The sequence below is a fragment of the Xenorhabdus siamensis genome (genome assembly GCF_037996745.1).
Classification (GTDB): domain Bacteria; phylum Pseudomonadota; class Gammaproteobacteria; order Enterobacterales; family Enterobacteriaceae; genus Xenorhabdus; species Xenorhabdus indica.
Genome location: NZ_JBBMXE010000022.1, coordinates 1 through 52,425, shown reverse-complemented (window position 1 = coordinate 52,425; position 52,425 = coordinate 1). Strand labels below are relative to the sequence as shown.

At 43.6% G+C, this 52,425-nt stretch carries 59 protein-coding genes, 1 tRNA gene and 7 pseudogenes; 35 read left to right on the top strand and 32 right to left on the bottom strand.

Translation table 11 applies throughout. The features are described 5' to 3' along the window. Nucleotides 1-319: 319 nt before the first annotated feature. The 5 genes and pseudogenes from AAC852_RS19850 to AAC852_RS19830 form a co-directional block, all read right to left on the bottom strand. Nucleotides 320-454 (bottom strand): hypothetical protein, encoded by a 135-nt coding sequence (locus AAC852_RS19850; protein WP_340622477.1) that lies wholly within the window; start codon nt 452-454, stop codon nt 320-322. 14 nt (nt 455-468) lie between these two features. Next, a pseudogene (locus AAC852_RS19845) lies at nt 469-736 on the bottom strand (type VI secretion system PAAR protein). 20 nt (nt 737-756) lie between these two features. Then, entirely contained in the window at nt 757-1,587 is an 831-nt protein-coding gene (locus tag AAC852_RS19840; protein ID WP_047685625.1) for a DUF4123 domain-containing protein, read from the bottom strand. Beyond that, a complete protein-coding gene (locus AAC852_RS19835; RefSeq protein WP_340619650.1) occupies nt 1,584-3,596 on the bottom strand; it encodes a type VI secretion system Vgr family protein in 2,013 nt (670 codons plus the stop codon). Before AAC852_RS19835 ends, AAC852_RS19840 begins: the two co-directional genes overlap by 4 nt. Before the next feature lie 648 nt (nt 3,597-4,244). Further along, a pseudogene (locus AAC852_RS19830) lies at nt 4,245-6,587 on the bottom strand (toprim domain-containing protein). Between the two features lie 186 nt (nt 6,588-6,773). On the opposite strand from AAC852_RS19830, the gene AAC852_RS19825 reads away from it, so the two are divergent. After that, nucleotides 6,774-7,595 (top strand): IS982 family transposase, encoded by an 822-nt coding sequence (locus AAC852_RS19825; RefSeq protein ID WP_422824326.1) that lies wholly within the window; start codon nt 6,774-6,776, stop codon nt 7,593-7,595. Nucleotides 7,596-7,643: 48 nt separating this feature from the next. On the opposite strand, the gene AAC852_RS19820 is transcribed toward AAC852_RS19825, so the two are convergent. The 3 genes and pseudogenes from AAC852_RS19820 to AAC852_RS19810 all read right to left on the bottom strand — a co-directional run bounded on the left by AAC852_RS19820 (nt 7,644) and on the right by AAC852_RS19810 (nt 9,422). After that, nucleotides 7,644-7,850: a helix-turn-helix transcriptional regulator gene (locus AAC852_RS19820; RefSeq protein WP_340622475.1), complete on the bottom strand. Its 207-nt coding sequence runs from the start codon at nt 7,848-7,850 to the stop codon at nt 7,644-7,646. A gap of 216 nt (nt 7,851-8,066) precedes the next feature. Continuing rightward, nucleotides 8,067-9,275: pseudogene (locus tag AAC852_RS19815) on the bottom strand (tyrosine-type recombinase/integrase); the annotation flags it as partial. A 70-nt stretch (nt 9,276-9,345) separates the two neighbouring features. Next, nucleotides 9,346-9,422: transfer RNA gene (locus AAC852_RS19810), tRNA-Arg, on the bottom strand. A gap of 181 nt (nt 9,423-9,603) precedes the next feature. Between AAC852_RS19810 and folD the strand changes: the two genes are divergently transcribed. The 3 genes from folD (at nt 9,604) to sra (ending at nt 11,172) form a co-directional block, all read left to right on the top strand. Further along, nucleotides 9,604-10,479, top strand: a complete 876-nt coding sequence (folD, locus tag AAC852_RS19805; protein WP_047682571.1) for a bifunctional methylenetetrahydrofolate dehydrogenase/methenyltetrahydrofolate cyclohydrolase FolD — start codon at nt 9,604-9,606, stop codon at nt 10,477-10,479. Beyond that, a complete protein-coding gene (gene ybcJ / locus AAC852_RS19800) occupies nt 10,479-10,691 on the top strand; it encodes a ribosome-associated protein YbcJ (RefSeq protein WP_340622474.1) in 213 nt (70 codons plus the stop codon). Before folD ends, ybcJ begins: the two co-directional genes overlap by 1 nt. Before the next feature lie 244 nt (nt 10,692-10,935). Further along, nucleotides 10,936-11,172, top strand: a complete 237-nt coding sequence (gene sra, locus AAC852_RS19795; RefSeq protein WP_340622473.1) for a stationary-phase-induced ribosome-associated protein — start codon at nt 10,936-10,938, stop codon at nt 11,170-11,172. 156 nt (nt 11,173-11,328) lie between these two features. Here the strand turns inward: sra and cysS are convergent, their stop codons facing one another. Next, complete coding sequence (gene cysS, locus AAC852_RS19790) at nt 11,329-12,711, bottom strand: cysteine--tRNA ligase (protein ID WP_340622472.1); 1,383 nt, start codon at nt 12,709-12,711, stop codon at nt 11,329-11,331. Between the two features lie 282 nt (nt 12,712-12,993). On the opposite strand from cysS, the gene ppiB reads away from it, so the two are divergent. The 4 genes from ppiB to purK all read left to right on the top strand — a co-directional run bounded on the left by ppiB (nt 12,994) and on the right by purK (nt 16,024). Next, on the top strand, nt 12,994-13,488 hold the full coding sequence (ppiB, locus tag AAC852_RS19785; RefSeq protein WP_340622471.1) for a peptidylprolyl isomerase B: 495 nt from the start codon (nt 12,994-12,996) through the stop codon (nt 13,486-13,488). Nucleotides 13,489-13,529: 41 nt separating this feature from the next. Continuing rightward, nucleotides 13,530-14,252: a UDP-2,3-diacylglucosamine diphosphatase gene (gene lpxH, locus AAC852_RS19780; RefSeq protein WP_340622470.1), complete on the top strand. Its 723-nt coding sequence runs from the start codon at nt 13,530-13,532 to the stop codon at nt 14,250-14,252. A gap of 144 nt (nt 14,253-14,396) precedes the next feature. After that, on the top strand, nt 14,397-14,960 hold the full coding sequence (gene purE / locus AAC852_RS19775) for a 5-(carboxyamino)imidazole ribonucleotide mutase (RefSeq protein ID WP_340622469.1): 564 nt from the start codon (nt 14,397-14,399) through the stop codon (nt 14,958-14,960). Beyond that, nucleotides 14,957-16,024, top strand: coding sequence for a 5-(carboxyamino)imidazole ribonucleotide synthase (gene purK / locus AAC852_RS19770; RefSeq protein WP_340622468.1), 1,068 nt, complete (start codon nt 14,957-14,959; stop codon nt 16,022-16,024). Before purE ends, purK begins: the two co-directional genes overlap by 4 nt. A gap of 60 nt (nt 16,025-16,084) precedes the next feature. Here purK and AAC852_RS19765 read toward each other — a convergent pair whose 3' ends face one another. Next, nucleotides 16,085-16,402 (bottom strand): riboflavin synthase, encoded by a 318-nt coding sequence (locus AAC852_RS19765; RefSeq protein ID WP_340622479.1) that lies wholly within the window; start codon nt 16,400-16,402, stop codon nt 16,085-16,087. A gap of 69 nt (nt 16,403-16,471) precedes the next feature. On the opposite strand from AAC852_RS19765, the gene AAC852_RS19760 reads away from it, so the two are divergent. The 3 genes from AAC852_RS19760 (at nt 16,472) to AAC852_RS19750 (ending at nt 19,642) form a co-directional block, all read left to right on the top strand. Beyond that, nucleotides 16,472-17,284 carry an outer membrane protein OmpK gene (locus AAC852_RS19760; protein WP_340622467.1) on the top strand — a complete coding sequence of 271 codons (813 nt, stop codon included), beginning with the start codon at nt 16,472-16,474 and terminating at the stop codon, nt 17,282-17,284. A gap of 53 nt (nt 17,285-17,337) precedes the next feature. Then, nucleotides 17,338-18,576 carry an MFS transporter gene (locus AAC852_RS19755; protein ID WP_340622466.1) on the top strand — a complete coding sequence of 413 codons (1,239 nt, stop codon included), beginning with the start codon at nt 17,338-17,340 and terminating at the stop codon, nt 18,574-18,576. 94 nt (nt 18,577-18,670) lie between these two features. Further along, the gene (locus AAC852_RS19750; protein WP_340622465.1) at nt 18,671-19,642 is read left to right on the top strand and encodes an LLM class flavin-dependent oxidoreductase; all 972 of its coding nucleotides are present in this window, start codon (nt 18,671-18,673) and stop codon (nt 19,640-19,642) included. Between the two features lie 176 nt (nt 19,643-19,818). Here the strand turns inward: AAC852_RS19750 and ybbP are convergent, their stop codons facing one another. After that, nucleotides 19,819-22,251 (bottom strand): putative ABC transporter permease subunit YbbP, encoded by a 2,433-nt coding sequence (gene ybbP / locus AAC852_RS19745; protein WP_340622464.1) that lies wholly within the window; start codon nt 22,249-22,251, stop codon nt 19,819-19,821. Further along, nucleotides 22,248-22,934 (bottom strand): putative ABC transporter ATP-binding protein YbbA, encoded by a 687-nt coding sequence (ybbA, locus tag AAC852_RS19740; protein ID WP_340622463.1) that lies wholly within the window; start codon nt 22,932-22,934, stop codon nt 22,248-22,250. The genes ybbP and ybbA overlap by 4 nt, the downstream gene beginning before the upstream one ends. Between ybbA and tesA the strand changes: the two genes are divergently transcribed. The 5 genes and pseudogenes from tesA (at nt 22,905) to AAC852_RS19715 (ending at nt 26,191) form a co-directional block, all read left to right on the top strand. Beyond that, nucleotides 22,905-23,537: a multifunctional acyl-CoA thioesterase I/protease I/lysophospholipase L1 gene (gene tesA / locus AAC852_RS19735; protein WP_340622462.1), complete on the top strand. Its 633-nt coding sequence runs from the start codon at nt 22,905-22,907 to the stop codon at nt 23,535-23,537. The genes ybbA and tesA overlap by 30 nt on opposite strands. Nucleotides 23,538-23,603: 66 nt before the next feature. Further along, nucleotides 23,604-23,723 (top strand): annotated as a pseudogene (locus AAC852_RS19730) (SDR family NAD(P)-dependent oxidoreductase); the annotation flags it as partial. 119 nt (nt 23,724-23,842) lie between these two features. Further along, entirely contained in the window at nt 23,843-24,721 is an 879-nt protein-coding gene (locus AAC852_RS19725; protein WP_340622461.1) for a co-chaperone YbbN, read from the top strand. Nucleotides 24,722-24,766: 45 nt separating this feature from the next. Then, nucleotides 24,767-25,696: an SPFH domain-containing protein gene (locus AAC852_RS19720; protein WP_340622460.1), complete on the top strand. Its 930-nt coding sequence runs from the start codon at nt 24,767-24,769 to the stop codon at nt 25,694-25,696. A gap of 36 nt (nt 25,697-25,732) precedes the next feature. Continuing rightward, nucleotides 25,733-26,191 carry an NfeD family protein gene (locus AAC852_RS19715; RefSeq protein WP_340622459.1) on the top strand — a complete coding sequence of 153 codons (459 nt, stop codon included), beginning with the start codon at nt 25,733-25,735 and terminating at the stop codon, nt 26,189-26,191. Here the strand turns inward: AAC852_RS19715 and cueR are convergent. Then, nucleotides 26,179-26,586: a Cu(I)-responsive transcriptional regulator gene (cueR, locus tag AAC852_RS19710; RefSeq protein ID WP_340622458.1), complete on the bottom strand. Its 408-nt coding sequence runs from the start codon at nt 26,584-26,586 to the stop codon at nt 26,179-26,181. The two genes, AAC852_RS19715 and cueR, sit on opposite strands and share 13 nt — an antisense overlap. 85 nt (nt 26,587-26,671) lie before the next feature. Between cueR and copA the strand changes: the two genes are divergently transcribed. From copA to AAC852_RS19685, 5 genes are all read left to right on the top strand, one after another. Continuing rightward, on the top strand, nt 26,672-29,422 hold the full coding sequence (gene copA, locus AAC852_RS19705; protein WP_340622457.1) for a copper-exporting P-type ATPase CopA: 2,751 nt from the start codon (nt 26,672-26,674) through the stop codon (nt 29,420-29,422). Between the two features lie 128 nt (nt 29,423-29,550). Beyond that, a complete protein-coding gene (locus AAC852_RS19700; protein WP_340622456.1) occupies nt 29,551-30,354 on the top strand; it encodes a TraB/GumN family protein in 804 nt (267 codons plus the stop codon). A 74-nt stretch (nt 30,355-30,428) separates the two neighbouring features. Continuing rightward, nucleotides 30,429-30,905, top strand: a complete 477-nt coding sequence (gene ybaK / locus AAC852_RS19695) for a Cys-tRNA(Pro)/Cys-tRNA(Cys) deacylase YbaK (protein ID WP_340622455.1) — start codon at nt 30,429-30,431, stop codon at nt 30,903-30,905. A 160-nt stretch (nt 30,906-31,065) separates the two neighbouring features. After that, the gene (locus tag AAC852_RS19690) at nt 31,066-31,233 is read left to right on the top strand and encodes a hypothetical protein (RefSeq protein WP_340622454.1); all 168 of its coding nucleotides are present in this window, start codon (nt 31,066-31,068) and stop codon (nt 31,231-31,233) included. A 44-nt stretch (nt 31,234-31,277) separates the two neighbouring features. After that, nucleotides 31,278-31,760 (top strand): acetyltransferase, encoded by a 483-nt coding sequence (locus AAC852_RS19685; RefSeq protein ID WP_340622453.1) that lies wholly within the window; start codon nt 31,278-31,280, stop codon nt 31,758-31,760. Nucleotides 31,761-31,880: 120 nt separating this feature from the next. Here the strand turns inward: AAC852_RS19685 and ushA are convergent, their stop codons facing one another. After that, entirely contained in the window at nt 31,881-33,539 is a 1,659-nt protein-coding gene (gene ushA / locus AAC852_RS19680; protein ID WP_340622452.1) for a bifunctional UDP-sugar hydrolase/5'-nucleotidase UshA, read from the bottom strand. Nucleotides 33,540-33,881: 342 nt separating this feature from the next. Between ushA and AAC852_RS19675 the strand changes: the two are divergent. Together AAC852_RS19675 and AAC852_RS19670 are read left to right on the top strand one after the other, a co-directional pair. Continuing rightward, nucleotides 33,882-34,679, top strand: a pseudogene (locus tag AAC852_RS19675) (MFS transporter); the annotation flags it as partial. A 206-nt stretch (nt 34,680-34,885) separates the two neighbouring features. Beyond that, the gene (locus AAC852_RS19670; RefSeq protein ID WP_340622451.1) at nt 34,886-36,145 is read left to right on the top strand and encodes a tyrosine-type recombinase/integrase; all 1,260 of its coding nucleotides are present in this window, start codon (nt 34,886-34,888) and stop codon (nt 36,143-36,145) included. 142 nt (nt 36,146-36,287) lie between these two features. Here AAC852_RS19670 and AAC852_RS19665 read toward each other — a convergent pair whose 3' ends face one another. The 17 genes and pseudogenes from AAC852_RS19665 to AAC852_RS19585 all read right to left on the bottom strand — a co-directional run bounded on the left by AAC852_RS19665 (nt 36,288) and on the right by AAC852_RS19585 (nt 42,956). Further along, entirely contained in the window at nt 36,288-36,602 is a 315-nt protein-coding gene (locus tag AAC852_RS19665; protein ID WP_340622450.1) for a hypothetical protein, read from the bottom strand. A gap of 235 nt (nt 36,603-36,837) precedes the next feature. Beyond that, nucleotides 36,838-37,186 (bottom strand): annotated as a pseudogene (locus tag AAC852_RS20120) (KilA-N domain-containing protein); the annotation flags it as partial. A gap of 210 nt (nt 37,187-37,396) precedes the next feature. Continuing rightward, nucleotides 37,397-37,621, bottom strand: coding sequence for a hypothetical protein (locus tag AAC852_RS19655; RefSeq protein WP_340622448.1), 225 nt, complete (start codon nt 37,619-37,621; stop codon nt 37,397-37,399). Between the two features lie 10 nt (nt 37,622-37,631). Further along, nucleotides 37,632-38,162, bottom strand: coding sequence for a hypothetical protein (locus AAC852_RS19650; RefSeq protein ID WP_340622447.1), 531 nt, complete (start codon nt 38,160-38,162; stop codon nt 37,632-37,634). Continuing rightward, nucleotides 38,152-38,913 (bottom strand): ORF6N domain-containing protein, encoded by a 762-nt coding sequence (locus AAC852_RS19645; RefSeq protein ID WP_340622446.1) that lies wholly within the window; start codon nt 38,911-38,913, stop codon nt 38,152-38,154. Before AAC852_RS19645 ends, AAC852_RS19650 begins: the two co-directional genes overlap by 11 nt. Beyond that, nucleotides 38,913-39,131, bottom strand: a complete 219-nt coding sequence (locus tag AAC852_RS19640; RefSeq protein ID WP_340622445.1) for a hypothetical protein — start codon at nt 39,129-39,131, stop codon at nt 38,913-38,915. Before AAC852_RS19640 ends, AAC852_RS19645 begins: the two co-directional genes overlap by 1 nt. Continuing rightward, nucleotides 39,131-39,319 (bottom strand): PerC family transcriptional regulator, encoded by a 189-nt coding sequence (locus AAC852_RS19635; RefSeq protein ID WP_340622444.1) that lies wholly within the window; start codon nt 39,317-39,319, stop codon nt 39,131-39,133. Before AAC852_RS19635 ends, AAC852_RS19640 begins: the two co-directional genes overlap by 1 nt. Further along, a complete protein-coding gene (locus AAC852_RS19630) occupies nt 39,319-39,543 on the bottom strand; it encodes an ANR family transcriptional regulator (protein WP_340622443.1) in 225 nt (74 codons plus the stop codon). The genes AAC852_RS19635 and AAC852_RS19630 overlap by 1 nt, the downstream gene beginning before the upstream one ends. Further along, the gene (locus tag AAC852_RS19625; protein ID WP_340622442.1) at nt 39,540-39,731 is read right to left on the bottom strand and encodes a hypothetical protein; all 192 of its coding nucleotides are present in this window, start codon (nt 39,729-39,731) and stop codon (nt 39,540-39,542) included. The genes AAC852_RS19630 and AAC852_RS19625 overlap by 4 nt, the downstream gene beginning before the upstream one ends. A gap of 145 nt (nt 39,732-39,876) precedes the next feature. Next, the gene (locus tag AAC852_RS19620; RefSeq protein WP_340622441.1) at nt 39,877-40,119 is read right to left on the bottom strand and encodes a hypothetical protein; all 243 of its coding nucleotides are present in this window, start codon (nt 40,117-40,119) and stop codon (nt 39,877-39,879) included. Nucleotides 40,120-40,195: 76 nt separating this feature from the next. After that, the gene (locus AAC852_RS19615) at nt 40,196-40,507 is read right to left on the bottom strand and encodes a hypothetical protein (protein WP_340622440.1); all 312 of its coding nucleotides are present in this window, start codon (nt 40,505-40,507) and stop codon (nt 40,196-40,198) included. A gap of 5 nt (nt 40,508-40,512) precedes the next feature. Further along, nucleotides 40,513-40,689 (bottom strand): hypothetical protein, encoded by a 177-nt coding sequence (locus tag AAC852_RS19610; RefSeq protein ID WP_340622439.1) that lies wholly within the window; start codon nt 40,687-40,689, stop codon nt 40,513-40,515. 51 nt (nt 40,690-40,740) lie between these two features. Then, nucleotides 40,741-40,947, bottom strand: coding sequence for a hypothetical protein (locus AAC852_RS19605; RefSeq protein ID WP_340622438.1), 207 nt, complete (start codon nt 40,945-40,947; stop codon nt 40,741-40,743). A 39-nt stretch (nt 40,948-40,986) separates the two neighbouring features. Then, nucleotides 40,987-41,574, bottom strand: a complete 588-nt coding sequence (locus AAC852_RS19600) for a DUF5420 family protein (protein WP_340622437.1) — start codon at nt 41,572-41,574, stop codon at nt 40,987-40,989. 30 nt (nt 41,575-41,604) lie between these two features. Further along, nucleotides 41,605-41,766, bottom strand: coding sequence for a hypothetical protein (locus AAC852_RS19595; protein ID WP_340622436.1), 162 nt, complete (start codon nt 41,764-41,766; stop codon nt 41,605-41,607). Between the two features lie 14 nt (nt 41,767-41,780). Then, complete coding sequence (locus AAC852_RS19590) at nt 41,781-41,975, bottom strand: hypothetical protein (protein WP_340622435.1); 195 nt, start codon at nt 41,973-41,975, stop codon at nt 41,781-41,783. Nucleotides 41,976-42,200: 225 nt separating this feature from the next. After that, the gene (locus tag AAC852_RS19585; RefSeq protein WP_340622478.1) at nt 42,201-42,956 is read right to left on the bottom strand and encodes a S24 family peptidase; all 756 of its coding nucleotides are present in this window, start codon (nt 42,954-42,956) and stop codon (nt 42,201-42,203) included. A 47-nt stretch (nt 42,957-43,003) separates the two neighbouring features. On the opposite strand from AAC852_RS19585, the gene AAC852_RS20115 reads away from it, so the two are divergent. From AAC852_RS20115 to AAC852_RS19545, 8 genes are all read left to right on the top strand, one after another. Next, nucleotides 43,004-43,147 carry a helix-turn-helix domain-containing protein gene (locus AAC852_RS20115; protein WP_422824324.1) on the top strand — a complete coding sequence of 48 codons (144 nt, stop codon included), beginning with the start codon at nt 43,004-43,006 and terminating at the stop codon, nt 43,145-43,147. A gap of 138 nt (nt 43,148-43,285) precedes the next feature. Beyond that, nucleotides 43,286-43,564, top strand: coding sequence for a hypothetical protein (locus AAC852_RS19575; protein WP_340622433.1), 279 nt, complete (start codon nt 43,286-43,288; stop codon nt 43,562-43,564). Between the two features lie 84 nt (nt 43,565-43,648). After that, complete coding sequence (locus AAC852_RS19570; RefSeq protein ID WP_340622432.1) at nt 43,649-44,644, top strand: hypothetical protein; 996 nt, start codon at nt 43,649-43,651, stop codon at nt 44,642-44,644. A gap of 38 nt (nt 44,645-44,682) precedes the next feature. After that, the gene (locus AAC852_RS19565) at nt 44,683-46,269 is read left to right on the top strand and encodes a DEAD/DEAH box helicase family protein (protein WP_422824325.1); all 1,587 of its coding nucleotides are present in this window, start codon (nt 44,683-44,685) and stop codon (nt 46,267-46,269) included. Next, on the top strand, nt 46,266-47,243 hold the full coding sequence (locus AAC852_RS19560) for a DUF7146 domain-containing protein (RefSeq protein ID WP_340622430.1): 978 nt from the start codon (nt 46,266-46,268) through the stop codon (nt 47,241-47,243). Before AAC852_RS19565 ends, AAC852_RS19560 begins: the two co-directional genes overlap by 4 nt. Nucleotides 47,244-47,245: 2 nt before the next feature. Beyond that, nucleotides 47,246-48,025 carry an antitermination protein gene (locus tag AAC852_RS19555; RefSeq protein ID WP_047685717.1) on the top strand — a complete coding sequence of 260 codons (780 nt, stop codon included), beginning with the start codon at nt 47,246-47,248 and terminating at the stop codon, nt 48,023-48,025. Between the two features lie 195 nt (nt 48,026-48,220). Beyond that, a complete protein-coding gene (locus AAC852_RS19550) occupies nt 48,221-48,421 on the top strand; it encodes a hypothetical protein (protein ID WP_047685715.1) in 201 nt (66 codons plus the stop codon). Nucleotides 48,422-48,530: 109 nt separating this feature from the next. Beyond that, nucleotides 48,531-49,568 (top strand): DNA-methyltransferase, encoded by a 1,038-nt coding sequence (locus AAC852_RS19545; protein ID WP_340622429.1) that lies wholly within the window; start codon nt 48,531-48,533, stop codon nt 49,566-49,568. Nucleotides 49,569-49,845: 277 nt separating this feature from the next. Here AAC852_RS19545 and AAC852_RS19540 read toward each other — a convergent pair whose 3' ends face one another. After that, complete coding sequence (locus AAC852_RS19540) at nt 49,846-50,649, bottom strand: DUF3800 domain-containing protein (protein WP_187650851.1); 804 nt, start codon at nt 50,647-50,649, stop codon at nt 49,846-49,848. A 277-nt stretch (nt 50,650-50,926) separates the two neighbouring features. On the opposite strand from AAC852_RS19540, the gene AAC852_RS19535 reads away from it, so the two are divergent. The 4 genes and pseudogenes from AAC852_RS19535 to AAC852_RS19520 all read left to right on the top strand — a co-directional run. Next, complete coding sequence (locus AAC852_RS19535) at nt 50,927-51,439, top strand: DNA adenine methylase (protein WP_340622428.1); 513 nt, start codon at nt 50,927-50,929, stop codon at nt 51,437-51,439. 262 nt (nt 51,440-51,701) lie between these two features. Beyond that, the gene (locus AAC852_RS19530; RefSeq protein WP_422824243.1) at nt 51,702-52,034 is read left to right on the top strand and encodes a phage holin, lambda family; all 333 of its coding nucleotides are present in this window, start codon (nt 51,702-51,704) and stop codon (nt 52,032-52,034) included. Next, nucleotides 52,015-52,254, top strand: coding sequence for a hypothetical protein (locus tag AAC852_RS19525; RefSeq protein ID WP_340619324.1), 240 nt, complete (start codon nt 52,015-52,017; stop codon nt 52,252-52,254). The genes AAC852_RS19530 and AAC852_RS19525 overlap by 20 nt, the downstream gene beginning before the upstream one ends. Then, nucleotides 52,254-52,415: pseudogene (locus AAC852_RS19520) on the top strand (structural protein); the annotation flags it as partial. The gene AAC852_RS19525 and the pseudogene AAC852_RS19520, both read left to right, overlap by 1 nt. Nucleotides 52,416-52,425: the final 10 nt, after the last annotated feature.

The window sequence follows — 52,425 nt, the reverse complement described above, 5'->3', positions numbered from 1 at the left end:
CTATTGTGGAGGTTAAAATTTTATCTGCCAGTTTGTATTTTTTATCTATTAATGGTTTTCCTGAGCACTCGTCTGCTCTGATATAAAAACGTTCTTCTTCTATATGTGAGCTAAGTCTCTGCTCAAAAAACGTTGTAAAATAACGAGCGGACTGTTTTCCTTGAGGGAAAAATCATCAATTTTCTTTGAATAGACTAACTCCCCAGTATACGGTTTGTTAGGCGAAAATTGCGCTATAGGCATCCCATCCTCACCAGATAAATTTCCAATTGGGCAGTTTGGATTGTGAGAAATACACCCCTTACTAAAGGCACTTAACTTACAGTACAGCTGGGAAGGGAAGCAGTTGTTCATAACTAAACGTTTTATCCCCCAATGTAACATTAATTTTGTGGGTGCAATCATCCGGGTTGTCACAATCACATATTGCAGAGCCGGCCTTTATTGACGTCATTTTACCTCCTCTCCTTAACCAATATTCACACTGCCACTGCCAATTACGATACCGCCACAATCAACAGCATCGCCCGTTCGCAGCAGGTTTTCCTTCAATAAATACAGAGCCGGAACCGCCGGCGATCTTCCGTGAGTGTGACGAATGAGAAGCCAGTGCGTCACCTTGTCGTGCGAGATAGACTCCGTCAACTTTCACGGTACTGGCGCCTGCAATAACGGGGGTTGCAGGACAATTACCGTGCTTTGTACCAATATCACCCACTTTAACTGCATTACCCATCTTGTTGTTCCCTGTTTTGGTTAAAGAGGCACCTGACCCATTTCTTGAATTAATACACTTTCCGCCCGCATATGCCCTGGCCGGCTGTATTCGGTTAATTGGGCATATAACGCTGCTGGCAGGTCATCGATGGTGAGATAATGCCGGATGATAAAAAGTTGGAGCAGCCCACGAACATTACGGTCATCCGTAATGCCATTTTCGCTAAACCAGTCAAAAAATTGCCGAGCGCACTCCACCGTGTCGATATGAGGGATAAAATCAAAATCAGCCTTTTCCAGCCAGTCAGGAATGAATCCGGCTAATTTTTCAATATACCGTCCTGTAAACATGGCCTGTATTTTCTCTAGCTGAATTTCTGTGATAGCGAGCATTTTTCGTTTGCTGGTTGCACCAACGGGAAAAGGTTCTCTCACCTTAACAAAGTTATCCGTGCGTTCTTCTTCAAGATAAAGTGTTGTAACACGAGTAATTGGCCCCAAAAAGCAATGCAACTCCCAGTCACTTAATACGCCGAGAAAATCCCAGATATTACGCGGATCGTAAAAACGAAAAAAAACGGGTTTTTCCTGTTTAGGTAGCAATACTTGCAGGTATTTGCGTAAATGTTGCCGCACGGTTTTCATATCGGCTTCGCTGTGGACGAAAATGCCCCACGGCGTTCTGCGGCATTCCAGCCAGATTTTAACTTCTTCAGTAACCTGTACCAGATAGGGCGCGATTTTAACCAGTTCCGGCTGGAGCGGTTCACCATAAAGGCAGGCAGAAGGCGGATCGTAACGCTCTAAGGCTAAAAACAAATCCGGTTCTGCTGCCCCATCAATAATGGCGTAGAGTTTTTCCTGACTCATTGCTGATTCTCCTTATCTTTCAGAGGACAGTGCGCGACGAACATTGAACCTTCACTGGCTGCCGCGAGCAAAATAGCAGGGTTGGCAGGCGCCAATAAATCACCGGGGCTACCGCCGGAGTTCAGATTAATGGCAGCACCCTTAATATCGATGCCGCCAGCATGAAGCACCACAAAACTCCCACCGACACGCAAAGTCAGCTTACTGCCACTTTGTAATGTCAAATCTCCCTGCGCATCCACACTGACGACCCCCTGAATTTTTTCAGCCAAATCGCCTTTGAGCTGTAATGAGCGGTCACCGTCAATCTGCTCAATATAATTGCCCGTGGTTTTATGCTCCTGTTGACCTTCTACGGTCACCTTGCGGTTATTGGCGATAACCAATTCATCGTCATGCCCGATGCTGGTTGTCCGGTTATAGTTAATGCGTTCCCCGCGTGAATTGCGCACCTGAATGGCGAGGTTTTTCTGAGCATGAATAAAGACTTCTTCGCGATCTTTCTCATCTTCAAAACGTAATTCGTTAAACCCTTCTCCTTTGTGGGTTTTAGAACGGATCGACATCTGGGTTTTCGCCATCGGCAGACGGTTTGGGGGAATATTGTTGGCATGATAAGCCCGCCCGACAATAATCGGCTGGTCGGGATCGCCGTGGACAAAATCGACTAATACTTCATGACCAATACGGGGAATGGCAATCATGCCCATTAATTGCCCTGCCCACGCCTGACTGACCCGTACCCAGCAAGAACTGCGGTCATTAAATTCACCGTACCGGTCCCAGTCAAACTGGATACGGACGCGCCCGTGTTCATCGCAGAAAATTTCTTCGCCCTCTGGCCCCACAACCGTGGCAATGTGTGGACCTGCCATTTGAGGCTTCGGGTAGGGGGAAGGCCGGTAAGAGTTTTTTCGGGTGGTAAAGGTAAATTGGTTAGACAGCCACGTACCGCCACCGCCTGACTGGGTTTCATCGGCTTGTGGCTGTTGACCTGAGTGGGTTATCTGAATTAACTGCCACTGGTCGTTAAAAACCGCTCTGGGGTGATCCATCAGGTTAAATAACTGCCCCGGCCACATGGCGAAACAGTCACCCTGACCGTTACCCAGCTGAGTGTCCCGGCGCAGGTATTCCAGACGATACTGGCTTGCCCGTTGTCCTAACTCATCATCTTTATAGCGGCTGGGAAAATCGTAATAATGGTAGCTGTTCAGTCTTCGCTGATTGTCAAGATTGCGCCCTTCATACCAGAATTCTCGGTTCCAGCGTGGGTTTTTAAACGTTCTGTCTTTGGTCGTGATATTGGTCACACCCACGCGTTCTGACCAGCTAAACTGGCGGATACAGGTTGTTTCACCCGTCACATCGGGTTCCGGGCGATAGGGGACGGTCATCACCTGATTAAGAGACAGGCAGGAGTCGTGAAACACAATGCGTTGCTCGTGCTGTTCCTGATCGAAAGTGAAGTAGTAAAAAATGCCCTCATCAGCCAGTAAACGCTGGATAAAGGCCAGATCGCTTTCATCGTACTGAACACAAAATTCTCGTGGTGGGTGCTTGTAACCGAGCGCAAAGAAAAAATTACGCACCCCATTTTCTCTGAGCAGGCTTTCTACAATATCCATCACGGACTGATTTTGGAAAATCCGGCTATTGACCCGTAAAGATGCGCGCCATAAAGAAGGTTGAATGGTGATATGGTAGTGGCTGAGATGGCGTCCGGTTGATTGCAGTGAAAAATGTGTCACCATGCCGGTGAGTTGCCGTTCAACTCGCCCATTGCGATGCACGGCAAAAGCGGCATTTCTGTCCAAAACATCGGCAAAATTAATGTCAGCAATATGGCAAGTCAGTGTGGCTTCCAGCCGAAAAGGGGTTGATAACGCTTCATACAGAGAAAAATCGACAACTGCGAAAGTTTGTTCAGGTAAATTTTCCGTAATCAGTGTAAATATTAAACCTGAGCGATCAAGTAGTTGGTTTATTTTATCCATTACCCTGCTCATTTGTACTCTCCATAATTTTGGGGTGTATCAATCCTTAGTTACGACCTGAATAGTAAAAATAATTTAGTAATAGAATGACCATTATGTATTTTAGGTTTATTGAGAAGGGTGCAGGATATAATAAAATTATTTATATGTTCCAGTAAGAATAAAAGTACATCAGGAAAATTGTGATTAACTTCTCTGACTAAACAAAATCAGATAATTACCTCTTTTAAATTTCACCTAGTACGACAGATTCAAATCACACTGACGCGCTACGCTTGTCTTCTCTGTTTTGTCCGGCTAATACATTAACCAGACAAACCAGAGATTTTGAAAAACACTATGCCAGCCAGAAAAGCCTTTTTATCTAAGCCACCCTATTAAAGAATTAGGGATAAAACTGTTCACCCTATTCACCTATTAATATTTTCATTTAAATTCATGTTGTTAAATGGTGATAACTTGAAATCAAACTCATCACTACTCTTCATCCAACCGTTCACCTTCAATCTGAAAAAGGTGAACAGGGTTGAAGAGTTATGAACAGTTTAAAAATAACTATTCACCCTATAATGTGTTGATATATCTGGTTTAAATTATAAAGTGAACAGTAGTGAACACTTTTTTATATTTCTTTGAAAATTATCATCAATAAAGAAAAAATTATTCTTCTGCCAGGTTATGACTTGTCAGTTTTGGCAGCCACTCAATGGCGGTATCAATATTCAGGCTCAGATTGCTACGAATGCCGTATTTGCTTTTTTTGCGCAGGTAATGCTGGCTGTACTCCGCCAGTGCGCCCGGCATATCCATGCCAAAACGGGTTACGGAAACAGGTTTATTCAGGTTATTGCCTTTCATATAAGCAAGGTAAGCGTGATAAAGGTACTTACGAGGATTGAACGGCATAATCTCCGCATTACCGATTAACAGGCCGTCAGTTTCATTAGACGCAATCAGGTAGCCGCAGAAATCGACCAGCGGATCGGTGCCACGTTTGATATCCAGCGCTTCTTCTGATTTCTGTTGCGCTGCCAGTAAACGCCTTGCAACTTGTGGGTCAGCAAACCGATGCAGCAGATGCCGGATAATCACAGGCAATTCTGTTGCACGATTTTATCCCGCAGAAGTGGATCTCGTTCATTTTCCGGTACAACTTCGGAAAAGTTGAAAATCACCCGACGCCGCGATACACCGCCACTACGATCACTGAAACTCATGGCATTATTGTTTACCGCCAACACCACGGCAGGAATACGGGTTGAATAGGGTTGTTTATGCTTCGGGTCGATAGCCACTTCATCCCCGCCTGTAATGGCTTTGATACCGGAGCCATCACCCACATAACGGGTCTGGTCTGGCAGGATAATCAACGAATATCCCACAATCAGCGCCCGTTCCCGTGGGTTTTCCAGTGCGGCCATACTGGCAGAAACAGTGTTGCCTTTGCCTGCCAGCATTGAACAAATTTCAGCAAAGATGCTTTTGCCACTGCCTCCGGCACCGGTGATTTCCAGAAAAAGCTGCCAGTCATAACGGTTCGCCAGCACCATAAACAGTGCCGCCAGTACCCGATCAAACTTTGTTCTCACAGTTGGCTGTTGCCCGATTGAGCCAGAGCCAGAACTGAGGCGCATAATCTTGCAGGGTTTCCCCAGAAACAGGGGAATTAAACGCAACATCATTCGCCAATAGCAACCAGTCATGTTTGCGATGAGGCCGGAACTGGCAGGCTTTCAGGTCAAACACGCCATTACTGAACCCGATTAAGTGGCGCTTTGGTTGCTGCATCATGGGAAGCTGTAATTTAAGGGCATCCACCGCAGAGCTAATACCATGCGGCGAGTATGGCAATTTTTCTTCCATAAAGGCTGCCACCATTTCCCGCTTTAAATCACGGTCACTGACCGGACGCCAGACAATACCATCATAGTGATGCACGGTTTCCGAAGCGCCATCCAATGCTAAATCACCGTCATAACGTGCCAGTAATACTTCCCCGCGCTGGCTGGCTCCCATCTGGCATAATGTGAGCTTGGAAGGCTCAGCATCATTGGGCTGAGTGGCTGCTTTTTTCTTGGTTGCTGTAGGTTGATAAAGCCCCTGAGCAAAGGCTTGTCTTGCCATGTCCACACCGTTTTGCTGACGGTAATCGTCCCAATCAGCTTTGTTCTCAGTCGGTGGTAACGTCACCCAACCATTCACCGCAAGAGCGGCTTTTTCTGATGAAATCTTGCCGATATTCACTTTTGGTTTGCCGTTCTTATCCAGTTCATCGGGATGATGCCAGTCGTTATCTGCTGCAATAATAATTTTCGTGTCCGACCAGCGTTCCCGAACCGCTTTGGAGACAGAAAGTAAATTGCCCGCATCCAGCGCCGCCAAAACAATACCTTTATAGAGCTGGTTAACCGTCAGTGCCGTAGCGTAACCTTCGGTAATGATCACCGTGTTAGGATGTTCTTCCAGCTCTGAGACAGAAATAAACGCCCCTTTTTTCTGGCTGCCAGACAGTAGTTTTTTCTCTCCATTGGGTTTGATGATCTGTGCACCTGTTACTTTTTTATCCAGTGTTGTCAGTGCCAACAAAGTCGAATTATTGAGCAATAGCCGCTGATTAGGAAAATCTGGCCCTTTTGCAACCAGATAAGGAGATTGCCCTACAACAGTTTGCGCCATCAGTGCCGCCACTTTTTCAGCAATTGAAATTGACTGCGTGATTTGAATGGTTTCTCTGGCGGGCTTGGGTTCTGGCAAAGGCAATGCCAGTACGCCTGCAATGATTTTTGCTGCCTCAGTGATGGAAACTCCTTTGGTTCTTGCCACTAAATCCAGTCCATCACCATAGTTTGGATAATCACATTGGCGGCAATGCCAGTTGCCATGATGGTGATCATCAATAAAGTGAAAACGGTCGGTGCCACCGCAGACAGGGCAAGCACTATGTTTGCCCTTCGCTGGGATATCGATGCCACAGGCAGGCAATAGGTTTTCCCAATGATACATAGCGGATTTTTTCACGGTCTGGATCAGGTCAAGCGGTTTTTGGTTACCTGTGATATCTGAAGATGTAAATTTAGGGTGAGTTTGGTTAGACTGTGTATCAGCCATATCGTAAGTCTCCTTTACGTTGTGGTCAGACGCCTCAGATGTGTTACCGCACTCTGGGGCGTTGTTTTTATATTAACCTGAATTCCGCAGTTTTGTCTCGATAACGGATACCGCCTGCGCCGCAGACAAGGCCGCATGTATCCCAGTGAAATCATGACAATTTTAATCCTCTTTCAGCGGTCGCATTACCGTGATTTTAAAAACTTTTATTTGGAGCATATCTGGCAATACCATCACCGCGACTTCCCCTCCTTGCTCAGTTATACCCGTTTTATCAGCGTTGCCCCGTCCGTTTTGGTCCCCTTATCCAGTTATCTGACTCAATTAAAAGGAAAACCGACAGGCATTGCTTTTATCGACTCCACGAGTTTGCGCGTTTGTCATAACATCCGTATTCCTCGTCATAAGGTCTTTCAGGGCATAGCGCAACGCGGAAAAACCTCAATGGGATGGTTCTATGGGTTCAAATTACACCTGATTATTAACCATCTGGGCGAAATTTTAGCGCTTAAAGTGACCCCGGGTAATGTGGATGATAGGGAGCCTGTACGCGAATTATCAAAAGATCTCACGGGTTCTCTTTACGGCGACAAAGGATATCTGAGTCAGGAATTGGCGGATGATTTAGCTAAAACGGATATCACCTTTATCACGAAAAAGCGCCGCAACATGAAAGCGCTTGCACTGGCTGAGTGGGATAAGGTTATGCTTAAAAAGCGTTTTATCATTGAAACGATTAATGGACAATTAAAAAACGGCTCTCAATTAGAACATTCTCGTCACCGAAGTATAACCGGTTTTTTGTTAACCATTTTAACGGGATTGATTGCTTACTGCCTTAAAGAGAAAAAGCCATCACTGAAAATTTTCTACTCAGAAGAAGATATTTCAGTAATAGCTTAAGCGGAATTGGGGTTATATTACGTTTCTTATGCCATGTTCTTTTCTATGTTATGCCGCTCGTGATTCCGCGATCCGCTGCGCAATCCAGTTATCAATTTCTGATTCAACAAAGGCGATTGAGCGAGAACCAAGTTTGACCTGTTTAGGAAACTCTCCAGCACTAATCAGTTTATAGATCCACGCTTTGCTATAACCCGTTCTGCGTTGAACTGCCGGCAAACGAATAAGGTTTTCCTTCGGTGCTGTCATTGTCATATTTTTTCTCCTGTTACCGAGTCCTTGAGCGCTCATCGTGGACGTTGTTTGATGACAGGCGGATTATTTAAAAAGCAAGACTAAATGAACAGCGTTAATTGTTTTTCCAATTTGTTGAATTTATTTTTTCAGGAAATTTTGGCTTTTAATTGGCATTATGTATAAAAAACAATCTCGTGTGCCACGAGCACACTTGCGCAAAAAACAATCATATATTTACGCCCTTTTGCCAAATTTTCCAATCAGCACATTTTCGCCTCGTTCCAGCATCTCCATATGATCCGCATACCATTGCAGCATTTCCCGGCGACCATCCAGATATTGAGCGTGGTTGTAAGTACCACGGATGCTGTTCTTGTCAACATGAGCAAGTTGGGTTTCAATCCAAGCTGTGTTATAGCCTTGCTCGTGCAGGATGGTACTCATGGTATGGCGAAAGCCGTGGCCTGTTGCCCGTCCATCATAACCAATGCGCTTAATAACCTGATTGATAGCAGCCTCACTCATCGGTTTACCCGCATCATTACGGCCGGGGAAAACGTATTTCCCTCGCCCTGTAATAGAATGCAGTTTAATAAGAATGGCTTTAACCTGATTTGATAGTGGGACGATGTGAGGGCGGCGCATTTTCATTCGTTCGGCAGGGATTTGCCAGAGATCGTTATCGAAATCGAATTCAGTCCATTCCGATTCTCTCAGCTCAATGGTGCGTACTCCGGTCAGCATCAGCATACGTGTTGCTGATTGAGTGACCAGACTTCCACTATAACCACTCAAGGCGATGAGGAAATCATTCATCTGGTCGGCTAAAAGGTGTGGGAAGTGTTTTTGCTTGGGGGCTTTAAGTGCGCTGGCAAGATCAGTAACGGGATTGAACTCTGCCCGTCCGGTAATAACGGCATAGGTGAAGATTTGCCGACAGGCCTGTCTAGTTTTCTTCAGTTTATCCAAAACACCGCGTTGCTCCATTTTTCGGAGCACAGCCAGCATTTCAGCAGGTTTAATCTCGGTAACAGCACGTTTACCAATATACGGAAAGATGTCTTTTTTCAGATATTCCAGAATGTCTTCGGCATAGCCTTTTGACCAGTTTGGGCGCTTATACTCATGCCACTCAATAGCGATGGATTCAAAACTATTGCTGACCGCAAATACTTTAGCTGCTTTTTCTGCTCTCTTTTCTTCTATCGGATCATTACCATCCGATAGCGTCCGCCGCGCATCATTTCTCTTGGTTCGAGCTTCGGCAAGGGAGATTTCAGGATATACCCCTAATGCGAGCAATTTTTCTTTACCTGCGATCCGGTACTTTAACCGCCAATAACGAGAGCCATTAGGGTTAATCAATAGATATAGTCCGCCACCATCTGCAAGTTTGTAGGGTTTTTCTTTCGGCTTTGCAGTGTCCACCTGTCGGGCTGTTAGCTAAAAAAGGACAATACTATGTATTTAATGGGATTTTGTAGACTTAGGAAGACGTTAAGATATTAAAGGATGGTACGCCCTACAGGATTCGAACCTGTGACCTACGGCTTAGAAGGCCGTTGCTCTATCCAGCTGAGCTAAGGGCGCATTAGGATGTGAATAAGGAGCACTATTAATGCAGGGGTGGATTATACGGGCATAATGGCTTGAGTCAATGACCTTTTAGCTTATATGTTCATTTTATGATTAATTATTAATAACTGACAGGCGGTTCATGTTCTGACAAAATAGCTCCTGTTCCTATACTCGATGATGGAATCTTAAATATATGTCAGCAAAAATTATTGATGGGAAAACGATTGCGCAGACAATCAGAAATGAAGTAGCAGAAAAAGTCAGGCAGCGTGTTGCTGCTGGAAAACGTGCCCCCGGACTTGCCGTCGTTTTAGTAGGAGAAAATCCCGCCTCCCAGATTTATGTCGCGAGCAAACGCCGTGCTTGTGAGGAAGTTGGTTTTACTTCCCGTTCTTATGACTTACCAGACACCACCAGCGAAGCCGAATTACTCACCCTGATAGATAACCTGAACAAAGATCCAGAAATCGACGGTATCTTAGTTCAACTTCCCCTCCCCGCCGGTATTGATAATGTCAAGGTACTGGAACGTATTCATCCTGATAAAGATGTCGATGGGTTTCACCCTTACAATATTGGTCGATTGTGTCAACGTGCACCAAAGCTGCGCCCTTGTACTCCACGAGGTATTGTGACGTTACTGGAGCGCTGTAATATCAATACCTATGGGCTGAATGCCGTTATCATTGGTGCTTCCAATATTGTCGGGCGTCCAATGAGCCTTGAATTACTGTTAGCAGGCTGTACCACAACAGTAACGCATCGTTTTACCAAGAATCTGCGCCAGCATGTTGAACAGGCCGATTTGTTAGTTGTGGCTGTTGGTAAACCCAACTTCATTCCTGGTGAATGGATTAAACCCGGCGCAATTGTGATTGATGTCGGCATCAACCGTCTGGAAAATGGTAAAGTCATTGGAGATGTCGATTTCGATAAGGCATCTGAATGCGCAAGTTGGATTTCTCCTGTGCCGGGTGGTGTTGGCCCGATGACAGTTGCCACATTAATTCAAAATACCTTGCAAGCATGCGAGGAATACCATGATGTAGATACAACTGAAGGATACTGATGGAAATTTTTTATTTAGATCGTCACCCTTATGTAGAACTGTGTGATCTGCTGAAGTTTCAAGGGTGGTGTGAAAGTGGTGCTGCTGCGAAGGCTATGATTGCAGAGGGTTTAGTAGAAGTTGATTCTCAGGTGGAAACCCGCAAACGCTGCAAAATCGTCGCCGGGAAAGTTGTTACTTTTAACGGTGAATCTGTGCGCGTTGAAGGGTAGCTCACTAGCTTTGAGTCTCCGGTAATGTCCTTCGGAAAAACTGTACCTTATATTCTTTACGCATTTAAGGTGCAGTTTTTTATTTATAAATAGATTTCATTTTCTTAATACAAATTTATCTGGTTTTTTCTACAAGATATGTGACATTAACGATATCTTAATAAACAATTATGCCGACAATATTTTGGTTTTCTAATAAGTTGCTATACTGAGAGACTCACTTACAACTGAAAAGGAGTTGATTATGTTTAGTAATAGAGCTGCAAGAAGGTTGTTGGGTATGTCTCATAAGTTAAGTAATTCTAAACGCAGAGTGACTATTTCTCTTCTAAATCTTGATTCCAGTGATAGTAAACATCAAATACCAGAACATCTGAGTCATTCTTCTTTTATTTCTATAAAACGAGATACTTCTTCAGGAAAAGTCACTTATCACTCTGGAAGTGCGTTCTATCCTAAATATTTAAATACGAATCAATAAAATAGTCTTTTCTATTTATCAAATAAGTTTGGCTATAAAAAATAATATCACTATAAACATTACTGTGATTAAAACATTACATAATATATTGCTGTAATAAAACAAACCGCCTACATATGGGGCGGTTTTGGTATATCTTCGGCTCAGGAAAATCCTTTACTTACGGCGCCATGTTGTGCCCTGTGGGCCATCCTCCAGTTCGATACCCATTGCATTAAGCTGGTCACGCGCGGCATCAGCCAAAGCCCACTCTTTGTTTTTACGAGCATCGTTGCGCTGTTTAATCAGCGCTTCGATTTGGGCAACGTTATCATCCACATGAACACCACTTTGCAGGAACTGTTCAGGATCTTGCTCCAGAAGACCCAGAATAGCCGCCAGTTTACGTAGCTCAGCCGCCAAACCATTTGCCGCAGCCATATCATCTGCTTTCAGGCGGTTGATCTCGCGAGCCATGTCAAACATCACGGAATAGGCTTCCGGCGTGTTGAAATCATCATTCATCGCTTCCACAAAACGAGACTCAAAAATTTCACCACCAGCAGGCTGAGCAGATTTATCTGTACCACGCAAAGAAGTATACAGACGCTCAAGTGCAGTACGAGCCTGTTTCAGATTCTCTTCTGTATAGTTCAACTGGCTGCGATAGTGACCAGACATCAGAAAATAACGCACAGTCTCAGCATCGTAATATTCCAGCACATCACGAATAGTAAAGAAGTTGTTCAGAGATTTGGACATCTTCTCTTTATCCACCATCACCATGCCAGAATGCATCCAATAGTTCACATAAGGGCCTTCATGAGCACAGGTAGATTGTGCTATCTCATTTTCATGATGCGGGAACATTAAATCTGAGCCACCGCCATGAATATCAAAATGATGACCTAACTGTTTGGCATTCATAGCAGAACATTCAATGTGCCAACCCGGACGACCTGAACCCCATGGAGATTCCCAGCTAGGTTCACCCGATTTGGACATTTTCCACAGCACAAAATCCATTGGATTACGTTTTACATCAGCAACTTCAACACGCGCCCCCGCCTGCAATTGCTCCAAATCCTGGCGAGAAAGCAGCCCATAATCAGGATTGGTATCAATGGAGAACATCACATCACCATTATCTGCAACGTAAGCATGACCACGTTTAATTAACTGCTCGGTGAATTCAATAATTTCAGGGATATGCCGAGTTGCACGTGGCTCTGAATCTGGACGCAGAATATTCAGTGCATCAAAATCGCTGTGCATCTCATTCAACATACGTGTAGTCAGCGCTTCACAACTTTCATTATTTTCAATAGCACGCTTGATAATTTTGTCATCTATATCCGTAACATTACGAACATAGGTCAAATCATAGCCTAAATAACGCAGGTAACGGGAAATGACGTCAAAAGCAACAAAGGTTCTGCCATGACCAATATGACACAGATCATAAATGGTGATGCCACACACGTACATGCCCACTTTCCCTTTATGGATCGGCTTAAATTCTTCTTTTTGGCGACTGAGAGTATTGAAAATTTTTAGCATCGGTGGATTTTCCGTAAAAATTGATGTACGTGTAATAAAAAACAAAAGCGAACAAATCCGCTGATTATAGGCTTCCTTATCAGATATATAAATAAACTATAATATGAAAAGCCAAGTCGGCTATTTCACCCTGATATGGTGAGCTTTGCAAGCACTGCGATCTGCCTTGTTCACATGAGATTGCAGAGTACTGACTCAAGATCACAGATATGGTATAAAAGCCCTTGTTCCGAACACCCTAGAATATTAGGGTCAATCAAAACTATTATTAGGATTTCTATTATGGTGACTTTTCATACCAATTTCGGCGATATCGTAATTAATACTTTCGCCGAAAAAGCGCCTGTAACTGTTAAAAATTTCTTGAATTACTGCCGTGAAGGCTTCTATGACAACACTATTTTTCACCGCGTCATCAATGGCTTCATGATTCAAGGTGGTGGTTTTGAACCTGGTATGAAGCAAAAAACGACTCAATCCCCTATCCAGAACGAAGCCAATAATGGCCTGAAGAATAGTCGTGGTACTATCGCAATGGCACGTACCAATGATCCACATTCTGCAACAGCTCAATTTTTCATCAACGTTGTTGATAATGATTTCCTGAATTTCCGCTCAGAACGCCCAGACGGTTGGGGTTACTGTGTATTTGCTGAAGTTGTGGAAGGTATGGATGTAGTTGATAAAATCAAAGGTGTTTCCACTGGCCGCAGCGGTATGCACCAAGATGTACCACACGAAGATGTGATCATTGAACGTGTTACTGTCAGCGAATAATTATTTATACAATATCCAGTTAGAGAATAGTTAATCGTTACATGAGTACACTGTTTATTGCAGACTTGCACCTCAGTGAACAAGAACCGGCAATTACTGCCGGTTTTCTGCGTTTTTTACGTGAGGATGCAATTCATGCCGAAAGACTGTATATCCTCGGTGATTTTTTTGATTACTGGATTGGCGATGATGATCCCAATCCTCTGCATACTGAAATAGCCCAGGCACTTAATACACTGAGACAAAAAGGAGTTTCGTGCTATTTTCTTCATGGTAACCGTGATTTTTTGTTAAGTTCCCGGTTTGCCAAAGAGAGTGGCTTGATTCTGCTGCCGCAAGAAAAGATATTGGAATTATACGGTAAACGTATTCTGATCTTGCACGGTGATACACTCTGCACTGATGACGCAGGTTATCAACAATATCGTAAACGAGTACATACCCCTTGGATCCAGCGGCTGTTTTTACTTCTTCCCTTGTTTATTCGGCTAAAAATTGCAGCCAAAATGCGGGCCGGAAGCCAATATGCTAATAGGCAGAAATCCGAATCAATCATGGATGTCAACCAACAGACTGTTATTGAACATTTTAACCAATATCAGGTTGATTGGATGATCCACGGACATACTCATCGTCCAGCGATCCATGATATCCAAATCAACGGTAAAACCGTGCATCGTGGTGTATTAGGAGCCTGGCATAATCAAGGTTCAATGTTTAAAGTGACAGAGGCATCTATTGAACTGATATTTTTCCCTTTTTGAATTCTCTGATCTTTTTCTAGAAAAATCGGTAAATCAAGCAACGCAAACGTTTTCCTTATGCAATTCGCATGATATGATCCGCCGCCTTACAATATTATTTTGATATTGGTTCTGGTGGACATCCAATACAGGAGCATCTGATTTATGACGGCAAGCCCTGATCCCCAAAAAGCTATTTCCACAACAACGGTTACCTTTACAGCAAATAGGCCACATCATGCCAAAATTGCTATTGTCATGGGGTCAAAGAGTGACTGGGCAACAATGCAACATGCAGCCGATGTTTTAACTTCCCTTGATATTCCTTTCCATGTTGAAATTGTTTCGGCGCACCGAACACCCGATAAACTTTTCCATTTTGCCGAACAGGCGAAAACAAACGGTTTCGATGTAATTATTGCGGGTGCAGGTGGCGCAGCTCATCTGCCGGGAATGCTGGCAGCTAAGACCTTAGTTCCTGTATTGGGTGTCCCTGTGCAGAGTGCTGCTCTGAGTGGTGTTGATAGTCTCTACTCCATCGTCCAAATGCCAAAAGGCATACCAGTTGGTACGCTAGCTATCGGCAAAGCGGGAGCAGCAAATGCAGCATTGTTGGCGGCTCAGGTATTAGCATTACATGATGATGCCCTATTCCAACGTCTGTCAGATTGGCGTCAGGCACAAACTCAGGATGTTTTGGATAACCCAGATCCACGGGAGGATGCATGAAGCCCGTTTGTGTATTGGGAAATGGTCAGTTAGGCAGAATGCTACGTCAAGCCGGTGAACCATTGGGAATAGCAGTCTATCCGATTGGGCTGAATGCTGAACCAGAATCTGTTCCCTATCAGAGCAGTATCATCACCGCTGAAATTGAACGTTGGCCTGAGACAGACTTAACCCGTGAACTCGCTCACCACAATGCTTTTATTAACCGTGATATTTTTCCTCAACTGGCTGATCGCCTACCACAAAAGCAACTCCTGGATAATCTTGGGTTAGCGACAGCTCCGTGGAAGTTATTAGCTGATACCAGCCAATGGCCGCAGTTGTTTAACGAGTTAGGTGATTTCATTATCGTTAAACGCCGTACAGGAGGTTATGATGGCCGGGGTCAATGGCGTATCCGACCGGGTGATGAAGCTGCATTGCCGCCCGAAATTTACGGTGAATGTATTGTGGAGCAAGGTATTCCATTTTCAGGGGAAGTTTCACTGGTTGGTGCCCGTAACGCTCAGGGTAAATCGGTATTTTATCCACTGACCCATAATCTACATCAGGAAGGTATCTTACGTACAAGTGTTGCCTTGCCAAATGCACATCATCAATTACAACAACAAGCAGAAAAAATGCTGTCCATCATCATGGATCATCTGAATTATATTGGTGTCATGGCAATGGAGTGCTTTATTGTTGGTAATGATTTGCTGATTAATGAGCTGGCACCACGGGTACACAATAGCGGTCACTGGACACAAAATGGCGCTTCCATCAGTCAGTTTGAGCTTCACCTGCGAGCGATTCTGGATTTACCTATGCCTCAACCGGAAATATTGGCTCCTTCAGTGATGGTCAATCTGATCGGTACAGAAATAAACCCTGAATGGCTCAGCTTACCCCTCGTTTGTTTACATTGGTATGATAAGGAAGTTCGCTCAGTGCGTAAGGTAGGGCATCTGAATCTGGTTCATTCTGACAGAGATATATTAAGAGCTGCATTACAAACATTAAGCGCCTTATTACCTGAAGAGTACCAAACTGGCCTAAAATGGGCACAAGATAAATTAAACTAAAAAACCGTAGGAAGTGATAATTTTAAATAAATTACCACTTCTTATGTCAACTGTAACAAGCTATTTCTTTAATAACGTTCTGGATAGTGTATCCACAATGGTTCTTGTCGTTTGATCTATTTCATAATTGAGGAAATCACCAACCTTAATCTTGCTGAGATTGGTCATTCTTAATGTTTCTGGGATCAAATCTAAGGCAATTGTCTTATTTTCTTCATCAATGCCGTTGATGGTTAAACTACAACCATGTAATCCAATAAAACCTTTCAGGAAAAAATATTTAATATTGTCTTGAGGTATCCGAATAACCAACCGATAAATTTCTCCTGTTGCAGTAAATTCTACTACTTCAGCCATCCCTTCTACATGTCCATAAATATATGGTATTAAGTTAAAGGATAAAGAGGAATTCGCCTAATCCCCCATAAAATAGCGAGGAGAAATTAAGTGCCATTTCTAAGGAAGCAGGGAATCAACAATACATTCAAATCAATGGCAGCAACAAGTATCGGTTTATCTGTCATTTCCTTATGTTTTCTTTTTTCGTCATCTGTGCAAGCCAGTAACTTCGTCAATTTTCAATCGATCGATACCAGCCTTTACTTCCAACTCGAAAATAAAATTGCCCCTGATAAAACCCTCTCTCCTATCGTCGAAGCCTTCGGTGATTACAAAATCGGTGATATGTATGTCTACAGTATTTGGCAAAATTCACTGCAAAATGATTATAAAGGCGATAAAAGTTCCTATTACTATAAATTTGTGCCCAGACTCAGTGCCAGCAAAATTACAGGATATGACTTTTCCTATGGTCCATTGAAAGATGTGCTGTTTGCTCAATGGATTGCCAAAACCAAAAACGTAAAATATGACTATTTCCCCGGTATCAGCCTGGATTGGCAGGTAGAGGGATTCAGTTGGTTACGTACCATTTTTTATTTTGAAAACAATGCTAAAGGGAGCTGGAAAGATCAACGCATCCACATCGACTATGGTATTCCTTTCAGGAATCGGCTGGGAGATTTCCGCATTGTAGGTACGTTCGACTACACACTGGGACGGCGAGATAATCCAGAGATGTTTGATTTCAAACCAGAGTTACATTATGACCTAGGGAAAAAGTTGGGGTATCAATCCGGTCATTTGTGGACAGGTATTGTCATCAATCCAGTTAAAAATAAGTACAAAATAAAAGATACGCCTTACTTTCGCACAAACCAATTTAGCTATGGCGTGTTTATTCGATACAGCTTTTTTTAATAAGCACTTAAAATAGTGCCGTTTTTAATGGTTTATTCCTTAATGGGGTCACAATGTCCATTCAACACGACAAATTCGGGCGTACTTATCAGTGGTTTTTGCTGATACTTCTAGGCATGGTCTATTTTCTGTCCACAGCAACAACCTTTACGTCATTGGGTGTTGTCCTGCCCAGCATGATAAACGAGCTGGACTGGAGTTGGACTGATGCTGGTTTGGGTTTCACTCTGCTTGGCCTGACGTGCGGGCTATCCAGTTTCCTGCCAACAGTGTGCATTCGCAAAATTGGCGTTCGCTTCACGCTATTTATTGGCCTACTGATTTTTCTGGCGGGTTTCTACAGCCTTTACCACACGCATACTATTTCATCGTATTTCATCGGAACGGCTTTAATTGGGGTCGGGTTTACCTTTCTGGCAACCGTGCCCGGCACCTATGTTATTTCACGATTATATGAAAAACAGTCCCTTGCTTTCGGTTTCTATTTTACGATAGGAGGACTGGGAGGCGTGATTGGCCCGTGGATCTATTTCCTGGCAACTCGTGTCTGGGGAACGTGGCGAATGCATTGGATGATCTCTGCCGTCGTTCTGGCTGTTTTTGTTATTCTGACCATTCTTACTCTTCAGGAAGGAGAGCGGGAAATAGCCCATGCTAAAGCAGTCAATCAAAAGCACAACAGCGAAAATCCCCCTAGTATCTATCGTACCAAGCAGTTCTGGACAGCCCGACAAGCACTGCGCACCTGGCAATTTTATGTCATTGCCGCAACTTATACAGCGTTTCTGTGGTGTGGTATTACGGTGAATAGCTTTGCCGTCGCCCACATTATCGAAAATGGTTTCAGTGAAGCAATTGCCGCAGGGTTACTGAGTTCTATGGCTTTCATCAATGCTTTTTCAAGATTAGCCAGTGGTGCCATAGGAGAGTGGCTCGATCCGAAAAAACTGCTGATTGGCAGTCTGGCTATCATTATTCTTGGCTTAATCGCCTTGAGTATCGCCTCTTCCTGGCTATTCCTGATTGCCTTCACTCTGTTTGTCGGCATGGGTTATGGTATGACTTTCCTCGCTTCCAGTGTTCTGCTCGCCAATTATTTTGGCCGTAAGCCTTATCTGGAACTCTTCTCGATCATGAACCTGATTTCGACTCTGGCATGTCTGGCACCTTTCTTTGCCGGTGCCATAAAAGATTACTCCGGGAGTTTTACATGGGCTTTTCTCATCATTGCTATCCCTGTATTTGTCGTGTTAGTTGTAACACTGATGATGAAACCCCCAGCCAAAAAATGACAGACGATTTAGTTGAAAATGAGAAGCTCACTGACGAAATTCGCTAAATAATGATTACTATCCCCTGAAACAGCACACAAATAAGGAAGTAGTGATGACAAAGAAAGAGTTCGGTGTATTTCTGCCTATTGCTAAAGGTGGGTGGATTATTTCCCAAAACACGCCGCTATTGGATGCATCTTATAAACAAAACCGTGAAGCAGCTATTCTTGCCGATCAAATCGGCCTTGATTTCATTATGTCCATGGGTAAATGGCGCGGTTTTGGCGGTGAAACTGATCATTGGGGCAGTTCACTCGAATCTGTCACCATGATGGCTGGCATCGCTGAAGTCACTCATCGCGCCAAGTTGATCGCTACGGTTTATGCTGGTCTGCACAATCCGGCGGTGACGGCCAAAATGATCGCTACTTTGAATCATATCAGTCAAGGACGCGCCGGGCTGAATATTGTCTCTGGCTCATTTCGCGATGAATTTGAACAGATGGGGGAATGGGACAGTAAATTGGATCACGATCAACGTTATGCTATGACAGAGGAATGGACACTGTTGATAAAACGGCTTTGGCGCGAAAAACACGTTGATTATCAAGGAACGTATTTCAATCTGAAACAGTGTGTCTCCGAACCCAAACCTCTTTCACGCCCTCGCCCTTATTTAGTTTGTGCCGGACAATCCGAACACGGTCTGCGTTTCAGTGTACGCCATACCGATGTCTGTTTCATTGGCGGTAAAGATGAAGCAGAGACCCGCAGGATCAGTTTAAGCGCCAAACGCATTGCCTCAGAATACAACACCACAACCAAAACATTCTGCATGTGTACAATCATTTGTGCTGAAAGTGATGCTTATGCCGAAACCCTTGCTCAATGCTATCGTCAGGGTTTGTATGTAGAGGCAGTCAGAAATATGATGCACAGTTTTGGTGTTGATGTGGACGGAAAAAGTAATGCGATGGTAGAAAGATCTCAAAATGCTTTTTTGACTCATACCGCTATCGGAACAGCCGATATTGCTGTAAGCAACTGTCGGATTTACTGCGTACTTGTGAATTGGATGGGGTAATGTTGATATTTCCTGATTATATTGAGGGATTGAAAATATTCGGCGATCAAATCCTGCCGAAATTAAAGGCTGAATTTGGCTGATGTTACTTTGAAAAATACACGGTTATAAACATGGGAAGCCTTGATTCCAGAGCTTCCCAGGCACAACTAAGGCGCTATTTATTCTGACAAACGTTATTCTGGTAAACGTCGATATTGCCCTTGTTTGCGCAATAGCCGGACACCCAACCAACCACCACACAATGAAAGCAACAGGCTGCTGATAATCGGCAACAAAAACCACATCAGCCACTGCGGTTGCCACGGAAAATCAAACACTTTCGTCTGCAACAACCAAAGTGCAATTTCGGCGCCAAATGCCGCAGCCAAACCTGCCATAAAACCAAGCAAGGCAAATTCGCTCCACAATGTACGACGCAACAGTTTCTTACTGGCGCCCAATGTTCGATAAACTACCAGTTCAAGCTGTCGTTGGTTCATGCCAACCTGAATCTGTGCCAGTAAAAGTAATCCACCACAAGCCATCACCAACACAACCATAATTTCCAACGCCCGACTGACTTGCTGCAAAATACCTTGTATCTGCTTAATCATAGAGCCAATATCCAACATACTGATTGTTGGAAAATGACGATTCAGTTCCGTTAACAATCTTCCATTCCCCTCATAATGGAAACTGGTCAACCATGTTTGCGGTTGGTGCTCCAATGTTTCTTTGGCAAAAATAAAGAAAAAGTTCGGATGCAGGCTTTCCCAATCCACTTTACGAATGCTGCTGACTGTCACCGCAAAAGTTCGGGTGTCCCCGGTGAAAGTCAATTTATCTCCAACCTTAATCTGTAACTGCTCTGCAACGCCTTGTTCCATTGAAACTTCGTTGGGTTTCGGTGGCCAACTTCCTTCCACAAGGGTATTAAACGGCGGTAATTCTTTTTTCCATGTTAAATTGAGTTCACGACGTACTGTTGTACTTTTGGGGTGCTTTTCATCAGCCCATTCAATTGCCGACTGTCCATTAATTTCTGTTAAACGTGCCAACACCACAGGATAGTATTCCGTCGGCTCCACTTTATAATTTGCCAATAAATCATTTACCTGAGCAATTTGCGGCTGAGTCATGTTAATCAGAAAATAATTCGGGCTATCTGGTGGCAACTGTTGCTGCCATTGACCCAGTAAATCTCCTCTCACCACGACAAGCAGTGCCAACAACATGAAGGAAAGTGAAAATGAGGCTAATTGTGTCATCGTCTGGAATGGGCGGCACAACAGTCGGCTGACCGCCAGACGCAGGCTCAACTGGCGAAATGTGATCCGGCGCAGCAACCACAAACCACTCCAGCCCAATATGCCTAATAACAATGCAACAATTGGTATCCCTGCCAGCAATGACCATAACAGTGGCTCAGTTCCCGCCAATAAGACTAATCCACCAGTAATCAGCAGTGCGACCGCAGGCAGATAATAACGTAATGGCCAGATAGACGCGGTGACATCGCTGCGTAATACTCTTGATGGCTGAGTTGCCATTAGTTGGCGGTAGGGCCGAATGCCTACCAGCAAAGCAATACCAAACAGCGCTCCGATCGCCCATACCCACGGCCACATCCCTGCTTCCGGTAACATCTTAGGTAGCATAGCGGCCAATACCCGAATCAATAGCGATTCAAAAACCAACCCCAGAATGGAGCCGACAATCGTAGCTGCAAGCAATATCACCAACCACTGCCCAATGATCCACTGACGCAACGCCCAACGCCCTGCTCCCAGTGTTTTCAGGATCGCAACCAGATTGTGCCGGCTACGGCAATAGTGAGTCATGGAAACGGCGACCGCCGCCACGGCCAGCAATAATGTCAGTAATGCCGACAATAACAAGAATTGCTGTGCACGTTCGATGGATTGTGCCAACGCACCATTATCCTGTTTTAGTGTCAACCAACGCTGATCCGCTTTTAATTGTGGATCGATCAGTTGCTGGAATGATTGAACTGCCTCTGGCGAACCCGCAAACATATAACGGTAAGTCAAACGGCTTCCCGGCTGAATTGCGCCTGTCGCTCTGGCATCATCAATATTGATTAAAATACGGGGAGAAAGTTGGAATGGATTAAAACCACTATCCGGCTCTTGCAACAGTTCACCACTGATTTTCAATGTGGTATCACCAACGTCCAGGCTATCCCCGACTTTAATATTCAATAGTGCCAGTAAACGAGGAGCGACTAGTACAGAACCTTTCTCTGGCTTTAATCCCTTTGGATAAGTTTCCAGTTCACCATACAATGGGTAATGTTCATCGCTTGCTTTAACCTGAGCCAGTTGCGGGATATCTCCTGCATAAGTCATGGTAGAAAATGAGATTTGACGGCTTAATATCAGTCCTTTTTCCTGAGCCAGCTTTAACCAGGAGCCATCAACAGGGTACGATGCACGTAATACCAGATCGCCTGCCAGAAAATCACGGCTCTGATAATGAACACTCTGATCAATACGATCACCAATACGCCCCAATGCTAATACACATGCTACCGCTAATGTCAGAGACAACCAGACAATCAATAGCGATGGGGTACGCCATTCACGCCAAAACCAGCGCCAGATCATACTTCCTCCCGTAATTTTCCATCCACCAGACGTAAACGACGCTGGCAACGGGCTGCAAGCTGGTTATCATGTGTCACCAGAATCAGTGTCGTAGCATAATCATGGTTAAGCGAAAAAAGCAGATCTGCGATACGGTCACCGGTTTGGCGATCGAGATTACCCGTTGGTTCATCCGCAAATAGGATTTTTGGACGAGTACTAAATGCTCTGGCCAATGCAACCCGTTGCTGTTCTCCGCCCGAAAGTTGGGCTGGCATGTGTTTTAGCCGTTTTCCCAATCCTAACTGTTCGAGTAATTCGATAGCCTGCTGGCGACTATAGTTCTCGGATTCTCCCCGCAAAAGTGCCGGTAGCTGAACGTTTTCTAACGCATTCAGAGTGGGGATCAACATAAACGATTGGAAAACAAAACCCACATTTTCTGCCCGTAATTGTGCCCGCTGTTCTTCGTCCATACGGCTGATATGCTGTCCCAGCAAATGCACTTCCCCTGAACTGCCATCATCCAAACCAGCAATAATGCCTAACAAAGTGGATTTCCCTGAGCCTGACTCACCGATTAATGCAATTGTCTGTGCTGGCTCGACAAGTAGCTCAACACCTTGCAATATATTAATTACCTGTTCCCCTTGGCCAACATGTTTAACGAGATTATGAACTTCAAGAATACTTTCTACAGCCATGTACTTTTCCTTTTCTTGTTGGTGCTATGCAGTGCCAGAGCAGTGGCGGCTGATACTCTACTTATATTGGGAGATAGTCTCAGTGCTGGCTATCGCCTGCCCATTGAGCAGTCATGGCCCACCCTAATGGCAAAAAAATGGCAGCAATCCGGTAATAAAATAACCATCATTAATGGCAGTATCAGCGGTAATACCGCAGCACAGGGGCTTGAACGTCTGCCTGAGTTACTGAAACAACACAATCCTAAATGGGTTCTGATCGAACTCGGAGCGAACAATGGATTACGTGGTTTTCCGGTCCAGCAAATAGAACAAGATCTGCAAAAAATCATTACTTTGGTAAAACAAGCCAACGCTAAACCATTATTGATGCAAATTTATATTTCGCCGAATTATGGAAAACGCTACACCGAATCTTTTGCCAAAATTTACCCTTCCTTATCAAAACACAATCAAATCCCTTTATTGCCATTTTTTATGGAGCACGTTGCTATCAAGCCAGAATGGATGCAAGATGATGGCCTGCATCCCAATCAATTCGCACAACCTTTTATTGCTGATTGGATGTCCAACAAACTTTCAGCATATATCACCCATAAGTAAAAATATTCATTAATTAATAGTAAATCATTTATTCCAGTAAGCTGATGTAATTTAACAGGTAAAGTTATGCAAAAAGCAGTTCTTATTACTGGCTGTTCCAGCGGTATCGGATTAACCGCCGCCAAAGCCCTTGATCAACGCGGTTATCGTGTCCTGGCCGCTTATAGCACGTCTGCGGATTTGGCACATAACTGAGATTGAAAAAGACATAGGTCATCCCTATCTATTGTTCATATATACCCATTCATATATTTGCAAAGTGAAAGGGGACAATTGCCTGATAACGAACTTAAAGAGAGAATCCCATGGAATCGACAATGAATACTAACAGCAACACGGCTCAGATTGTTCACATCAACGAATCTAATATTGCTCCCACTGTTCAGCAGTCCTTAAATCAGCTTGTGGTATTCTATTTTTGGTCACCACAAGATCTCCATTGTCACGAGTTAGAAGCGACTCTTGATAAGCTCGCACATGAATATGCGGGGCAATTTATTCTGGCTAAGGTCAATTGCGATCAATTAGGTCATATTTCTGCACAATTTGGTGTACGTACCGTACCAACAGTGCTTTTTGTTCGTGAAGCTCGCCCTGTTCATGGTTTTGAAGGGTTACAAACTGACGAAAACATCAGAAAAATGTTTGCCCAAATTTTGCAGCAACATGAAAAATCACCGTTGGAACAAGCAAGTGAATTGCTTGCTGAAGGCAAAAATCTGGAAGCCTTACCTTTACTGAAAGAAGCATACCAGGCAGATCCGCAGGATATTGAACTGGGTTTATCCTTGGCTGAAGTCCATATTTCACTCAATCAGTTAGAAGACGCCCAAAAGATACTGGAAACTATTCCATTGGAAAATCAGGATCAGCGTTATCATGATTTGCTGATGGCCATTGAATCACATAAACAAGCTGCTGATTCACCTGAAATTCAAAAACTTCTGCAAGAAATGGCAACACAGCCAGAAAATGCAGAACTTGCGATTCAATTGGCATCTAAATTACATGAAGTCGGACGTAATGAAGAAGCCCTTGAACTGCTGTTAGGTTTCCTGAAAAAAGATCTCTCTGCTGGCAATGGCGAAGTGAAAAAAACGTTGATGGATATTATCTCTGCACTCGGAGCCGGAGATGTACTGGCATCTAAATATCGTCGTCAAGTATACTCCTTACTCTATTAATCAGAGATTTTTTGTATTCCATGATTCATTAATAGAGGAATTATTATGGATTTACTCTCTCTTGGGGCTGTCCCCATTCTGATCATTATTGCGGTTGTCATCGTCTTTACTTGTGTAAAAACCGTTCCACAAGGATATCAGTGGACAGTAGAACGTTTCGGCCGCTATACCCGCACATTGACACCGGGGCTGCATATCCTGATACCATTTATTGATCGTATTGGTCGTAGAATCAATATGATGGAGCAAGTATTGGATATCCCATCGCAAGAAGTCATTTCCCGCGATAACGCCAATGTCACCATTGATGCCGTCTGCTTTATTCAGGTTGTTGACCCGGTACGTGCTGCCTATGAAGTCAGCAATCTTGAACTGTCGATTATTAACCTGACCATGACTAACTTCCGTACTGTTCTAGGTTCAATGGAACTGGATGAAATGTTGTCTCAGCGCGATTTAATCAATAGCCGTTTGCTGACAATCGTTGATGAAGCCACTAACCCGTGGGGGGTGAAGATCACCCGTATTGAGATCCGCGATGTACGTCCACCTAAGGAATTGATCTCAGCAATGAATGCTCAGATGAAAGCTGAACGTACCAAACGTGCAGATATTCTTGAAGCAGAAGGTATTCGTCAGGCCGCCATTTTGAAAGCTGAAGGTGAAAAACAGTCTCAGATCCTGAAAGCTGAAGGTGAACGTCAATCAGCGTTCTTGCAAGCGGAAGCCCGTGAACGTGCCGCAGAAGCCGAAGCACGGGCAACCAAAATGGTCTCTGACGCTATTGCCGACGGTAACATGCAGGCGATTAACTACTTCGTCGCTCAGAAATATACCGATGCCCTGACCAGTATCGGCGCAGCAGATAACAGCAAAGTGATCATGATGCCGCTGGATGCCAGCAATCTGATGGGCGCAGTAGGAGGCATTGCTGAGTTGATCAATGAAAGTAAGAAGAGCAAGCAGGATAAATAACGGCTCAGTATAAACGACTATTTCAGGATAACGACTATGATTGAACAGATTGCCACTCAACCAGTCTGGTTTTGGCTCTGTTTTGGTGGGTTACTATTAATTGCAGAGCTGCTGGGAACAGGGGGATATTTACTGTGGACAGGTATCGCTGCCGTGATTGTCGCCCTGATCACATGGATTTTCCCCGAAATGAGCTGGGAGCTGCAAGGCACTCTGTTTGCTACCTTGACTCTGCTCTCTGCCATTGCGTGGCGTAGCTGGCTGCGTTACCATCCGCGCAATAGCGATAAGATGCTCAATCAGAAAAACCAGCAGTTAATTGGGTTACACGCCCGTTTAATCGCAGATACCGAAAATGGTTATGGGCGTATCAAACTGGCTGATGGCAGTTGGCGCATTCATTGTGACAGCGAACTGACTGCCAATACCGAAGTTGAAATCATTGCCGTTGACGGGATCACATTAAAAGTTAAGCCTGTATCTCATCCATCATGATTGGCACAACAACCAGATAGTTGTTCAATGATAGGGCAATCTGCCCTATCATCTCCCGGACATTCAGCAGCCAACGCTAAGAGCTTTTCCCTGATCTGCTGCAATTTCACAATTTTTTCTTCTATTTCAGTGACTTTTTGGAGTGTCGCTGTTTTCACATCTATACTGTGACGATTGGGATTACGGGATATCCGTAATAACTCCCGGCACTCTTCAATCGTGAATCCTATTTCTCTTGCCTGACGTAAGAGTATCAATTCATCAATATGCTTCTGTTGGTAAAAACGATAGCCATTATCTCCCCGCTCCGGCGCAGTAATCAGATCTTTCTCTTCATAAAACCGAATAGCTTTACTGGTTAAACCGGTCTTACGGGCAATTTCACTGATATTCATATTTTCCCCTTGACCTTCCCCTTGCAGGAAGGTTTAGCCTAAAAGGATATCGATAAGTATATCACTCTGTTTCAGGAGATTTTTTATGTCCACAACAACCATTCTCGCACTTCAGGGCTTGACCTGTATGCACTGTGTCGGCAGTGTCAAAAAGGCACTGGAAAATCTGTCAAATGTTGAACAAGCAGAAGTTAGCCTTGAATACGCTAAAGTGATCGGTCGTGTAACTCCCGATTCATTGATTTCTGCCATTACTGATGCAGGTTATGAAGCCACTCTGGTAACTCACCCCGATGTTGAACTACGGCTTTCAGGCTTAAGCTGTATGAAATGTGCTGGCAAAACTCAAAAAGCGCTGGAATCAGTGACTGGTGTAGTTGCGGCCGAAGTCGATACTCAAACAGCCAAAATTTACGGCAAAGCTGAAAACCATGCTTTGATTAATGCCGTAAAGCAAGCGGGTTATCACGCTGAATTAGCGGGAGAAACCTATTCCCCAAAAAATAAGCCGCTGACAACATCTGCCTCAGAATCAACTTCACAAGCACCGGAGTTTTTGGCAGCGGCAATAGATCCGACTCCGGATACACGATCCATTTCACATGACCATGGCAGCATCCAGCTTCTATTGGATGGTATGAGCTGTGCTAGTTGTGTCAATAAAGTACAAAAAGCCCTGCAATCTGTTGCAGGGGTTGAGAACGCCAGAGTCAACCTTGCAGAACGAAGTGCACTGGTTACCGGGACAGTATCTCCCAATGCTCTGGTCGATGCTGTTATCAAAGCTGGCTATGGCGCAGAAGTTATTCTGGATGAAACCGAGCGCCGGGAACGTCAGCAGCAAATTGCTCAGGCCAATATGCGTCGTTTCCGTTGGCAATCAGCCCTCGCTCTGGCTGTCGGGGTTCCAGTCATGATTTGGGGCATGATTGGTGACAATATGATGCTCACTCCAGATAACCATACAATTTGGCTGAGCATCGGGCTGGCTACTCTTGCCGTAATGATATTGGCTGGCGGACATTTTTATCGCAATGCGTGGCAAAGCCTGAAAAATGGTAGTGCCACAATGGACACATTAGTTGCACTGGGTACGGGTGCCGCATGGCTCTACTCTATCAGTGTTAACTTATGGCCAGATATTTTCCCGCCTCAGGCGCGCCACATTTATTATGAAGCCAGCGCTATGATTATTGGCTTAATTAACCTCGGACACGCCTTAGAGCAACGCGCACGTCAACGTTCCTCAAAAGCGCTTGAACGATTGTTGGATTTAACACCTCCAACAGCTCAGGTCATCATAGAAGGCGGTGAGAAAACGTTGCCATTGGCTGATGTCAAACCTGATATGACATTGCGGCTGGTCACAGGGGATCGGGTTCCCGTGGATGGTGAAATCATCCACGGCACAGTCTGGTTAGATGAAGCGATGCTGACAGGAGAAGCGCTCCCTCAACAAAAATCAATTGGCGATACAGTTCACGCGGGAACTGTGGTGCAAGATGGAACCGTACTCTTTAAAGCCTCAGCAGTAGGTAGCCAAACCACTTTGGCAAGAATTATCAATCTGGTACGTCAGGCACAAAGTAGTAAACCTGAAATCGGCCAATTGGCGGATAAAATATCTTCAATATTTGTGCCTGTTGTCGTTGCTATCGCACTAATTGCGGGAGCAATCTGGTTTTTCATCGGCCCGGCTCCCCAAATCATGTACTCACTGGTTATCATCACCACAGTGTTGATTATAGCCTGTCCTTGTGCACTCGGCCTGGCAACACCAATGTCCATCATTTCCGGGGTCGGAAGAGCAGCGGAATTAGGTGTGCTAGTACGTGATGCTGATGCCCTACAACAAGCCAGCCGGCTCGATACCCTTGTTTTCGATAAAACGGGAACGTTGACTGAAGGGATGCCACAGGTCACTGAAATTCAAACTTTCAATGGATTCACCAAAGAGCAAGTATTGCTGTGGGCTGGTGCATTAGAAAGCGGTTCAAACCATCCTTTGGCAAAAGCCATTCTGCTGAAAGTTGAAAGTGAACAAATTGAAGATCAACAATTACCTGAAGTAACACAATTCCGTACTTTAGCCGGAACGGGTATACGCGGGAATATTGGTAATACAACACTGTTGTTAGGAAATCTGAACCTACTTGAACAAAATCAGATTGATACAACAGCATTTAAATCACAGGTCGCCAAACAAGCAGAAAAAGGAGCTACCCCCGTTATACTGGCAATCGACGGAAAAGTGGCCGCTCTGTTTTCAATACGTGACCCACTACGTCAGGATACCGTCTCCGCCTTGCAACGTTTACATCTTCAGGGTTATCGCTTAGTCATGCTGACAGGTGATCATCCTGTAACAGCTAATGCTATAGCCAAAGAGGCGGGTATTGATCACGTTATAGCAGGAGTGCTACCTGATGGTAAAGCCGCCGCCATTCAGGATCTCCAGTCTGAAGGTAAGAAAGTCGCCATGATTGGTGACGGCATCAATGATGCACCTGCATTGGCACAAGCAGATGTGGGGATTGCCATGGGGAGTGGTAGTGATATCGCCATTGAAACCGCGTCAATTACCCTGATGCAACATAGCCTGCATGGTGTTGCAGATGCAGTTGAACTGTCCAAGGGGACATTGCGTAATATGAAACAAAATTTATTTGGCGCATTCATCTATAATACGCTGGGTATCCCGATTGCAGCAGGTATTCTCTACCCCTTAACCGGAACATTATTGAATCCAGTCATTGCCGGAGCTGCCATGGCTCTCTCTTCAATCACCGTGGTCAGTAACGCCAACCGATTACTTTACTTTAAAACTAAACGCTGATATTCCACATTAATCATGCAGACATCGAAAAGCTAAACAACACCGGGTTTAGCTTTTCATTTATCACTTTCTTGTTAACCTTTAACGCGTTAGCATACCCATCCACACCAATTACCGGAGTATGTAGTATGGGAAAACTAATGACATATCTCAGCAATGTATTAGGACTGAATTCCCAACGATATTACCCCTATCCTGCTTTTGACGTCACTTTGCCGAAAAATAGACAATTACATATTGTTGGCAGCATCCATATGGGTACAGAAAATATGTATCCACTTTCCGAAGTACTGTTGGAACAACTGGAGCAGTGCGATTCTTTGATTGTCGAAGCAGATATCACCCAATCTGGTTCACCATTTGGAAAAATATTTCCTGAACAGGTCGTACTGTCACAACGTTTATCAACTGAACATTTTGGTGTCTTACAGCAATACTGCCACGAGATCCAACATCCGGTAGAGTCACTCGATCCATTGCCTTCATGGCAAGTTGCTTTGATCCTACAGGCCGCTCAGGCTCAATACTTAGGATTGCGTCCCCAATACGGCATTGATTTTCAACTACTGAACAGTGCAAGGGCCATTGATAAAAATATTATCGAGCTGGAAGGAACCGATACTCAGGTTAATTTACTCACCAAACTCCCGAATGGTGGCATCTCTCTGTTAGAAGATACTCTGGTTCACTGGCATACTAACGCCCGTACTTTACAAATGATGATTAGCTGGTGGATGAATTACAAACCAAACCAAGCAAGTGAAGCATTACCACAGACTTTCTGTGAGGTTACTTACCAGACCTTGATGACTGAACGTAACCGTCAATGGAGTGAACAATTATATGACTTACCGGCAGGAAAATATTTAGTGGCTGTCGGAGCATTACATCTCCATGGTGAAAACAATTTACTGAAGCTGTTACAACAATAGCTATTACAAGAACAGGAATAAAGACTATTTCTAATAGTTACTATTTATATAGATAATGTTACAGGAAATACGATATGACGCCTGCTGTTACTCTACTGGAAAAACACAAAATTAATTTCAAACTTTATTCTTACGAACATGATGTTAATGAACATAATTTTGGTGGTGAGGTGGTTAAAAAACTTGGATTAGATGCTAAGCAGGTTTTTAAAACCCTCTTAGTTTCATTAAATGGTGATCCTAAAAATCTGGCTGTTGCTGTCACTCCGGTCGCGGGACAACTGGATTTTAAAAAAATCGCCAAAGTATTTAAAGCGAAAAAAGCGGATATGGCAGATCCACAGTTGGCACAAAAAGTGACAGGTTACCTGGTGGGTGGCATCAGCCCATTAGGACAAAAAAAACGTCTTCCAACTGTTATTGACAGTCAGGCCCAAAGCCTCCCGACTCTGTTTATCTCTGGTGGTAAACGTGGCCTGGATATTGAACTGGCACCGACTGATTTATGCCAACTACTTAATTGTCCATTTGCTGATATTGCCAAAATTTGAAAATTAATTGTAATTACCGTTAAATTTTTCGATCTGGCTCTGTTTTCTCGAAAACAGGGCCTTGTTCAATTATCTAATGCCGATATACTTCTCATATAGCAAAAACAATATTATTTACCATTTCAAGTAACTTAATATATTTAAATAAAAGGAGATAAAAATGGCTACTTCGTCATTTTTCAGGCAGATTGTTATCACCCATCCCAAGGCAATTAAGATGTTGCGAAGGGCAAATAGAAGGCCATCTAAAAATAATTTTGAAAAAATAGACATTGAAACTGAACAAAAAGAGGCAATAGAGATATTAAAACAAAAATTCTCACTTTAGGAGAAGTATTAATAGTATTAGGCAGAGACAGAACAGAAAAGTATTTGCTTTCATTCTCCTGCCCTTTGAATCTAGATGTAGAATATTTTTTACATAAAAACTCAATTAGATTTGAACAGGCTGATGTAACCATAACATACTTGATTTTAAATGAAAAAGGGTCAATTCTTGCCTATTTTTCATTGACTTTCAAGGAGCTGAGAGCATATTCATTTTCTATTTCAAAAACAAAAATAAGGAAACTTAATAGCATCAGTAAAAACGCTAATACGATAAAAGTTTACTTAATCGGCCAAATAGCAAAGAACTTTTTATTCAATCAAAATCCAATAAAATTCGAAGATATTTTTCTTTATGTAAGGAACATTATTAACACAGCAAAAATTCTAATTGGAGGAAGAGTTATTGCCTTGGAATGTGAAAGCAATCCTAAACTCATAGCATTATACTTGAAACATGGATTTGAAAAATTATCGGAAAAAGAAGGAGGAAACAATTCACTAATAACCATGATATTCAATAATTAGATAACTATTTATTTTCAACCATCCCCATTTTAGATTATTTATCACCGTTCCGACTAGTAAGTAAAAGACCATCTGAAAAACAGATGGTCTTTTTTTCTAATAATTAACCTTCACCCATTATCATTTATGAGCAATTTCGCCGTTCGGTTCATAGTCCGCCACTTTCAGCGGAGAGTGTTTCTCAATATACCCTTTCAATACTTCTGCATCGACAAAACCGGTATTAACATATCCCGGTAAATTATCAATTCGCGGATAGCCGTCACCACCGATAGCATTGAAGTTCAATGTTGCCATCCGGTAAGTTTTATTCAGATCCAGTGGTTTTCCACCAATTTTGACATCACTGATATTTTTGCCATCTTTCACAAAACTGACATTATAGAACTGACCATAAGCACCAGAATCAGCTTCCATATTCGCAGCAGCAGTCAAATAAGGCAGAACTTCACTTCCCTTGAAATCTACATAAACCAATTGATTAGCAAATGGGTGAACCTTTAATACATCTTTATAAGTGATATCCCCTGCTTCAATAGAATCGCGGATCCCTCCTCCACTCATCACAGCAAAATCGGCGTTTGCCCGTTCCATCTGTGCTGCCAGCACAAGGTGAGCCATATTGGTCTGTATAAAACGAACTTTGCTGCGATCGCCCTCCAATTTACCGTCAACAGATCCAATTTTCACACCTAATTTCTGATCCCCTTTATCCTGATAAGGTGTCAACAATTTCAGCATTTCAGAGTTTTGAGAAATTTGGTGAGTGTAGTAAACACGCTCAGTGCTTCCGTCTTCTTTTTTGACTCTCTTATTTAAGTTGATGGGAATTAATTGATAATGAACTAGCTTAAATTCACCATTGCGAAACTGGAAATCAGCACGACCAACATATTTTCCCCATTCATGGGCCTGAACAATCCATGTCCCATTTTGGCGATCCGGAGAACAAGGCGTCCCAGGAACATAATTCACCTGCTTATAGTTTTTATTTTCCGCAGACATACAAACCGGATCTTGTGAATGCCCACCCACAATCATATTTAAATAACCAGCAGGTAAGCGACGAGCCATTTCCACATCACCTGGCGCATTCGTGCCATGTTGACCGTCATCGTAATGCCCCATGTGGGTTGCTGCAATAATGACATCCGGCTTTTCAGTCTTCTTCAGTTCATCAATAACTTTTTTCGCTTCTTCGGCAGGTATATGGAATTCCACATCAGGAAAATTAGCCGGATTACCTATTTTAGCTGTATCATCAGTAGTTAAACCAATAACCGCAATCTTCACACCTTGCTTTTCGAATATCACATATGGCTTAAATAAGCGTTTGCCAGTGCTGGTTTGATAAATATTCGCTGACAAGAATGGGAAAGTCGCCCATTTTTCCTGTTGATATAGCACATTCAGAGGCTTATCGAATTCATGGTTTCCCAATGCCATCGCGTCATAACCTACCAAATTCATTCCTTTAAAATCCGGCTCAGCATCCTGCATATCCGATTCAGGCACACCAGTGTTAATATCCCCGCCAGATAACAACAATACACTACCGCCTTTTTTAGCAACTTCCTGACGGATAGAATCCACTACGGTTTTCTGAGCTGCCAGACCATATTCTCCATGCTCATTCTGCCAAAAGTGACCATGGTGATCATTGGTATGCAGGATAGTAATATCGTATGTTTTATCCTTTTCCCAAGCGGATGCGATCATTGGTGACAATGACAGAGAAACAACAAGGGCACATACTGACGCTTTAAATGAAAATTTCATCGGGTATCTCCATGTTCCTTAAATAAATCTGTTATTAGTTTTCAAGAATGTTGAAACCTACCCCGTTTAAGGCATGTCACTTTTTTATAACAAGGAACCTTACTGGAATAAGTACATATTTCACCACAGAATGGAATAACAACACGACGTTCGACGCGGTGTTTTTTCGATCAAGATTACATAATCAGGCCATTAAATAGAGTCTTATTTCATTTTTTTGCGATATGCATCAAATTATATCAAGATAAGACAAAGATTTTATTAGAAAGTTAATATGTATTAAGGTGTAACAATTAAATAACAGTTCAACACCACTACAACGTAGATAAGATCGGTGAGACAATGAACAAAATTAAGCAAAATGATACTATCCCATTATCAGATACGCGGAAAAAAACACAGGGAACTGCTTTCTCAATACTTGGTGCGATCAGCTTATCTCATCTCCTGAATGATATGATCCAATCGCTCATTTTAGCAATCTACCCACTATTACAGTCTGAATTTACCCTTAGCTTTATCCAGATTGGGATGATCACCCTGACTTATCAGGTTACTGCATCCTTACTACAACCTCTCATTGGCTTATATACAGATAAACACCCTCAACCTTATTCACTTCCTATCGGGATGGGATTTACGCTATCTGGGTTACTTTTGTTAGCCTACGCAGACAGTTTTCCTATTATATTATTGGCCGCTGCACTGGTCGGTACTGGTTCATCTGTTTTTCATCCTGAATCATCACGGGTTGCTCGAATGGCTTCGGGTGGACGCCTTGGATTAGCTCAATCTTTATTTCAGGTAGGTGGAAATCTGGGTAGTGCACTTGGCCCTCTGTTAGCGGCTATCATCATAGCGCCTTATGGTAAGGGCAATGTGGGATGGTTTTCTCTGGCGGCCCTGTTGGCTATCATCATTTTGTTACAAGTCAGTCAGTGGTACAAAATGCAGCACCATGCTACTTCACGCTATGTATCCAATACGCTCCCTCATCCTCGTTTTTCTAAAAAAATAATTATCCGTTCATTCATCATTCTTCTGGTGCTGATTTTCTCAAAGTATTTCTATCTCACCAGTATCAGTAGCTATTACACCTTTTACCTGATCCAGAAATTTGGTATTTCCGTGCAAAATGCATTCTCTTGATCACCTATAATCATTAATATTCAAACACAGTCATACATTTTTATTTAACTTATTATTTTTATTATTATTTTATTTGTTTTCTTGTTTTCATTAATCATCAACAGTCACAGATATTCAAATGGTGTCATGAGAAATATGTACATTTCAGTGTACATAAACTACATTAAAGCTATGTTATTTTTTTTGAGGAAGATGATATGGCAATTACCGACTCATGGCTCCGTTCTACCAATGGTAAGCCTCAAGAAAAAATTACCACCAAGTCAGACAGAGACGGGTTATCTGTCCGTGTCACGCCTAAAGGAAAAATCATATTTCAGTTTAGATATCGATGGAACGGCAAAGGGGATCGGATTGACATAGGAACCTACCCGGCAACGAGCCTAAAAGATGCCCGTGACTCAGTGATTTCCTATCGTGGGGAATTAGAGCAATACCGTAATCCTAAGATAGTTAAGCGTGTTCGCAAAGAATCCATCTTAAGTGCGGTTACTGTAGAGGGGCTGCTTCGTGAGTGGTGGGAAAAGACAATGAGAGGTTCAAAGGTTAAAGCAGATGAGATATTGCGATCTTTTGAGATTTATGTTTTCCCAAAAATTGGCAAGCTGCCTCATGATGAGGTAACACTGCATGTCTGGCTTTCTTTAATTGAAGACATTTCCAAACAGGTGCCATCAATTGGCGCTCGTATATTGACTTATTCTAAGACTGCGCACAGATGGGCCGTTCGGCGAGGAATGACCAAACTCACTCCATTATCTGACGTAGAGAAAGGCGATCTGAGCGGAAAAGAAGCATTGGGTAATACTGATCTCGAATCTGAAATAGGCGAAAGGTCATTAGATGAAGAAGAGTTGGTACTTCTCTTTAATGTTATCAATGCTCCTGATTATAACCCTCGAAACGCGTTAATAATAAAACTGTGCCTTTTGTTTGGGTGTCGTATTGGTGAGCTACTAAAAGCCAAAGTTAATGACTTTGACTATGAAAAAGATATCTGGATTGTCCCTCCTTTAAATCATAAAACGGGCAGGAAATCCAAGAAGCCTATAATCAGGCCGATTATCCCGGCAGCCAAGGAATTGATTGAGCAGGCTAAAGAATTAAATCATGAGAGTGAATATCTGTTTACTGTTCGTCACAATGAGCCGTTTGCACAAGGAGCGCATTGCGGCATGATAGAAGCTCTTAATAAGAAAATGGCCTTTTATTCGCCTGATTTCGAGCATTGGTCAATCCATGACTTACGAAGAACTATGCGTACCGGGGTTTCTGAGTTAACCGCACCGCATGTGGCTGAAATCATGGTAGGACATAAATTACCCGGAGTATGGCAGGTGTACGATAAGCACACCTACCTAAACGAACAGAGAGAGGCATACGAGCTTTGGTGGAAGAAACTGACTAAAATTGTTTCCCGCCCTCCCAGTCAAAAATATCCTGCCGTAAAAAGTTAAGCTGGTCAGATTTAAATTTGGGTTTTGGGAAGCCTTCACGCTTTTGCTTCCCATTACTGCACCACAATCTTATCGTATGCGGTTTTACGCCATATCTGTCTGCCAGTTCCTTTGTTTTGAAATAAGGTGATTGACTCATTATTTACCCCTTCCTCTGATACCTATTCCCCAAAATCACCTTAGCTACTTTCGCCGGTGTTGCTTTTCTTTCCCATGTCGCATCAAAAATAATGCCGCTCAGTTCCGTAGTGAGAATATCCTCCAATTTCTTTGGTCTTTCGTTGTAGGGGACCTGATCAGGCACTCCATTCATCACGTCGATAACCAGCGCAGCGATTTCTTCCTCCCCGCGTTCTGGCTTACGGTATCCCGCTTTCCAGACTGCATCGGTGATATCAGCAGGATCGCCCCAGACTGAGGCGATGATTTGTGTGAGGTGGAATGAGTTATTGGTCATTGCTCTTCTCCGTTATCAAGGTCGATAGCCAGTTGTCCGGCTTCTTTCAGTGCACTAATCATTTTTTGACGCTTCCCTTTGGTCTTTTTGCGGGCGTTCATGATCTGGCTGCATACAGAAAGCAGTTCAGCTTCTTTCTTTTCATCCTGTGTGAGCTGGTGGCGTAATTCATCAAAACGCCCAACCATGTGATCGAGAGACGGAAGCGCGTTAATCCCAATACCTGAATTTCCCGATTTGAAATCGATAAATGCCTGATTCACGTCAAGCTGAAAATCCGGCCGAATCCACCCTGCATAAGAAACGGCTATCAGCTCATGAGCGTAAGTGCCGGGTGATGTACCGCCATTGTTTACATCGACGGCTTTTTGACCAGACTGCAAATATGCCGTCTGATTATTTTTCAATAACTTAGCTTCTAATTCTGCGATAAGTTCTTTTGCATGCTTGGTTCTCAACCATTGGTTAGGTGCCTTGTTCTCATTCTCGCCGCTGGCCTTATGCAAGGTGTTCAAGTTGTAGCGCCCGAATTCATCAAGAGGAATTTCAACGCCGACAACCACGGGTAACAATTTGCTTTTCATTATTTCCTCTTCCCCTTTTTGCCTTTCTTCGGAGTTATCTTCACTCCAGCCACTTTGGGTGCGGGTGGCAGAGGAGGGCAAATGCCCTTGTGAATATGTTGATTGCGTCTCATGCGGTGGATATGCCGCTGTGTGTGATCCCTGCCATCGTCGATATGGACTATCGTTCTGACCAGTTCGTCGTTGATGTCCACCATCTGGCGAGCTTCCTCAGTCACGGCCTGCCTCCATGCAAATGATTTTGTAAGCCCGCATCATGTGATTCACCTTGCCTGTGAGAATAGTCTTTTTGAAAAAGAAGCCGGCAGAATACGCATGAACAGGCGTAGCTAACAGGGCGGCATCAACGCAACGGTTATGCAGTCGGCGTTCAGTGATGAAACTGGCAATGATGATTTGTGCCGTGCTGCCTTTATCCTGATAGTCGATTTTCATAGCGATCCCCTTACATCCGAGTTGGCATGACAACAAACTGAGGATTGCCATAACGCTGATTAATATTGTCGCCAAACTTCATCAAGCAAGCACCTGTCATGCCGGATGGGTACATGGAAACGGCGATGACCTTCGAATTCCCTCCAAACATTTTGTAGGGATAGGCCAAATACTCTGCCTGAAAGTGGGGAATGACATTTTCCACTTTCTCTGGGATGACCCGGTTTAAATCAGGAAAGCGGCCATCCGGCACTGATAAAACAGTAAACCCGACTCTCACCCCGGCAATATCCCTGTGTACGGCATAAGGTTCTTTGGTGAAATGTAGCTCTGTGGTCTCGGCTTTCTTGGGGATTTTCCCGTGAAACTGAACGATAGCTTTACGACGTGTACTTACGCCATGCTCTAACCGTAAAGCCACATGCCCGTTTGTTGATTCCAGATATTTTGGGGTGATGTGCACCCCACACAGGTAATAACGCGGGTCATTTTTAGCCACACAAATCAAGGCAGCGCGTAATAAATTGGAATTAATGATCATTGTTTTCTTCCCATCCGATAACCTGAAAGATCCCCATTTTCGGGTGTGACCAGCGAGAACCGCGTTTTTCTGCTTCACCCATCATTAGGTGGAACGCGCTCATGAAATCTTCCTTGAATACAATTTTCATGGGGCGAGGCTGTCCATCCGGCGTCATGATGGTGACGGTATCTGTAGGAACGTTGTACTGTTCAGCCAAAGTACGGCATTTGGCATTGGTTAGCCCTGATTCGGTCGCGGCCAGAGAGAAGCCGATCCAGCCCGCGGGGATAGTTCCACGCTTGATTTGCTCGATAGTTTCATGAACCTGCTCAACCCTTTCTTCAACGTAGTTGATTTGGCGTTGTTGCTGGGCGGTGTGACTGGCGATCTTGGCAATCATTTCAAGCTCGCTGATTGCGGTTTGTGGTGCACGGAAATAATTACTAACCAGTTCTCGCTGTACCTGCCAGGCTAAGTCGTCGGTGAAAGATTTAACCAGCATCAGGTAACCCGATTCTGTAATGACGATACCTTTTGGTGTTCTTGGTGCAAAAATATGAGTTAGTGACTGACGACGAATTTCGTCGGCAGTGAGTTCGTGAAAATCTTCGCCTTCAATCAGGCGTGAACGGTTTTCACGAAAGTTTCTTCCGGCTGTTCCCTCGGGTCGAGCGTGAACCTGGTCAATCATTGAGAATGTCACAACGCGTTGCCCTTGATATTCCACGACAGGCATTTGGGTTTTATTAATGGTGATTAATGCGTTCATTATTTTGCTTCCTTAAGTTCAATCTTCATTCTTTTTGCTAAGCGGCGCATAGCTCTATTAAGTGGCATTCTCATTTCTTCACCTTCTACCGGGAAATTAGAGAGGTATTTTTTCGAATTTAAATAATCTTGCTTTTTGTCTATTTCTAATCGAAATCCTTGCGCCATTGTCATTCCCATATGGCCTTGTTGCGTTTTACTTCTTTTTCCTTTCGCCATTACCACCCTTCCTGTATTTTGATTTGTGCTTTTCGAACACAGCGCAAATTATTCTTGGTACATTCCTGTTCTTGTTTTTTGTCTTGAGATAATGAAAGAGCCTCACCCCATTTTTCAGCAGCACGGCGGAATAAGCCTCTATATTCTAAGAACCGTGCTAATTCTTTTGCTTGTTCATATACAGTCATTATTCACCGCCTGATTTCTGAGTTCTTATTGCTGCGCTATAGCTGTTATGTAACGAGTATCTTTTCTTATTATGTAACTGGCGATATTCAGCCCATAGTTGCGTATTAAGCGTGGTGGCTAAATCTTTAGCCTTTCCCCAGTATTCGGCTGCAAGGTCATAATCTTCTTCTTTCTCTTTCTGGATAGCGGTATTAGCAAAATCTAAATAGGTTTTATTTTTCATTTTATTGGCTCCGTTTTTTTAGCAATCAGTTTTAATATCTCATTCATAAACTCATTGCCCTCTGCGGTTAAATTTCCGTGCCTGGTGTAAAAGCTGCTGTAGGTTCTTACAATGAGTTCCTCTGCTTCCTGTTTTCTCTTGAGTCCAAGTACATATAATTCAAAGAAGCGAATTAAAGCGATATTCAATATTTCTTCATCTAAGTCCAGTTGGTAATTAAATCCCCCTGCCTTTACAATGACAGAATGGCAATTATGTTTTTTTGTAATGCATTCAATTTAACGTTAATAAATGCCTTTCGCTTTCTAGATAATAAATCAGAGCTATGCATTGTTAATCATCCTCATCAGCACATGAGCACTCGGCATCTCTTTTTAGTAGTTGGGCTACTTGATCTGATAATTCAAGCTTGGTCTCTAAGTCAGATATAATCAGCTTCTTGAATGTCTCGCATACAGCAACAAAATAAAGGCTTGGTCTTATGTCGCCAACAAGGCCAGCTTTGAAGCCTAAATCCAATTCATCGTCGTCAGTTTTGTTTGTTAATGTCAGTGTTATTTCAAATTGCTCTTTCATTTCTATTTCCTATTTTTAAGTTGAACGAATCCCCAGCGATGGCGCTGTAATTAAATTTGTTTTGTTGTTTTTATTTTTATTGGGTTTTACTTCTTCTTTCTCTTAATTCACTAACTGCATTCACATTATTTTCGTATTCAGCTTCGATAATATGAGGCAATACGGAAAACAGTCGCGATAATCTATCAAGGTCAATTATTGCTTCGTCGTGGGAATACTCCGCACTGTTAACTGCTGCTCCGGCTAAGTTAGTAATAGACTTCATTCCGTTTGTTATTGAGTAAATAACTTCATGACTTGATGTTGATAAAAATAGCAAATCATGGTCACTCATTTCTGAGATTTGTTCATTGTTGAAGCGAATGTGATGGAATATATTATTCATCATGGTTATTATTCCCCGCGAATTCGTCCTATTTCTAGCAATACATTATGATTGATTTCAGTTGCAATATTTAAAATACAAGTATCTTCCTCACTTAATCTACCTTCCATCCAGAGAGTTAGAAGTGCTTGCAATTTTTCAGCTAGTTTCTGAACTTTTTCTAATTCAAGGTTTTTGTTTTTCATGATTATATTCCTCGGTTTGTAATTCATTTGACATATTTCACCCTGCGATTTTTATTCAAAGCTTTCATTTAATTCAGTAAGGGCTTCAAACTGATAGACTGATAATCGTTCTACTGCTCGTAACATTAAGTAAGTATCATTTCTGGCTTCATTTTCAACAGCGGGTAATAATGGCATCAATAAAGCCTGTATTTCTTCATTGATTCTTAATGCATTCTGTAAATTATGTTTATCACCAATTGATAATTTTATTTTCATGTTTATTTCCTTTGATTGTGATTATTTATCCTTAATCTATTAATTAGTCAGATCATAAAATATGCCATAGCTTATTTCTTCAAAATAATCTGGAATTTCTGGCTGTTTGTTATATTCCTTTGCATTAGGTATAGCGAATAATAGTGTATTATTATCTTTACTTGCCTTACCTACTTTAGTTTCTATCATTGGTACACCATATTTATGGTGTGGCTTAGGAGTTCCAAGTGTACAGCATTGAATATTAAATTTATTAATGAGAAAATCTTTGTATGATGGTAAATTTTTGAGTTTATCATTTGTCTCTTTAACTAACTCATCTAACTCTCTGTTAAATTCCTTTCCTGCCTTGCTATTTGCTTTTGCTCTTACTATTTTCAATTCATCGGTTGAATTAATTATTTTCATTGGAATAGAAAATTCTTTATCTATTGGGAATGCAAAATTGAGAATTAATGAGCTATTTTTACCCCAACTGTCATCCCATGAAAAGCCTTCTGCGCCGATTTTATCCAGGGCTTGGTGTATTACTTCTTGTCTTTTCTTTTGAATTAATCTGTGTTCATTGTCAAGTTGATCAACAATATCACCAGACAGACGATAGTATTTGTAGTCTTTTTCACTCATTTTTATACCTTCAGAATTAAATTGTTTATTTCAGTTGCGATTAACGATTTGCCCCATCCAGCCATAAATGACATATACTGGTGCTAATAACCTTTTTGCCTCTTCCCTGTCATTTGCTTGAGCTTTAACGCATATAGGGCGTGTTTGCTCCGTATTGGCTCGTTCAATGGCTGCGAATAGGAAAGTTTTCATGGTAAAAATGTTCTTTATTTGATGGATGAGGTATTTTTAGACTCTATGTCTAAAAACCAACTTGAGATTTCGGCACTAAGTTCACTGGCAAGTTCTATTAGTACAGCCACATCCGATGGCTCCATTTTTTCGCTGTGCTTGGATAGCATAGAAAGTATGGTGCTGGATTGAGCTGCTTTTTTCTCAATATTACTAATTACATTAGACATAAATATCCCCAAGCATTGATGTTATATATTCTTTGTGTGTATAAATAATACATATCGTATTTTGCATTATCAACACAAATTTGCATTAAAAATACAGGTATTTTTTCAATGCATTGATTAATAATGAATTTTATTTTTTTGATGTGTTATAAGTGTGATATATATCACTATATAGGCATAAAAAAACCCCTTATCGGGGTTTTGGTTGGGGCTAATAAGGTGTGGTTAATAGTGCAATACAGAATGCCAGAATAATTTACCGATAATTTTCACGCTAGACTCATCGGCGATCTCATCCTCATATTCATCACGATTGTAACTACGGATAAGTAACTTTCCACCTGGCTTGCGATACAGGCACTTAATACGTTTTAATCCGTCCTGTTCTATAGCGTAAATTTTACCATCAGTAATGTGTTTGTGGGATATATCAATAGCAACTGCTGCGCCATCTGGTATAACCGGTTCCATGCTATTCCCCTTTGCAGGGAAACAGATGATTGTTGAACCGTCTGTCGGAGCTCCTATCCGCCGTAATGTTGATTTGGAAAATCGCAATTTATATCCGTTATAATCAACATCAATCACATTGCCATTGCCGCATGCAAATTCAATATCTTTCAAAAACGGTACTTCCACTTCGTTATCATCTAATGGAGTGAGGCTATCCCATGAGGAAGCTCCGGCCCATTCACTCTCTGGAGGAATATCAGATTTAGCGTAGTGGTGTTTTACCGAATTTTCCAGTTTTTGATCGCCCACCCCATTTAACAACCAATCTAGTGAATACCCAAACTGCTCGCTAATGCTCTGTGCGGCTTCTCTGCTTATAGCATTTCTACTCAGCCAGTTATTTACGGTCTGGGCGCTAACATTCAACGCATCTGCCAGTTGTTTTTGTTTCATCTTTTCATTAACTAAGACGGTTTTTAGTCGGTCTTTTAAGGAGTTAGTTTTATGATAAGTGCTTAGTGTGGATATCTTTTTTTCAAAAAGGAATATATTATCTGTGTTGTGGAGGAATAATCATGAACTCAATAAAAAAATACAGAAAAATGGCAAAGCTAAAACAAAAAGATTTGGCTGCATTGGTTGGTTTAACACCCTCAGCTATCAGTCACTATGTGATTGGCTTACAGGAAAGAAAAAAATATCACCAGAGAATGTGGTGATTATTGTTGAGGCGACAAACGGTGCAGTCCAAGCCCACGAACTTTTTGCAGATGATACATAAGGTCCCTGAGAAAGATCATGTTTCCTGATTACACCAAAGTGACCATGCCATCGCATTTTGACCCTGACGATGGCAAATGGATACAGAGCATGTTGGGAAACTGAGGGCCAGTACACGGGCGAAGATAACCGCCAAGTACTCAGAAGTGTATCTGGCAGCATGGGATAACGAGCCTGTGCCATATCGCAAAGACAATGCGGCCAGACGGGCGGCCAATATCCGTCTCAGGGAATTTGTCGTGAAGTATGAGAGAGCGGCACAGGGTTATACAGAAGCGCCACCCTTAGCCCCGCAAGCACAGCCAAAGGACAGGCCCAATTCAGGAGTGGCTTTAGGGCAGGGAGTCAACCAGTAACACCGAAATGGCTGTGTCTTCTGGCTGTGGGATCGGTGGTAAGGAGATCACTAAGGCTGAGCATGAAAAAGCAGCCAAGTGAGAATGATTATCAAAATGGGGAAAAGCCAAAAAAATGGCGATGACGAAAAAGTACTAAATAAGTACCCCCTTATTTTTTTTGGACAAATGAGAATGATTATCAACAAAGAAATGGCAGAAAAGGTTATCCAAAAACACCGCGCTCTCGTGAGCTGGAAGCCAGCACGCGTCGTGGCTGAACTGGTCGCGGCGGGGATGTCAGAAGCCGAAGCGGCAGCAATGGTCAAGGCAAACGCACCGGAACGGAAAGTGCACAAGCCCCATAAGCCCCACAACAGCCACGCAAAGCCGGTGAATCTGGAGGAACTAAGCACGCATTACCTCGTAGTCGGGGACTACGATTTATTGAGCCTGAAACATCAAGACGCACTGATTGCTGCCATCCGAAATGGCAAAGGGAAGAGTTCATGGCATGACGAGCCAATGGCGGTAACCCTGTTCGGGTTGGTCAAGGCATACCCGATCATCACCACCGCCGAGGTGAATAAATTCCTCAACCGTGGTGCGTTCATTGACAGCATCCCGTTGTTCATTGACGGAGAGGCGATCGAGGGTGAAATGATGCCGTCAGCAAATAACGACAGTGTGAAAGGGGTTTTTCGTGCAGTTAAGCAACTGAAAAAAATTACTGACGGCCTGATGGAGTCTGGCGCACTGCCCCTTAAGAAATACCTCGATCGTGTCCCGACCGATGAAGATGTCAAACGTGCCGTGGGTATCGTCGCACCATCGATAGTCAATCCCTATTTCCACAAAATCGATTATGCGCACCAGTACAGCAATATGCCAGCACCTGAGCACGCCGAAGACAGTAAGCGGATTATCAACGAATGGAAAAACGAACTGGACATCAAAGGGGGCAAGAAACTGAGCAGCCAAACTTTGCAGGGTGCAACTGCTCAGGCTCTTGCGATAGGTAATACCTATTCAGGCAGGATTACCTGCGCGGATTATCACACAGGAACCCAGAAAAATAAACAGGGAGTAACATCATGCTAGAAATTACCCCTAAGTTTGCTCAGGAACGCGCTTTGAACATGCTGCGTCAAGACTGGAAGCACTTTAATTCTTTCATGGTGTACGCCCCGACAGGTGCAGGCAAGACAGCGCTGTCCGCATTTATCACCTACGGCTTTGTGTCAAGGGGAATGCGGGTTCTCTTTGTTGCCCCATTTACCGTCTTGATAAACCAGACTGCGCAGCGCTTTATTGAGTATGGATTACCGGAGGATGAAATCGCTTATATCTGGCGTGATCACCCCAACCAAGACCCGACAAAGCTGATCCAGATTGCCTCGGCGGACACATTGATCCGCCGTGAGTTTCCCGAAGATATCGATCTGCTGGTGATTGATGAAGCGCACCTGAAACGTAAGAAAATACTGGAAGAAATCACCCGGCTGACCACTGAAACAAACTGTAAGGTTGTCGGGTTATCGGGCACACCCTTCTCGCCGTTCCTCGGTCATTACTATCAGAAGCTGATAAAGCCGACCACGATAAAAGAGTTAATCCAGCGTGGCGACCTGAGCGCGTATGAGTTCTATGCCCCCACGAAACCCGATTTAACGGGGGTGAAATCCACTCAAAGCTATGAGTACGGCAGTGATTACAAGGAAGATGAAATCGCCGAAATCATGTGCGGGGCGGATTTGGTGGGGGATATCGTGAGTAGCTGGCTGAAACTGGGCGAGAACCAGCCTACGATTTGCTTTTGTGTCAATGTCAGTCATGCCAATTTTATCACCGTCGAATTCAATCGCGCCGGGGTGAATGCGGAGGTCATGACCGCCAGTACGCCACACGAAGAAAGAGATCTGATTATCCACCGCTTTAAGCAGGGCGCGACGAAAGTCATTGTTAACGTTGGCGTTCTTGTGGCAGGTTTTGATAGCGACGTCCGGTGCATCATCTACGCCCGGCCTACCAGGTCAGAAATCCGCTGGCTCCAAACAATCGGCAGAGGCCTGCGTACTGCCAAAGGTAAGGACCGGTGCATCATTCTGGATCACTCCGGTTCTGTCCATCGCCTCGGCTACCCGGATGATATCGAATATGACGAACTGCCGAATAAAAACGACGGCATGAAAACCCGTGACAGCTACCGGGAACGGGAAAAGCGGGAGAAGCTGCCGAAAGAATGTCCCTCCTGTCATTACATGAAGCCCGCGGGCGTTTATGTCTGCCCGAAGTGTGGCTTTAAGCCACTGGCGGGCGAAGACATTGAAGTCGATACCAGCCGCACCATTCAGAAGCTCAGCAAGAAAGAGCGTGTTTACACGCAGGCTGAAAAGCAGAGCTTCTACTCGCAATTGAAGTATTACCAGAACCAGCGGGCGTCACAGGGAAAAACTCTCAGTGACGGATGGGTGGGGAATACGTTTAAAGATAAGTTCGGCGTCTGGCCTCGCGGTCTGCATGATATCCCACAGGAACTCACACCCGAAGTGAACAACTTCATCAAGCACAAACAAATTGCCTGGGCGAAATCCCGTAAGAAAACCGAACAGGTGCAGCCGTCCAGCAACGAACAACAGGAAATGCGCCTTGAAGTCGTCCGCAGCAAATTCAGCGATATCCGAGAGCGCTTTGGTATGTCATTGAGCCAGGGAGAAACACAATGAACAGAATAAAAACGGCTGATGCGGTGATAGGCCGCTGGCCTGAAATCTTCGCTTACTACAAATTGCCGCCCGTGACAGGGAAGAACCATTTTAAAGGCAAGTGCCCGATATGCGAACGGAAAGGTAAGTTTCGCATTGATAACAAGGATGATCGGGGGACATTCATTTGTACCTGTAACCGGGGGGATGGCTGGGCGTTACTTCGTTTAACCCAGGGAAAAGATTTCAAGACACTGGCTGATGAGATTGATCAGTTACTGGGTATCCAGTCGGATAAGCGCAGTGTGGTGAAAAAAGAGACCAATATCACCAAATTCAGAAATAAAGTCACCGCGTGTTATGCCAACTTACCCGGTCTGAAAGGTACACAGGGCGAAGACTATTTACGCAATCGGGGTATTCACGTTCTGCCCGCCGACAATGTGAAGTATTGCGCCGATCAGCCTGTCCGTAACGGGAAGCTGCAAGCTATCTGGTCATTGGTGACGGACGCTAAAGGGACATTGTGTTACCTGCACCGTACTTATCTTGATGGGGACAAGAAGGCCGATATCACGCCTCAGAAGAAACTGGATTCCACGCAGGAAGAGAGTTATCGCGAGCACGCCTCATCGCTCGCCATTCGTCTTTTTCCGGTCGATTCAACACTGGGTATTGCCGAAGGGATTGAGACGGCACTTTCCTGTAAGCAGATTTACGGCGTCAACACTTGGTCAGTGGTGAATGCGAATCTCATGAAGCGGTTCCGGGCGCCCAACGGGGTAAAACATCTCATTATCTTCACTGATATGGACTGGAACGCCGCAGGTCACGCTGCCGCAATGGAATGTGCACACAGTAATTTATTAGCCGGTAACGATTTAGAGAAGATTAGTGTTCGATGGCCTGATAACGGGGATTTCAACGACTTGCTCCAGAACGGGGATCAGGCCCGACAATTGGAATTTACGAAAAAGACAGCGGAGACAGCATAACAATGAAACTGGAATCAGCCCTGAAACATTTTCATCCGAAGTCACCGGCGTTTAGTGATGCGTCAACCAGTACCGCACCTGACAGGATGAAAGGCATGGACACTGCGGCGGCTTTAGGGATGGCTGAATCACAGGCTAAGTTTGGTATGACAGCATTTTTTGCCAAGAACGGCGTCAGCGAAGAGGGTCGATTCAGCACTGTAGAGGCACTGACACAATACGCAAGGCTAAGAGTTCCTAAATTGGTAGCAAAAGCGGCGGGAAATAAGCTGGGGCAATGTTTGGTGATCTTATCGAAGATGGCGTTTGAGGATTATGCCCGTTCAGCCGCGTCAACCTGTCAGTGTTCGGAATGCAAAGGGAAGGGGCTTACCTACGGGATGAAGGAGGTTGAGAAGCATCCCGGTATTATTCGTGCCGACGGCGTGGTGATTATCGAGCCGTGGATTGAAACAGAGCGAATGGGTGAGCTTTGCCAGAAATGTAATGGCAAAGGCATTCTGTCAAATCGTTGCCGCTGCAAGGGACGTGGATTGGTGCTTGATGAAGAACAGACCGCATTGCAGGGTGTACCGGTTCATAAAATCTGCCCGCGCTGCGCAGGTCGGGGTTACAGCAAAGTGCCTTCATCAGTGGCTTATGCGGCAATCAAGGCTTATGTACCTGATCTGAACGAAAGGACATGGCGGCGGAACTGGAAGCCCTTTTATCAAACACTGGTGGAGAAGTGCCACTCGGAAGAAAAGCGCGCCGAAATTGCATTCAATGCGGTGACAAAATAAACCGTTGCATTTTGTCCGGCCTTGGTCTAACATCTTCAAATAGTGGGAACTTGTAACTATACTCACTACGAATTTTCAGACCTCGCACTCGCGGGGTTTTTTATTGCCTGAAATTCAGATAAGACTTGCTGTTGTCATGGGTCAGAGTTACATGTGTGTTCACGCCGAATAACTGACCAAAAGGTTTAAATTATCATGCTAAAACATGAAGATATGACAACAGCCGCCGCCTGTGTTTTGGAAACCGTACCTCTATATGACTGGGCGTCTGTTTCCGATATTTCTACCTTAACAGGGCTATCTGCACCGCGTTGCCAATTACTTTTAACTCAATTTTGTCTGGCGGGCCTGATGGAAAGCCGGGATAACGACACCTTTTTCAAACGTTGTCCTTGATGAGGCAATGTCTTAAGCGGTGAAATGCAGGGCTGGTGATTCAGTAACGCCAGCCTTTTACCTTGTGGCTTTCCAGAGAGCCAGTCAGCGTCGATATATGGAATAGCCCGTGAATTTAAGCAGTATCACATTAATTAACGACGACTCTCTGAAATTTATCAAAACCCTGCCGGATAACTGCATCGACCTTATCGCCACTGACCCGCCGTACTTTAGAGTAAAAGACTGTAATTGGGATAATCAGTGGAACGATGTGACGGCTTACTTTGTATGGCTGGATGAGCTGCTGGCTGAATTCTGGCGGGTACTGAAACCCAACGGCAGCCTGTATATGTTCTGTGGTTCTCGTCTGGCCTCTGATACCGAGCTGCTCGTTCGTGAACGCTTCAATGTGTTGAACCATATTATTTGGGCGAAACCCTCTGGCCCGTGGCGCAGGCAGAACAAAGAAAGCCTGCGGATGTATTTTCCGGCCACTGAGCGCATCATTTTTGCCGAACATTACCAAGGGCCTTATCACCCGAAAGGCGATGGCTATTTCAAACAATGCCGGGAACTGAAACAGTCGGTGTTTAAGCCGCTGGTGGATTATTTTCGTGATGCCCGAAAAGCGTTAGGCGTCACGGCAAAAGAAATTCACGCTGCCACAGGAAAGCAGATGGCCAGTCACTGGTTCAGCGACAGCCAATGGCAGTTACCCAGTGAAGTGGATTATCAAAAACTGCAGGTGTTATTTGATCGTATCGCCAAAGAAAAGCACCAGCGCGGGGAACTGAGCAAACCCTATGATGAATTGGTGGAATCCCATTTGACCCTGTCACGTCAGTATGACGAATTACGGCAGGAATACGGTTTAATGCGCCGTTCGTTCACAGTCACGGCAGCAGTGCCTTATACCGATGTCTGGCATTTTGCCCCCGTTCAGTATTATCCGGGCAAGCATCCGTGCGAAAAACCCGCTGACCTGATGGCGCATATTATCCAGTCCAGTAGCCGGGAAGGGGATCTGGTAGCAGACTTCTTTATGGGTTCCGGTGCAACACTGAAAGCGGCGTTGAAACTCAACCGCCGAGTGTTGGGCGTGGAACTGGAAGAAGAGCGGTTTAAGCAGACCGAGCAAGAGATCAACGAGCAGTTGTCAACTTAGCGTTTACAATTCATTCAAGGCTGCGCATGGCGTGGCTTTTTTTGTTTTGAGTGGGTAGTCGTAATCTATTTTGTTAGTAACAAATTGAATATAAAACAGTGATAAAGCTCTTGTATGGCACTCTTTACATTTGCAAATCTGGTTTTTATTTAATATGCTGGCAACACAGATTTGATAGTTTTGGGAATGAAGAGGCGGCTCCCAAAAGTTTAACCGCCAAGTTGGTCACTTCGACTTAGGTCTGGGACTCCAACCATGTCGGCTGAGAGGTCGGCGCCTACTTTTTTCTTTTTCTTACGGGAAGTGGTACGGATAATTGTACGTTTCTTGTTTCTATGTCTCTTGACCCAAGCGTTTTATCATAAAAAAACCAGATATTAAATTTTCTCTCTTTTGGCCATGTATCGTGGCAGAGCGTTTTCCATCCAAGGTGTCCCGCGATTTTTTCCACTAACTGTATCTTTGTGTCTGACGATATTTTTTTTTGATATGAACTCATTATTGCTCCAAGGAAAAAATCAGATATCTGGATATTCTCTGAGACTTTTGAATCCTTTGTCACTACAGAGCTAATAATATTTTTTCTACCAAATTGTTTTAATAGGGTGTTATTTGCGATTACATGAAAAGCCTCATCTGCTTTTTTATACCTGGACGCTATTGGATCGACTTCTATACGGAAAAAACAATCACGCTCAGGATGTGCTGCAATAACATTACCTATTTTGGTGGAAATTAATTTCGTGAAGTGTTTTCTCATTGCCAAGTCGTAATCGCCATCATGAAATGCCTTATTGACCATAGATTTTTCTATAACAATGCAATGAAAAGCCAACCAAGGATTCTGGAAGAAAACATCAACTAGCTCTTTGTAAAAATCGGCGTATTTCTTGGAGTTAGCTTTTTTCCATTTGATTTCTTCATAGTACCTATATTTGTCTCTTAGTTCTCTAATGATGCGGGAGAAATCACCTCTGCGTTGATACTTCATCCATAGGCTACCAAAGCCATAAAAGCGCTGTCCATCTATACCTGATTCATCACAAGCCACATGCCAGATTAGTTTTCCGGGGTCTCTCATGAAAGATCCTTCTGTATAAAAGATTCATAGTGATTAATTTGCTTATTAAATCACATGCATAACTAATTGATAAGGATCGTTTTAGTCAAAAATCACAAAGAATGGTGCTTTGTTCTTGGATAGTTAGCTCGATCATAAAATTAACAATACATTCGCCGCCGCAACGTTTCAACACTCCAATCTTGTTTCGGTTGGAATTCTATTCATTACATGGTCGCTACGGCGGCCTTTTTGTTTTCTGGACGCACCAAGAGAGGGAGGCGAAACGGTGAAATACATGGGGAGTAAATCCCGTATTGCGAAACATATCGCCCCCTTCATTCTGGAGCATTTAACGACAGATACGGTTTATGTTGAGCCATTCGCTGGTGGGATGAACATGGCGAGTTACATCAACACCAAACATGCTGGACCTGTTATTGCTGCGGATAAACATGAATACCTGATGGCAATGTGGGGAGCCTTGTTATCTGGCTGGCAACCTCCGGGACAAATATCACGAGAGCAGTATTACGCGATAAAGCATAACAAAACCGACATTCCTCACTTAACGGGATGGGTCGGGTTTAATTGTAGCTATTCGGGTAAGTGGTTCGATGGGTACGCGGGAGTCACGCAGACAAAATCAGGTATTCGGGATTATCAAGCGGAGGCTGTCAGTAATATTCAGCGACAGATAAGTGATCTGGATGGCGTGCAATTATTATGCAGTGATTACAAGGCACTGAACATACCGGATGGCGCAGTCGTCTACTGCGATCCGCCTTATGCGAACAAATTGGGTTCGTGAGTTATCGAACCGCTGTACTGTCTTTGTTAGCGAATATACCGCTCCAAATGATTTTGATTGCCTTTGGTCAATGGCATTAACCAGTAGCCTGAGTGCGAATCATCAATCGGGCACAACGACAAAATCAGTTGAATCGTTGTTTATGATAAGAACATGAGTAAACCCGCTTAACTTTTAAGCCTTCCCTATTAACAACAACTCACCGGGGTAACCCTCGTTCACCCCACGGACGCCCATTATCTCAATGGGGTGGATTATGAAGATGAAAGAAAATCCTGATTTATGGGTACAAGCCGGAGACTTGCTTGCCTCGATAAAAGAGCAAGGCATCGGCGCTGCCCTCGCCGGAACAATGGCATTTTTCCGAGGTCGCTACAACGGTGTCGGCTGGGTAAAGGTCTCTATCGACGCCTTTATTTGTGCCATGTTCGCTTGGTTCATTCGTGATGTATTAAATCTGATTGGTCTGAATCCCGACTTGGCCTACATCGGCAGTGTGGTGATTGGTTATTTGGGTACAGACTTCATTGGTCAATTGCTGCGTAAGATGGCAGAGAAAAGGGCGGGGGTAAAAATTGACGAGCCAAAACAGTGAATCAGTATTCGGTGCGAGCTTTCATTATGCGAAAGAACTTATACAGCAAAATCGTCGCCGCTGGTTATTGCGTAAATGGCGTGGTTATTGGCGTAACGATAAGGATACCCGTGAAGAAATTCGTTATTCCGAGTACTTGTGCGCATTATTTAACTTTGAGAGTCGCTATCGAGTAATCAAATTATTCGTAAGAGCTGACCAACAAAGGGGAAGAATCTGATGACCAGAGGCATTCGCAATAACAACCCCGGCAATATTGATCATAACCCGAAGAATAAGTGGCAAGGTCAATTGCAGCATGACCCGAAGATTGAAAAGCGGTTCTGCCGATTTGAATCACCGGAATATGGTATTCGGGCACTGATGAAGTTGCTGTGTAATTAACCCCAAT

Bases quoted from the DNA above. Each gene is read 5' to 3' on its own strand.
- AAC852_RS19635 (WP_340622444.1), bottom strand. From the start codon at position 39,319: ATGACTGTATATGAACAAGCAAAAGAATTAGCACGGTTCTTAGAATAT.
- AAC852_RS19535 (WP_340622428.1), top strand. From the start codon at position 50,927: ATGGGGAGTAAATCCCGTATTGCGAAACATATCGCCCCCTTCATTCTG.
- AAC852_RS19570 (WP_340622432.1), top strand. From the start codon at position 43,649: ATGATTATCAAAATGGGGAAAAGCCAAAAAAATGGCGATGACGAAAAA.
- AAC852_RS19750 (WP_340622465.1), top strand. From the start codon at position 18,671: ATGACAAAGAAAGAGTTCGGTGTATTTCTGCCTATTGCTAAAGGTGGG.
- AAC852_RS19700 (WP_340622456.1), top strand. From the start codon at position 29,551: ATGGGAAAACTAATGACATATCTCAGCAATGTATTAGGACTGAATTCC.
- AAC852_RS19590 (WP_340622435.1), bottom strand. From the start codon at position 41,975: ATGTCTAATGTAATTAGTAATATTGAGAAAAAAGCAGCTCAATCCAGC.
- AAC852_RS19655 (WP_340622448.1), bottom strand. From the start codon at position 37,621: ATGAAAATCGACTATCAGGATAAAGGCAGCACGGCACAAATCATCATT.
- AAC852_RS19645 (WP_340622446.1), bottom strand. From the start codon at position 38,913: ATGAACGCATTAATCACCATTAATAAAACCCAAATGCCTGTCGTGGAA.
- AAC852_RS19640 (WP_340622445.1), bottom strand. From the start codon at position 39,131: ATGGCGAAAGGAAAAAGAAGTAAAACGCAACAAGGCCATATGGGAATG.
- AAC852_RS19555 (WP_047685717.1), top strand. From the start codon at position 47,246: ATGAAACTGGAATCAGCCCTGAAACATTTTCATCCGAAGTCACCGGCG.
- ushA (WP_340622452.1), bottom strand. From the start codon at position 33,539: ATGAAATTTTCATTTAAAGCGTCAGTATGTGCCCTTGTTGTTTCTCTG.
- cysS (WP_340622472.1), bottom strand. From the start codon at position 12,711: ATGCTAAAAATTTTCAATACTCTCAGTCGCCAAAAAGAAGAATTTAAG.
- AAC852_RS19840 (WP_047685625.1), bottom strand. From the start codon at position 1,587: ATGAGTCAGGAAAAACTCTACGCCATTATTGATGGGGCAGCAGAACCG.
- copA (WP_340622457.1), top strand. From the start codon at position 26,672: ATGTCCACAACAACCATTCTCGCACTTCAGGGCTTGACCTGTATGCAC.
- AAC852_RS19820 (WP_340622475.1), bottom strand. From the start codon at position 7,850: ATGACAATGACAGCACCGAAGGAAAACCTTATTCGTTTGCCGGCAGTT.
- AAC852_RS19670 (WP_340622451.1), top strand. From the start codon at position 34,886: ATGGCAATTACCGACTCATGGCTCCGTTCTACCAATGGTAAGCCTCAA.
- AAC852_RS19575 (WP_340622433.1), top strand. From the start codon at position 43,286: ATGGATACAGAGCATGTTGGGAAACTGAGGGCCAGTACACGGGCGAAG.
- AAC852_RS19560 (WP_340622430.1), top strand. From the start codon at position 46,266: ATGAACAGAATAAAAACGGCTGATGCGGTGATAGGCCGCTGGCCTGAA.
- AAC852_RS19650 (WP_340622447.1), bottom strand. From the start codon at position 38,162: ATGATCATTAATTCCAATTTATTACGCGCTGCCTTGATTTGTGTGGCT.
- AAC852_RS20115 (WP_422824324.1), top strand. From the start codon at position 43,004: ATGAACTCAATAAAAAAATACAGAAAAATGGCAAAGCTAAAACAAAAA.
- purK (WP_340622468.1), top strand. From the start codon at position 14,957: ATGAAGCCCGTTTGTGTATTGGGAAATGGTCAGTTAGGCAGAATGCTA.
- AAC852_RS19530 (WP_422824243.1), top strand. From the start codon at position 51,702: ATGAAAGAAAATCCTGATTTATGGGTACAAGCCGGAGACTTGCTTGCC.
- AAC852_RS19835 (WP_340619650.1), bottom strand. From the start codon at position 3,596: ATGAGCAGGGTAATGGATAAAATAAACCAACTACTTGATCGCTCAGGT.
- AAC852_RS19610 (WP_340622439.1), bottom strand. From the start codon at position 40,689: ATGAAAAACAAAAACCTTGAATTAGAAAAAGTTCAGAAACTAGCTGAA.
- AAC852_RS19665 (WP_340622450.1), bottom strand. From the start codon at position 36,602: ATGACCAATAACTCATTCCACCTCACACAAATCATCGCCTCAGTCTGG.
- ybcJ (WP_340622474.1), top strand. From the start codon at position 10,479: ATGGAAATTTTTTATTTAGATCGTCACCCTTATGTAGAACTGTGTGAT.
- ybbP (WP_340622464.1), bottom strand. From the start codon at position 22,251: ATGATCTGGCGCTGGTTTTGGCGTGAATGGCGTACCCCATCGCTATTG.
- AAC852_RS19550 (WP_047685715.1), top strand. From the start codon at position 48,221: ATGCTAAAACATGAAGATATGACAACAGCCGCCGCCTGTGTTTTGGAA.
- AAC852_RS19725 (WP_340622461.1), top strand. From the start codon at position 23,843: ATGGAATCGACAATGAATACTAACAGCAACACGGCTCAGATTGTTCAC.
- AAC852_RS19540 (WP_187650851.1), bottom strand. From the start codon at position 50,649: ATGAGAGACCCCGGAAAACTAATCTGGCATGTGGCTTGTGATGAATCA.
- sra (WP_340622473.1), top strand. From the start codon at position 10,936: ATGTTTAGTAATAGAGCTGCAAGAAGGTTGTTGGGTATGTCTCATAAG.
- AAC852_RS19605 (WP_340622438.1), bottom strand. From the start codon at position 40,947: ATGAAAATAAAATTATCAATTGGTGATAAACATAATTTACAGAATGCA.
- purE (WP_340622469.1), top strand. From the start codon at position 14,397: ATGACGGCAAGCCCTGATCCCCAAAAAGCTATTTCCACAACAACGGTT.
- cueR (WP_340622458.1), bottom strand. From the start codon at position 26,586: ATGAATATCAGTGAAATTGCCCGTAAGACCGGTTTAACCAGTAAAGCT.
- AAC852_RS19690 (WP_340622454.1), top strand. From the start codon at position 31,066: ATGGCTACTTCGTCATTTTTCAGGCAGATTGTTATCACCCATCCCAAG.
- tesA (WP_340622462.1), top strand. From the start codon at position 22,905: ATGAACTTCAAGAATACTTTCTACAGCCATGTACTTTTCCTTTTCTTG.
- AAC852_RS19720 (WP_340622460.1), top strand. From the start codon at position 24,767: ATGGATTTACTCTCTCTTGGGGCTGTCCCCATTCTGATCATTATTGCG.
- AAC852_RS19615 (WP_340622440.1), bottom strand. From the start codon at position 40,507: ATGATGAATAATATATTCCATCACATTCGCTTCAACAATGAACAAATC.
- lpxH (WP_340622470.1), top strand. From the start codon at position 13,530: ATGAGTACACTGTTTATTGCAGACTTGCACCTCAGTGAACAAGAACCG.
- AAC852_RS19630 (WP_340622443.1), bottom strand. From the start codon at position 39,543: ATGAAAAATAAAACCTATTTAGATTTTGCTAATACCGCTATCCAGAAA.
- AAC852_RS19755 (WP_340622466.1), top strand. From the start codon at position 17,338: ATGTCCATTCAACACGACAAATTCGGGCGTACTTATCAGTGGTTTTTG.
- ybaK (WP_340622455.1), top strand. From the start codon at position 30,429: ATGACGCCTGCTGTTACTCTACTGGAAAAACACAAAATTAATTTCAAA.
- AAC852_RS19620 (WP_340622441.1), bottom strand. From the start codon at position 40,119: ATGAAAGAGCAATTTGAAATAACACTGACATTAACAAACAAAACTGAC.
- folD (WP_047682571.1), top strand. From the start codon at position 9,604: ATGTCAGCAAAAATTATTGATGGGAAAACGATTGCGCAGACAATCAGA.
- AAC852_RS19595 (WP_340622436.1), bottom strand. From the start codon at position 41,766: ATGAAAACTTTCCTATTCGCAGCCATTGAACGAGCCAATACGGAGCAA.
- AAC852_RS19715 (WP_340622459.1), top strand. From the start codon at position 25,733: ATGATTGAACAGATTGCCACTCAACCAGTCTGGTTTTGGCTCTGTTTT.
- AAC852_RS19565 (WP_422824325.1), top strand. From the start codon at position 44,683: ATGCTGCGTCAAGACTGGAAGCACTTTAATTCTTTCATGGTGTACGCC.
- AAC852_RS19850 (WP_340622477.1), bottom strand. From the start codon at position 454: ATGACGTCAATAAAGGCCGGCTCTGCAATATGTGATTGTGACAACCCG.
- AAC852_RS19600 (WP_340622437.1), bottom strand. From the start codon at position 41,574: ATGAGTGAAAAAGACTACAAATACTATCGTCTGTCTGGTGATATTGTT.
- ybbA (WP_340622463.1), bottom strand. From the start codon at position 22,934: ATGGCTGTAGAAAGTATTCTTGAAGTTCATAATCTCGTTAAACATGTT.
- ppiB (WP_340622471.1), top strand. From the start codon at position 12,994: ATGGTGACTTTTCATACCAATTTCGGCGATATCGTAATTAATACTTTC.